This window comes from Rhodococcus sp. MSC1_016 (assembly GCF_023667485.2).
In the GTDB taxonomy this organism is placed as follows: domain Bacteria; phylum Actinomycetota; class Actinomycetes; order Mycobacteriales; family Mycobacteriaceae; genus Rhodococcus_F; species Rhodococcus_F oxybenzonivorans.
Genome location: NZ_JAMOZI020000002.1, coordinates 403,700 through 460,643 on the forward strand (window position 1 = coordinate 403,700; position 56,944 = coordinate 460,643).

56 protein-coding genes and 3 pseudogenes (2 of these 59 cut by a window edge) are annotated in these 56,944 nt (G+C 64.6%); 38 read left to right on the forward strand and 21 right to left on the reverse strand.

Annotation, left to right across the window (positions count from 1 at the left end):
* The 6 genes and pseudogenes from L1080_RS34170 to L1080_RS34195 all read left to right on the forward strand — a co-directional run.
* Nucleotides 1-24, forward strand: partial view of an Hsp70 family protein gene (locus L1080_RS34170; protein WP_250776682.1) — the 3' end only. It extends 1,893 nt beyond the left edge of the window; only the last 24 of its 1,917 coding nucleotides appear in the window; the start codon falls outside the window, past its left edge; its stop codon occupies nt 22-24.
* A gap of 209 nt (nt 25-233) precedes the next feature.
* The gene (locus tag L1080_RS34175) at nt 234-1,103 is read left to right on the forward strand and encodes a hypothetical protein (RefSeq protein ID WP_250776681.1); all 870 of its coding nucleotides are present in this window, start codon (nt 234-236) and stop codon (nt 1,101-1,103) included.
* Between the two features lie 139 nt (nt 1,104-1,242).
* The gene (locus L1080_RS34180; protein ID WP_250776680.1) at nt 1,243-2,193 is read left to right on the forward strand and encodes a C39 family peptidase; all 951 of its coding nucleotides are present in this window, start codon (nt 1,243-1,245) and stop codon (nt 2,191-2,193) included.
* 181 nt (nt 2,194-2,374) lie between these two features.
* The gene (locus tag L1080_RS34185; protein ID WP_250776679.1) at nt 2,375-2,794 is read left to right on the forward strand and encodes a hypothetical protein; all 420 of its coding nucleotides are present in this window, start codon (nt 2,375-2,377) and stop codon (nt 2,792-2,794) included.
* Nucleotides 2,795-2,938: 144 nt separating this feature from the next.
* Entirely contained in the window at nt 2,939-3,475 is a 537-nt protein-coding gene (locus tag L1080_RS34190; protein ID WP_250776678.1) for an RNA polymerase sigma factor, read from the forward strand.
* Nucleotides 3,476-3,662: 187 nt separating this feature from the next.
* Nucleotides 3,663-3,974, forward strand: a pseudogene (locus L1080_RS34195) (DUF1016 N-terminal domain-containing protein); the annotation flags it as partial.
* 84 nt (nt 3,975-4,058) lie between these two features.
* On the opposite strand, the gene L1080_RS34200 reads toward L1080_RS34195, so the two are convergent.
* Genes L1080_RS34200 through L1080_RS34220 form a run of 5 tightly spaced genes read right to left on the reverse strand, consistent with a single transcriptional unit; the run spans nt 4,059 to nt 7,882 of the window.
* Entirely contained in the window at nt 4,059-4,295 is a 237-nt protein-coding gene (locus tag L1080_RS34200) for a hypothetical protein (protein ID WP_250778058.1), read from the reverse strand.
* Complete coding sequence (locus L1080_RS34205; protein ID WP_250778060.1) at nt 4,295-4,918, reverse strand: hypothetical protein; 624 nt, start codon at nt 4,916-4,918, stop codon at nt 4,295-4,297. Before L1080_RS34205 ends, L1080_RS34200 begins: the two co-directional genes overlap by 1 nt.
* A complete protein-coding gene (locus tag L1080_RS34210; protein WP_459032448.1) occupies nt 4,915-5,238 on the reverse strand; it encodes a hypothetical protein in 324 nt (107 codons plus the stop codon). Before L1080_RS34210 ends, L1080_RS34205 begins: the two co-directional genes overlap by 4 nt.
* Nucleotides 5,238-6,734, reverse strand: a complete 1,497-nt coding sequence (locus L1080_RS34215) for a tyrosine-type recombinase/integrase (RefSeq protein WP_459032450.1) — start codon at nt 6,732-6,734, stop codon at nt 5,238-5,240. The genes L1080_RS34210 and L1080_RS34215 overlap by 1 nt, the downstream gene beginning before the upstream one ends.
* Nucleotides 6,731-7,882: a tyrosine-type recombinase/integrase gene (locus L1080_RS34220; RefSeq protein WP_459032452.1), complete on the reverse strand. Its 1,152-nt coding sequence runs from the start codon at nt 7,880-7,882 to the stop codon at nt 6,731-6,733. Before L1080_RS34220 ends, L1080_RS34215 begins: the two co-directional genes overlap by 4 nt.
* A gap of 94 nt (nt 7,883-7,976) precedes the next feature.
* Here L1080_RS34220 and L1080_RS34225 point away from each other — a divergent pair.
* The 10 genes and pseudogenes from L1080_RS34225 to L1080_RS34270 all read left to right on the forward strand — a co-directional run.
* Nucleotides 7,977-8,747: pseudogene (locus L1080_RS34225) on the forward strand (PDDEXK nuclease domain-containing protein); the annotation flags it as partial.
* Nucleotides 8,748-8,932: 185 nt separating this feature from the next.
* Nucleotides 8,933-9,193 carry a hypothetical protein gene (locus L1080_RS34230; protein WP_250776879.1) on the forward strand — a complete coding sequence of 87 codons (261 nt, stop codon included), beginning with the start codon at nt 8,933-8,935 and terminating at the stop codon, nt 9,191-9,193.
* Nucleotides 9,194-9,197: 4 nt separating this feature from the next.
* On the forward strand, nt 9,198-9,356 hold the full coding sequence (locus L1080_RS34235; protein WP_250776877.1) for a hypothetical protein: 159 nt from the start codon (nt 9,198-9,200) through the stop codon (nt 9,354-9,356).
* Nucleotides 9,357-9,832: 476 nt separating this feature from the next.
* Nucleotides 9,833-11,179, forward strand: coding sequence for an MFS transporter (locus L1080_RS34240; protein WP_250776875.1), 1,347 nt, complete (start codon nt 9,833-9,835; stop codon nt 11,177-11,179).
* 59 nt (nt 11,180-11,238) lie between these two features.
* Complete coding sequence (locus L1080_RS34245; protein ID WP_250776874.1) at nt 11,239-11,907, forward strand: GntR family transcriptional regulator; 669 nt, start codon at nt 11,239-11,241, stop codon at nt 11,905-11,907.
* Nucleotides 11,907-12,716: a carbon-nitrogen family hydrolase gene (locus L1080_RS34250; RefSeq protein WP_250776872.1), complete on the forward strand. Its 810-nt coding sequence runs from the start codon at nt 11,907-11,909 to the stop codon at nt 12,714-12,716. The genes L1080_RS34245 and L1080_RS34250 overlap by 1 nt, the downstream gene beginning before the upstream one ends.
* On the forward strand, nt 12,713-13,399 hold the full coding sequence (locus L1080_RS34255) for a DUF2848 family protein (protein ID WP_250776871.1): 687 nt from the start codon (nt 12,713-12,715) through the stop codon (nt 13,397-13,399). The genes L1080_RS34250 and L1080_RS34255 overlap by 4 nt, the downstream gene beginning before the upstream one ends.
* A 2-nt stretch (nt 13,400-13,401) precedes the next feature.
* A complete protein-coding gene (locus L1080_RS34260; RefSeq protein WP_250776869.1) occupies nt 13,402-14,859 on the forward strand; it encodes a 4-hydroxyphenylacetate 3-hydroxylase family protein in 1,458 nt (485 codons plus the stop codon).
* A 10-nt stretch (nt 14,860-14,869) separates the two neighbouring features.
* Complete coding sequence (locus L1080_RS34265) at nt 14,870-15,220, forward strand: cupin domain-containing protein (protein WP_250776868.1); 351 nt, start codon at nt 14,870-14,872, stop codon at nt 15,218-15,220.
* Between the two features lie 9 nt (nt 15,221-15,229).
* Nucleotides 15,230-15,754, forward strand: coding sequence for a flavin reductase family protein (locus L1080_RS34270; RefSeq protein ID WP_250776866.1), 525 nt, complete (start codon nt 15,230-15,232; stop codon nt 15,752-15,754).
* Nucleotides 15,755-16,257: 503 nt separating this feature from the next.
* On the opposite strand, the gene L1080_RS34275 is transcribed toward L1080_RS34270, so the two are convergent.
* On the reverse strand, nt 16,258-16,566 hold the full coding sequence (locus L1080_RS34275) for an alkylmercury lyase (protein WP_250776865.1): 309 nt from the start codon (nt 16,564-16,566) through the stop codon (nt 16,258-16,260).
* A gap of 778 nt (nt 16,567-17,344) precedes the next feature.
* Between L1080_RS34275 and L1080_RS34280 the strand changes: the two genes are divergently transcribed.
* The 13 genes from L1080_RS34280 to L1080_RS34340 are packed head-to-tail and all read left to right on the forward strand — an operon-like array spanning nt 17,345 to nt 27,136.
* Complete coding sequence (locus L1080_RS34280; RefSeq protein WP_250776864.1) at nt 17,345-18,088, forward strand: hypothetical protein; 744 nt, start codon at nt 17,345-17,347, stop codon at nt 18,086-18,088.
* A 42-nt stretch (nt 18,089-18,130) separates the two neighbouring features.
* Nucleotides 18,131-19,627, forward strand: coding sequence for a YHS domain-containing protein (locus L1080_RS34285; protein ID WP_250776862.1), 1,497 nt, complete (start codon nt 18,131-18,133; stop codon nt 19,625-19,627).
* Between the two features lie 26 nt (nt 19,628-19,653).
* On the forward strand, nt 19,654-19,914 hold the full coding sequence (locus L1080_RS34290; RefSeq protein WP_250776861.1) for a toluene-4-monooxygenase system B family protein: 261 nt from the start codon (nt 19,654-19,656) through the stop codon (nt 19,912-19,914).
* A complete protein-coding gene (locus tag L1080_RS34295; RefSeq protein WP_250776860.1) occupies nt 19,915-20,262 on the forward strand; it encodes an MmoB/DmpM family protein in 348 nt (115 codons plus the stop codon).
* Entirely contained in the window at nt 20,259-21,245 is a 987-nt protein-coding gene (locus L1080_RS34300) for an aromatic/alkene monooxygenase hydroxylase subunit beta (protein WP_250776858.1), read from the forward strand. Before L1080_RS34295 ends, L1080_RS34300 begins: the two co-directional genes overlap by 4 nt.
* Nucleotide 21,246: 1 nt before the next feature.
* The gene (locus L1080_RS34305) at nt 21,247-22,293 is read left to right on the forward strand and encodes a 2Fe-2S iron-sulfur cluster-binding protein (protein ID WP_250776857.1); all 1,047 of its coding nucleotides are present in this window, start codon (nt 21,247-21,249) and stop codon (nt 22,291-22,293) included.
* 10 nt (nt 22,294-22,303) lie between these two features.
* On the forward strand, nt 22,304-22,639 hold the full coding sequence (locus L1080_RS34310; protein ID WP_250776856.1) for a Rieske 2Fe-2S domain-containing protein: 336 nt from the start codon (nt 22,304-22,306) through the stop codon (nt 22,637-22,639).
* Between the two features lie 27 nt (nt 22,640-22,666).
* The gene (locus L1080_RS34315; protein ID WP_250776855.1) at nt 22,667-22,876 is read left to right on the forward strand and encodes a tautomerase family protein; all 210 of its coding nucleotides are present in this window, start codon (nt 22,667-22,669) and stop codon (nt 22,874-22,876) included.
* Between the two features lie 53 nt (nt 22,877-22,929).
* Nucleotides 22,930-23,646 (forward strand): 5-oxoprolinase subunit PxpA, encoded by a 717-nt coding sequence (locus L1080_RS34320; RefSeq protein WP_250776854.1) that lies wholly within the window; start codon nt 22,930-22,932, stop codon nt 23,644-23,646.
* 37 nt (nt 23,647-23,683) lie between these two features.
* Nucleotides 23,684-23,929: an acetyl-CoA carboxylase gene (locus tag L1080_RS34325; protein ID WP_250776853.1), complete on the forward strand. Its 246-nt coding sequence runs from the start codon at nt 23,684-23,686 to the stop codon at nt 23,927-23,929.
* Nucleotides 23,930-23,933: 4 nt separating this feature from the next.
* Nucleotides 23,934-25,292 (forward strand): acetyl-CoA carboxylase biotin carboxylase subunit, encoded by a 1,359-nt coding sequence (locus L1080_RS34330; RefSeq protein ID WP_250776852.1) that lies wholly within the window; start codon nt 23,934-23,936, stop codon nt 25,290-25,292.
* Nucleotides 25,285-26,178: a 5-oxoprolinase subunit B family protein gene (locus L1080_RS34335; protein WP_250776851.1), complete on the forward strand. Its 894-nt coding sequence runs from the start codon at nt 25,285-25,287 to the stop codon at nt 26,176-26,178. Before L1080_RS34330 ends, L1080_RS34335 begins: the two co-directional genes overlap by 8 nt.
* Nucleotides 26,168-27,136, forward strand: a complete 969-nt coding sequence (locus L1080_RS34340; protein ID WP_250776850.1) for a 5-oxoprolinase subunit C family protein — start codon at nt 26,168-26,170, stop codon at nt 27,134-27,136. Before L1080_RS34335 ends, L1080_RS34340 begins: the two co-directional genes overlap by 11 nt.
* A gap of 33 nt (nt 27,137-27,169) precedes the next feature.
* Here the strand turns inward: L1080_RS34340 and L1080_RS34345 are convergent, their stop codons facing one another.
* Together L1080_RS34345 and L1080_RS34350 are read right to left on the reverse strand one after the other, a co-directional pair.
* Nucleotides 27,170-28,159 carry a 5-oxoprolinase subunit C family protein gene (locus tag L1080_RS34345; protein ID WP_250776849.1) on the reverse strand — a complete coding sequence of 330 codons (990 nt, stop codon included), beginning with the start codon at nt 28,157-28,159 and terminating at the stop codon, nt 27,170-27,172.
* Nucleotides 28,156-29,166 carry a 5-oxoprolinase subunit B family protein gene (locus tag L1080_RS34350; RefSeq protein WP_250776848.1) on the reverse strand — a complete coding sequence of 337 codons (1,011 nt, stop codon included), beginning with the start codon at nt 29,164-29,166 and terminating at the stop codon, nt 28,156-28,158. Before L1080_RS34350 ends, L1080_RS34345 begins: the two co-directional genes overlap by 4 nt.
* Before the next feature lie 175 nt (nt 29,167-29,341).
* Between L1080_RS34350 and L1080_RS34355 the strand changes: the two genes are divergently transcribed.
* Entirely contained in the window at nt 29,342-30,478 is a 1,137-nt protein-coding gene (locus L1080_RS34355; RefSeq protein ID WP_250776847.1) for a PucR family transcriptional regulator, read from the forward strand.
* An 8-nt stretch (nt 30,479-30,486) separates the two neighbouring features.
* Here L1080_RS34355 and L1080_RS34360 read toward each other — a convergent pair whose 3' ends face one another.
* Nucleotides 30,487-30,876 carry an SRPBCC family protein gene (locus tag L1080_RS34360; protein WP_250776846.1) on the reverse strand — a complete coding sequence of 130 codons (390 nt, stop codon included), beginning with the start codon at nt 30,874-30,876 and terminating at the stop codon, nt 30,487-30,489.
* Nucleotides 30,877-31,072: 196 nt separating this feature from the next.
* Here L1080_RS34360 and L1080_RS34365 point away from each other — a divergent pair, with 196 nt between their 5' ends.
* From L1080_RS34365 to L1080_RS34385, 5 genes are all read left to right on the forward strand, one after another.
* Entirely contained in the window at nt 31,073-32,404 is a 1,332-nt protein-coding gene (locus L1080_RS34365; protein ID WP_250776845.1) for a permease, read from the forward strand.
* Between the two features lie 2 nt (nt 32,405-32,406).
* Nucleotides 32,407-33,870 carry an NAD-dependent succinate-semialdehyde dehydrogenase gene (locus L1080_RS34370; protein ID WP_250776844.1) on the forward strand — a complete coding sequence of 488 codons (1,464 nt, stop codon included), beginning with the start codon at nt 32,407-32,409 and terminating at the stop codon, nt 33,868-33,870.
* 81 nt (nt 33,871-33,951) lie between these two features.
* Entirely contained in the window at nt 33,952-34,365 is a 414-nt protein-coding gene (locus L1080_RS34375; protein WP_250776843.1) for a hypothetical protein, read from the forward strand.
* A gap of 417 nt (nt 34,366-34,782) precedes the next feature.
* Nucleotides 34,783-35,643: an HpcH/HpaI aldolase/citrate lyase family protein gene (locus L1080_RS34380; protein WP_250776841.1), complete on the forward strand. Its 861-nt coding sequence runs from the start codon at nt 34,783-34,785 to the stop codon at nt 35,641-35,643.
* Between the two features lie 273 nt (nt 35,644-35,916).
* On the forward strand, nt 35,917-36,249 hold the full coding sequence (locus L1080_RS34385) for a hypothetical protein (RefSeq protein WP_250776839.1): 333 nt from the start codon (nt 35,917-35,919) through the stop codon (nt 36,247-36,249).
* A 570-nt stretch (nt 36,250-36,819) separates the two neighbouring features.
* Here L1080_RS34385 and L1080_RS34390 read toward each other — a convergent pair.
* The 3 genes from L1080_RS34390 to L1080_RS34400 form a co-directional block, all read right to left on the reverse strand.
* The gene (locus L1080_RS34390; protein WP_250776838.1) at nt 36,820-38,154 is read right to left on the reverse strand and encodes an MFS transporter; all 1,335 of its coding nucleotides are present in this window, start codon (nt 38,152-38,154) and stop codon (nt 36,820-36,822) included.
* A gap of 34 nt (nt 38,155-38,188) precedes the next feature.
* The gene (locus tag L1080_RS34395; protein WP_250776836.1) at nt 38,189-39,151 is read right to left on the reverse strand and encodes an MBL fold metallo-hydrolase; all 963 of its coding nucleotides are present in this window, start codon (nt 39,149-39,151) and stop codon (nt 38,189-38,191) included.
* 846 nt (nt 39,152-39,997) lie between these two features.
* Nucleotides 39,998-41,857: a helix-turn-helix domain-containing protein gene (locus tag L1080_RS34400; protein ID WP_250776834.1), complete on the reverse strand. Its 1,860-nt coding sequence runs from the start codon at nt 41,855-41,857 to the stop codon at nt 39,998-40,000.
* A 188-nt stretch (nt 41,858-42,045) separates the two neighbouring features.
* Here L1080_RS34400 and L1080_RS34405 point away from each other — a divergent pair.
* A pseudogene (locus L1080_RS34405) lies at nt 42,046-42,564 on the forward strand (acyl-CoA dehydrogenase family protein); the annotation flags it as partial.
* Between the two features lie 1,149 nt (nt 42,565-43,713).
* Here the strand turns inward: L1080_RS34405 and L1080_RS34410 are convergent.
* Nucleotides 43,714-44,547, reverse strand: coding sequence for a mycofactocin-coupled SDR family oxidoreductase (locus L1080_RS34410; RefSeq protein WP_250776832.1), 834 nt, complete (start codon nt 44,545-44,547; stop codon nt 43,714-43,716).
* Nucleotides 44,548-44,667: 120 nt separating this feature from the next.
* A complete protein-coding gene (locus tag L1080_RS34415) occupies nt 44,668-46,236 on the reverse strand; it encodes an APC family permease (RefSeq protein WP_250776828.1) in 1,569 nt (522 codons plus the stop codon).
* A gap of 484 nt (nt 46,237-46,720) precedes the next feature.
* Here L1080_RS34415 and L1080_RS34420 point away from each other — a divergent pair, with 484 nt between their 5' ends.
* Nucleotides 46,721-47,770 (forward strand): aldo/keto reductase, encoded by a 1,050-nt coding sequence (locus L1080_RS34420; RefSeq protein ID WP_250776826.1) that lies wholly within the window; start codon nt 46,721-46,723, stop codon nt 47,768-47,770.
* Nucleotides 47,767-48,276, forward strand: a complete 510-nt coding sequence (locus tag L1080_RS34425; protein ID WP_250776824.1) for a heme-degrading domain-containing protein — start codon at nt 47,767-47,769, stop codon at nt 48,274-48,276. The genes L1080_RS34420 and L1080_RS34425 overlap by 4 nt, the downstream gene beginning before the upstream one ends.
* Before the next feature lie 252 nt (nt 48,277-48,528).
* On the opposite strand, the gene L1080_RS34430 is transcribed toward L1080_RS34425, so the two are convergent.
* The 7 genes from L1080_RS34430 to L1080_RS34460 all read right to left on the reverse strand — a co-directional run.
* Nucleotides 48,529-49,188 (reverse strand): ThuA domain-containing protein, encoded by a 660-nt coding sequence (locus tag L1080_RS34430; protein WP_250776823.1) that lies wholly within the window; start codon nt 49,186-49,188, stop codon nt 48,529-48,531.
* Nucleotides 49,188-50,654, reverse strand: coding sequence for an aspartate ammonia-lyase (locus L1080_RS34435; RefSeq protein ID WP_250776822.1), 1,467 nt, complete (start codon nt 50,652-50,654; stop codon nt 49,188-49,190). The genes L1080_RS34430 and L1080_RS34435 overlap by 1 nt, the downstream gene beginning before the upstream one ends.
* On the reverse strand, nt 50,651-51,202 hold the full coding sequence (locus L1080_RS34440; RefSeq protein ID WP_250776815.1) for a VOC family protein: 552 nt from the start codon (nt 51,200-51,202) through the stop codon (nt 50,651-50,653). The genes L1080_RS34435 and L1080_RS34440 overlap by 4 nt, the downstream gene beginning before the upstream one ends.
* Nucleotides 51,195-52,262: an EamA family transporter gene (locus tag L1080_RS34445; protein ID WP_250776813.1), complete on the reverse strand. Its 1,068-nt coding sequence runs from the start codon at nt 52,260-52,262 to the stop codon at nt 51,195-51,197. The genes L1080_RS34440 and L1080_RS34445 overlap by 8 nt, the downstream gene beginning before the upstream one ends.
* A gap of 87 nt (nt 52,263-52,349) precedes the next feature.
* Complete coding sequence (gene hisD, locus L1080_RS34450) at nt 52,350-53,696, reverse strand: histidinol dehydrogenase (protein WP_374435757.1); 1,347 nt, start codon at nt 53,694-53,696, stop codon at nt 52,350-52,352.
* 141 nt (nt 53,697-53,837) lie between these two features.
* On the reverse strand, nt 53,838-55,064 hold the full coding sequence (locus L1080_RS34455; RefSeq protein WP_250776812.1) for an MFS transporter: 1,227 nt from the start codon (nt 55,062-55,064) through the stop codon (nt 53,838-53,840).
* A gap of 171 nt (nt 55,065-55,235) precedes the next feature.
* A protein-coding gene (locus tag L1080_RS34460) for an oxidoreductase (RefSeq protein ID WP_250776807.1) crosses the window boundary here: on the reverse strand, nt 55,236-56,944 show its 3' portion. It continues 307 nt past the right edge of the window; the window shows 1,709 of its 2,016 coding nt (coding positions 308-2,016); its start codon lies off the right edge, out of view — the gene reads right to left on this strand; its stop codon occupies nt 55,236-55,238.

Consider the following 56,944-nt stretch of genomic DNA (forward strand, 5'->3'; position numbering starts at 1 on the left):
TCCCGCGCCGGCCTGATCAACTAAACCACCACCAACCACGCACGTTTCGCGCCCGCCCCGGCATTGTTCCCGGGGCGGGCGCCGCGCTGTGCGCACCGGTGTTCGGGTGCAGGGAAGAGTTTTTCAGCTCGGCCGGGAACCTTTCGGGTCGCTCACCGCATCCAACTCTCGACAACGCAAAGCGAACACCACTTTCCCCGCCCGAAACTCCTCGACGACAAGGACTTCTGATCATGAGCAACCCCCGCAGCGCACAGGACACCCCGACCGCCGACGCGACCTCGGCCAGCCCCAACCTGACCGGGAACCCGCAGGACGCCACCTACACCACCGCCCCCACCCCGGGCAGCGGACAGCCGCCGGCGGGTGACCCGACCCCCACCGCGGCCCCCACCAACCCGGAAACCAGCGGTGACACCGATCTAGGAGCGGGAACCGCACCCGACCCCGGCCCAGGCACCGTCGCGGGTGGGGAGTACTCCTCACCGCGCGATGTCGACGGCGACGGGCTCGTCGACCTGATCCACAGCCGCGTCGAGGGAGTCGAGACCATCACCCATATCGACGAGGACGGTGCCATCACCCTCGTCGAGCAGGACACCGACGGTAACGGCACCTACGAGACCGGGATCGCCCCCACCTCGGGCGGGGTCCGGCTCGCCGAGGACCTCGATGACGACGGCACCGTCGACCTCGCCACCCACCTCGACTCCGCCACCGGTGCACCGGTCCGCCAGGACGTCATCGAGGGCGGGCTGATCACCGACACCCAGTTCGACACCAACGCCGACGGCAACCCGGATCTGCACCTGATCGACAGCAACGGCGACGGCCGCTTCGACACCGCGGCCCTCGACACCGACGCCGACGGCATCACCAACGACACCCTGGTCGACACCAACGGTGACGGCACCTTCGACCTGGGCACCACCGACACCGACAACGACGGCTCCCAGGAGACGTTCGACACCGCCACCGACGGGCACCTCGGGTCGATCGAGCAGTTCGAAGCCCTCATCCCCACCGAGGACCACTACCACGAACAGGCCGGCACCTACCCCGGCGAGACACCGGCCGAGCCCACTCCCACCGACCTGGCCTGACCCCACCCCCAGCCCGACCCACCCACCACAGCGCCGTCGCACCCCGCCGCGTCGGGGTGCCCGGCCGGTGGGTGCAAGACACCCCTGCCACCTGCCGACGCCGGGTGCGGGCCGAAACCTCACTCCGGGAGAGCACCGAATGGATGACTTGCACGCGGATTTCACGGCAGCAGCCTGGTCCGCCGGCCCACTCGACGACGACACCTACCTGAGCGAACCGACCGCGGCCGTGGAGGACCTGGACCCAATTCCCCGCCCGGTCGACGAGGATCCGTTCACGGGAATAGCCGACTCCCCGGCGGCAGCGGTGGATCTGTCCGGTATCGACCTGAGCGCACTCGACCCCGACCTCGGCCCACCCCCGGTACTCGCGCCGCCCCGGGACGAGGCCGAGGTGCAGGCGCCAGGCCCGGTGCCGGTCGCCGACCCGGGCACCGCACCCGTTCCTGGTGCCGAGTCGGGCGGGGACGGGGTGTACGGGGACCCGGTGGAATGGTCGGTGAACTGGTTCTACCAGCTGGTCGACGGGTACTGCGGGCCGGCGAGCGCCGCGCAGGTGATCGCCCAGTACACCGGGGTGGTCATCGACGACCCCCAGGAATTGGTCGACCGGGCCCTCGAACTCGGGCTCATGCAGGACGGGGACCCCGCCCGCGGCATGACGTTGCCGAACCTCGAGATCCTCCTCGAGGATCAAGGGGTGCCCTGCACGGTGCAGGACAGCTCGATCGACGACCTGAAAACCAAACTCGACGACGGCTACGGGGTGATCGCGATGGTCGACTCCGGTGAGATCTGGCACCCGGACCGCGAAGCCCGAGAAGACGACACGGCCGATCACTTCCTCATCGTCGCCGGCATCGACGAAGCCCGCGGGGTGGTGATCCTCTCCGACCCCGGCGCCCCGAACGGCAACCAGCTCGAGGTGCCCATCGACCAATTCGAGGACGCCTGGGCCGACTCGGGCCACCGGATACTCGTCGCCGACACCCCCGACCCCGACCTGGCCGACCACCCGGACCCGGACCCGGCCGCGGCACCGGTAGCGGTAACAGCACCCGATCGCCGGTGGGCGATGATCGACCTCTAGTCGCCGGTCGCTACCAGCCGACGACAGGTCGGACGTGCACACTGGACTACGCCACCATCACCGCCATCGGTGACGGTGACCAAAAAAATGTGGTGCTCGGCGGGAACCTTCCGGCGATCCGGTGCATCCAACAGGTGGGCGTGCGCTGTGCCGGCGCACCGACAGACTCCAAGGAAACGAGGTGAGAGCAGCAGTGGACGACGATTCCGTCCTTGCCGCACTAGGGGTATCGGGTAGCGCGCTGCCGCCCGTGCCCGACGATGTGTGGGCGCGGGCCCTCGAGATCGCTCTCGACCCGACCACCGCCCCCGTCGACCCCGGCCTCGTCCCCGACCTCGACGACATCCCCGTCGTACCCGAGGACGACGAGATCATCCTGCTCGACGACGACACCGACCTCGACACAGACGGTGACGACACCGACGGTGTCGTCCCTGACCTCGGTACCGATGTCGACGCCGATGGCCCGGATGTCGACCTCCCGGCAGGCGAGGATCTTCTTCTCAGTGACGACAGCGTCGACCCCACCCTTCTCGGTGTCGACGACCCGGCCGATCCCGGCATCGACCTCGGCGGGCACCACGACATCGACCCGCTCTAACCCACACCGATCCCGCCCTCCCCATTTCTGGTGTGGTTCGCAGCCGAGTTCCTGGCCGGGCGGGCTGTATGTGACGGCGGGTACGATTCCCTCGGCGCCCGGGGGCGGCGAATAACCAGTGATCACGGCACGGGGAGACCAGACATGGATGACGCGGACCTGATCGCGGCGTGCCGCGCCGGCGATCATCACGCCTTCGCCGAGCTCGTCGGCCGCTACCGCACCAACGCCTGGCACGTATGCCTGCAGATCACCGGCAACACCCACGACGCCGAAGACGCCCTGCAGGACACCCTCACCGCCGCCTGGCAGAACCTGCCGAAGTTCCGCGGCGATGCCCGCTTCAACACCTGGCTGCACCGGATCGCCGCCAACGCCGCCCTCGCCGTCGTGCGCCGCCGCAAGAACACCGACAGCCTCGACGACGGCGAGTACGGCATTCTCCTCGAAGACCCCGCCCCCCGATTCGACGACCAGGTCACCACCATCGACGCGGTCCGCCGCGCCCTGGCCCAACTCCCGGAAGACTTCCGGGTCGCGATCGTCCTCGCCGAGTTCGCCGCCCTGCCCTACGCCGACATCGCCGAACATCAAGGCGTCACCATCGCCACCGTGAAAACCCGAATCCACCGTGCCCGCAAGCAACTGGCCACCCTGCTCACCCCCGCACTCGATTCCTGACTGTTCCGGCCGCGCCGTACGCGGGTGGCCACACCCCTGGGGTCAGATATCACCAATGCTGAGCGGTCAATGATGCTGACCTTCCTGCTGTTTCTCCCGTCCACGTGGCCTGTCCACGAAACACGCCAATCGTCGCGGTCCGGGCGCCCTGCCGTTCGGTTCCTCGGTCATGCGGGAAGATGACCGGGTGAGTGATCCTGGACTGCTGCCCGACGACTACCGCGACTTCCTCGAACACCTCAAGACGCAGGTCCAGCAGGCCCGGGTCCGGGCCACGCGGGTGGTCAACACCGAGTTACTGCTGCTGTACTGGGACATCGGCCGCGCGATCCTGGACCGCCAGCATGCCGAGGGGTGGGGCAGCAAGGTCATCGACCGCCTCGCCATTGATCTGCGGTCGGCGTTTCCCGAGATGCGCGGATTCTCCCGCAGCAACCTGCACTACATGCGGAAGATCGCCTCGGCGTGGCCGCGGAGCGCATTCGTCCAGCAGGGTGTTCTCGGTACTTCCGACCACTGATCCATGTTTTTACCTGGGAGAATGCGTGCGTTGGTGGTCTTGCGCACGTGCATCCTGCGCAGGTCAGTCGTCGGGGTCGTGGCCGAGGATGCGAAGCAGATCGCGAACGGCCAGGTGCAGTTCCCAGTAGCCGTGCTCGTAGAAGGGTGCGGTCATCTCGGCTGGTTGCGTGGAGTCGAACGCGGCCAGAAGCTGCAGGATCTCAACAATGCGGGCGGCGTCGGTGGAGGAAGGAACCACCGCCGACCTCGACATCGGCGGGTGCGCTGCGCGATCGCGGGCGTCAGAGTTGTCAGTCATCATGCCTCCTCACGCGGGGAGAGAGTGTGACTGTTGAGTCGCCGCGTGAGATCGGTGTTGAGCCGACGGACGGCGTCGAGTTCCTCGTCCCGTTCGGCCAGGGCGACGGTGAGCTGCCACACCTGGTCCGAAAGCTCGGCGATGCGCCGGCCGGCGGGTGGGTCAACGTCCCGGGCAAGCCGGGCCAGCTCCGGGAGACCGGCCTCGACGTGCTCGCCGGTGACTTCTCCCAGCCTTCGCTCGAGCGCCCTAACCTGTTGGCGCAGGCGTTGGTTCGCGGCTCTGGTGTTCGCAAGATCGGCTTGCGCCGTGGCCGCGGTGACGCGCCCGTCCCGGTCACTGCGCTGGTCCCGGGAGTCGGTGATGCGCCGCATTTGCTCCCGGTAGTAGCTAACAGGTCCGCTGCCGAAAACTTCGTCGCAAATCGCGCATGGCCGGCCTTCGTGCCGGTAGAGGAACGTCTCTGTAGTTCCGGCGTTCCGGGCGATGCTGGCCGCGGACTCGGGAAGTCCGCGGGTTACGCAGGTATCCACGGCGGCCCGGACGGCGTGATGTTTGGCCTCGCTTTGGGTGTGCCGCTGGCGGCGCATGCCCGCGGTGCGGTCGTCGCTCGACGGTGTCATCGAACCCTCCCCGTCGGCGGCACGCTGGTGGCCGAACGCAGCCGCTGGAAGGAGGTGGGGAACACACTAGGCTCATCGACCGACACGACCCCGAGTAGCTGCAGCGGCACGGCCTGCGTGGTGCCGGCCCGGGCGGTGCGCACCTGGGCGACCGCGGCCTCGACCTCAGCGCGCTCCTGGGCGGTCAGGGAGCTGAGTTCGTCCTGGCAGCGTCGGATCAGGAACCGCACCCGTTCGATCTCCTCGTCGGCGGGCATGGCGTTTTGCCGTGCCCACGGTTCGAGCTCCTCGCGCGCCGCGGTGAGGCGTTCTCTCGACATCAGCAACTGGGATAGGTATTCGGAGAGTTCGGGAAGATACGAGGGATCGGTCCGAAATGCGAGCAGCCAAGGCATCGCAGCCGGTAGGGGCAGCTGTGTCCGCCGGCTTGGACGTTGGTGGGCTCGACGCACATTCCGAAGGGAACCGCGACGGACCCGACCTCTGAACGAAGGCCTTCCTCGGCCTCGAGCACCCGCAGGCCGGCGGCGACGAGCGAGCCCGTGTTCGACAGTTGTAGTCGGCTCAGCCGGGTCACCGCCCCGCGGCGTCGTTCCTGCGTCATCCGGTAGTAGATCTGTGTGGTGGTGGGTTTGCCATGCCCCATCAGGTCCTGGAGCACCTCCAAGGCCGTGCCCGCGTCGGCGTGGTCCTGCGCCCAGGTGTGCCTCAGCGCGTAGGGGTGGACCTTGTTCCGCGGGAAGTCATGTGAGCCCTCACTGTCGGCTGCTCGTCCGTCCTCGTGGCTGTCGGGTGCCCGCAACTCAGGCAGCTCCTCGACCCAGTCCCGCAGCTTCACCGCAACCTGCCAGGTGGCGACGGCACGCACCCCGTCCGGGTTGCGGTGCGGCGCCGGGAACAGTGGCAGACGGCTGGGATCCGTGCTCTGATGCGCTGCCAGCACGAGATGTTGCTGGTCCTCGACGACGGCTGCGATGTCGCCGCTGATCGGCAGGCGGTAGCCGACGATCCCCACCTTCGGCATGTTATGCACGAGCACCGGATACCTGCGCTCGACGCCCTTTTCGTCGCGGTGAACGTTGTAGTCCAAGCATCCCTCCAGCGGCAATCCGGTCAGCTCGCCGGGCCGCCGCCCGGTGCCGAGCGCGAGCGTGAACCAATTGACCGCCCACTTTCCGCCCCGGGCTTCCAGCCGAGCCAGGGCAGCGGGCGCGAGCAGTTGGCGGACAACGGACCGCGGCAGGGCCCTGCTCGGTTCGTCTGGGCCGCGCAGCGACCGTGCAGGCAGGTCGTCGCGGAGCACCGCAAAGGATTCAGGTAATCCCTGGCGGGACGCGGCCGTGTGAAGGCCCCAACTGCGGGTGTCCTCGAGGACGCGAGCCAGGTAGCGCACTGCGCGCTGCTGGCCCTTCACGGTAAGCAGGCCACCCTCCCGTAGCTGCCCGAGACGGATCAAATGTGCTGTTATGTCGTTGCGAGACAATCTATCCGGAAAGTCACCACGATCACTCCGTTCATTGAGCGTCGACGACAGTAGTGCCAGCGACAAGACCACATCGTCGATGTAGGACGTGCTGACCTGCCGCAGTCCTGCCCGCAGAACCCATTCCTTCGCGGCGTCGAGCAGCCATCGCTGCGTGATGTCCGTTGCTCCTCGGCCGGCGCGATCCGCACGGCCTCGAAAGCGCGCCCTCCTTATCCCATCGGCGTAGCCGAAGACGCGCAGATCCCAGACGTCGAGCGGGTATTGCGCCTCGATCGCATCGGAGAACGGATGATCCTGCAGATCAGCAGTTTCGGATGCAACGGAGGTCATTGCCACGCCTCGGCCGTCAGTCGCTCGGTTAACCGGTCGACCGCGCCGCGCCTGCGGTCGGCATTGACGTGGATATACGGCTCGGCCGAGGCCGGACTGGCCCAGCCCAGCAGTGTCTGCAGTTCATCGCGTGTGGTGCCCGAGGCGAGGTGCTCGGAGGCTGCGAAATGGCGGAGCATATGCGGGTGGATGTGCCGTAGTCCGGCGGCACCTGCGAGGCGTTCGAAGGTCTTGTGGAGGTTGCGAGCCGACATGGCGTTCCCGCGTGTCGGCCCGCTGAGCGCGACGACGAGCATGTCATTGTCTGCCGCCTCCCGGCACCGCTCGCGTTCGTCGGTGTACCGGTCATAGAGAGCCAGCAGGATGGCCGGCACGGGCACGGTGAAGTCGAAGCCGGCCTTCGACCAGGCGCGGTTCGGGTTCCGCCGTCGGACGATGTGCATATGTTCGCCCGGGATCCGGCAGAGTTGCTCGGTGCCGGGGATCGACAGCCCGAGACGGGAGGCGTCCGGGACGAGATGCAGGTCTTGCCTGCGCAACCCGAGAGCCTGCCCCACCCGCAGCCCCGTCAGTGCGAGCAGCATGATCAGGAACCGGTCGCGTGCGGTGGTCGCCGACCGTAGGAGTTCGGTCACCTCGGCCGCGGTGGCCTGGTCCGGTGCACTGGCCCGGCGCGGCTCCCGTCCCCGGTGTCGTACCCGCGGCCCGTTCCGGGCACCGAACCCGTTCTCGTTGGGCATCTCGAACAGCATGTCGAGCACGGCGCGTGGTAGAGCACCTTCCGCCACGGCGAAACGGTAGAACTCTCGGACCGCGACCAGAATGCGGTTGATGCGCCCAACTCTGCGCGGCCGTCCAGCACATGGCCCCGAAGTGAGGGGCGCCGTGGACAGGTACGCCTGGAACAGATGTAGGTCGTGCGCGGCGCTGGGCAGATCGCGGCCGGTACGTTCGACCCAGCCGAGGAAGAGGGCCAGCGAACTCGCGTACTGCGCGCTCGTAGTCTCCGCATGGGCGCGACCGAAGAACCGGACCTCGAGCCACCTCGATACGAGTGCGTGCGGCACGTACTCGTCGTCGACGACGGCGTAGTAGCTTCCGATGCTCGGGGTGTCGATGCGCAACCGTTGGTAGCCCACAGGGTTCACGGTAGGAGCATGCGCCAGCGGTACCGAGAACCTCGTGGGCGTGTCGCCAGACGGCGCTTTCCGCACGTGGTCGTGATTGCTCAGGAGGTACCGAGAACAGCCTGTTGGACAAATTCCGTGGGGACACGTGACGGTGCTGATCGACCGTCTCGACGATCAGGCGACCCGCGACTGGTACGCGGCCGCGGCGTTCGAACACGGCTGGTCCCGCAACGTCCTGTCTCACCAGATTAGGAACCGGCTCGACCAGAGGATCGGGGCGGCGCCGTCCAACTTCGCCGACCACCTGCCCACCGGTGACTCCGACCTGGCTCAGCAGTTGGTTCGTGACCCCTACGTTTTCGACTTCCTGGATCTGAGCGATCGGGTCGCCGAGCGGGAGCTCGAGGCGGCGCTGATGGCCCGGTTGGAGCGGTTCCTGCTCGAGCTCGGGCACGGTTTCGCGTTCGTCGGCCGGCAGTATCACTTCGAGGTCGACGGTGACGATTTCTACATCGATCTGCTTTTTTTCAACTGGATCCAGGCCCGGTTCGTGGTGGTCGAGCTGAAGGTCGGCCGGTTCGAACCCGAGTACGTCGGCAAACTCGGTTTCTACGTGTCCTGGATCGACGAGAACCTGCGCGATCACACCCAGCACGCACCCACGATCGGGATCCTGCTGTGCGCCGGCCGCAACGACAACGTCGTCCGCTACTCCCTGGCCGGGACCACCGCACCGTTGGCCGTCGCCGACTACACCTACGCCACCCTGCCCGCCCCCGTCCGGGAACTCGTCCCCACCGACGACGAACTCGCGTCCGCAGTCGGCGAGACACTCACCCACCTCAAGGCGAGCCGACGACCGGACGGTGATGCACAGCCATGAGCGATCGGGGTGAGACCGGTGAGATCGGTGAGAGGATGGCCGCCAACGCGCTACCGCGGCGTATTCCGTGACCCAGCACGGGCCTTTACCCCGTTGACTTTGAGCACGAAAAACCTTCTTACTCAGCTGTAATCCCAGCTATGCACCATTGTGTATTCGTGTTGTCACGATAGGGAGAGCGCCCGATGGATACCGATCACCAGGCAGAGACCGTCCGCAGAGCCGGGCCGCAGCACACCGAGCACGGGTACGGCACCTACGAATGGGACCCGCAGCACGGGGTGGTCTTCCGCATGGACCTCGACCAGTTCGGCACCGTAGGCGGCGTCCAGATCAGCCAATACGCTTCTTCGGCGTTCCGCGGCACCGGCATCGCCTTCCTCCCGATCCCTATCCCCCACTTCCGAAGAATCCACCCCGACACTCGAAACGCACCAAGAGGATGACGCTGTGACCGACCGGACCACCGATGACCTCGAGCGTGACCTCGCCCTGCTCGCGAACGTGCGCGCCTACATCCGAGACGCGGAAGGGCCGGACTTCCGGATCCCGACCACCGCCCTCGACCAGGTCCTCGACGAACTCAACCGCCACGATCGACAACACTGACCCACGCCACCTCCCCGTTCTCAGCGACGAGCCGGATACCGCACCGCTGTCGGGTCGTGGCGGATGACCTATCGACGGGTTCCAAGTCACCACTATCAGCGGCACCACTGAGGCGAGTGCTAGCGGTGTTACCCCGGCGGTGCGGAGGGTCCGGCGTCGGTAAAGTCGTCGACTCACAAGAGAGTGGATCACCGTGCGGCGGGGCCCACTCCTATCTTGGTCGCCCCTTGATGGCGAGCGCAGAGTCGGCACAAGCGTTTGGAGGCCTCTTGCCAATTGGATGCAGGTCGTATACAACTAGTACTCAGCAATCGGTGGTGTTCCACATCACAGATTGAGAGGGAGGGACTCGACGGCTGTTGGCGCAGCCGCCGAGCCCGGCGTCACCATTCTGTGGCCCTGAGCGCGATCTACGTGGGCGTAGGTCGCAGGACCCACAGTCCGTCAACGAGGGACGAACCGACATGGAGTCGACAATGGCAACAGCCATCTCAAAACCTAACAAACGAGCGACCCGCACGAGCCTTCCGGTGGTTGCGGCGTCGAGCCTGGCCGGTACCGCCGTCGAGTGGTACGACTTCTTTCTCTACGGCACCGCAGCCGCGCTCGTGTTCAACAAGCTCTTCTTCCCCAGCGACAACCCGATGGTCGGCACGATGTTGGCCTTTGCAACCTATGCCGTCGGTTTCGTCGCCAGGCCGCTCGGAGCAGCGGTTCTCGGTCACCTCGGCGACATCAAGGGACGTCGATCGACGCTGATCGCAAGCCTGATGCTGATGGGCGTGTCAACCTTTCTCATCGCATTGTTGCCGAGTTACGCCGCGATCGGCGTAGCGGCGCCGCTCATCCTTGTGCTCCTTCGCCTCGTCCAGGGTTTCGCGCTGGGCGGCGAGTGGGGTGGTGCAGTGCTGCTGGTGTCCGAACATGGCGGATCCGAGCATCGCGCGTTCTGGGCTGCGTGGCCGAATCTCGGTCCCCCACTGGGGAATCTGATGGCTGCCGGCGTCATGGCGGTACTCAGTGCCACGCTGTCGGAAGACGCCTTCCTCGACTATGGATGGCGAATCGCATTCGGTCTGTCTGCCCTTCTTGTGATCATCGGGCTGGTCCTGCGCTTGTTCGTCACCGAGACGCCGCTGTTCGAGCAGTCGAAGCAGGACAGCAACGACGCCCCGGTTCGTGCGCCGCTCAGCGAAGCTGTGCGTGACCATTGGCGTCTCATCATTCTCGCTGCCGTGACTCGCTTCGGCGAAAACGCCGGCTTCTATATCTTCTCCCTGTTTGTCATCACCTACGTCACCCAGATGCGGGATCTCCCACGCAGCGTCGGCTTGAACGCCGTCATGGTGGGAATGGTCGTCGCGATGCTGGCCATCCCTGCCTTCGCGGTCCTGGCCGACCGGATCGGCCGACGTCCTATCTACATCGGTGCGTCGCTGGCCACGATGGTGTGGGCATTCGTCTTCTTCGCCCTTCTCGACACGGATAATGCCGCCGCGATCATGCTGGCGGTCGGCGGCGGCCTGCTGATCTTCGCCGCCTACAGCGCCGTCATCGGTGCGTTCTTCTCCGAGCTCTTCCCGACGCGCGTGCGGTATTCGGCGGTATCACTGGCGTACAACCTCGCATCGGTGGTGGCAGGCTCGATCGCTCCGATCCTGGCCATCGCCCTGTACTCGTGGTTCGGCACCGGCTACGCGATCGGCGCCTACCTTGCGATCATGGGCGCGATGTCCCTGGCGGCGTCCCTGAAGACAACAGAGACCCGCTCGGTCGACATGGCAATGGTCGGCTCGACTGCTCCGACTCCCTCCAACCGGTAATCACCACTCACCCATCAGATCGACGCGACGAGTGAAGCGTCAGAAACGAGGACCGACACATGGCACCGGCGAAACGTAGCACCGAAGCCATGCGAGCACCGGAACTGGCGTACCGATGGCTTCGCGACACCATCGTCGAGCTGCCACGTGAACAAGAGTTGTTTCTGACCGAAACCGAGATCGCCGAATCCTCCGGTCTGTCCCGCACCCCGGTCCGGGAAGCACTGCTCCGGCTCGAAGCGGAAGGGTACGTGCGCCGCATTCCCCACAAGGGTGCATACATCCCCGCCGTCACCGATCGTGATGTCGACGCCATTATGCAGGCACGCCGGGTTATCGAGGAATGGTCGGTCACCGAGGTCGCCCCTGACCCCGGTCAGCTTCCCGACGCCCTCCACAGCGTCATCCAGCAACAGGAAAACGACAGCGACCCTGTCAAATTCATCGCGCACGATCTCGAATTCCATACCTCGATCATCCGCACCGCAGGTAACCCGGTCCTCACTGATTTCTACCGCTCATTGCGCGACAAGCAGATGCGGATGGGTGTCCGCATTGTCACCGCCGACAGCGCCCGCAGAATCCAGGTCGTCGCCGAACACCGCGCGATCGCCGACGCGCTGGCCGCCCGGGATCCTGAACGCGCCGTCGCCGCGGTCCGCACGCACTTGAGCACGACCCTTGCCTCGATGACCCGTCCCCCGAGGGGCACGGAAGGAAACTACTGATGAAGATTGCACTGGTCCAGGTTGCCAGCCCGGACAGCGAAAGCCCTGCGCATCGCCTCGAGCGGGTCCGCGAGACCGTCGCCGGCATAGATCAGGACGTAGACCTGATCGTGCTGCCCGAGTTGTGGCGAGTCGGCTTCAACCATTTCGATCGATACGACTCCGACGCCGAATCGCTGCATGGGCCGACCGTGCAGGTGTTCGCGGCACTCGCAAGCGAGCGAAAGTGCCTGATTCACATCGGTAGCATCGTCCAACGCGGTGATGCCACCCTGCGCAATACCTCCATCCTTCTGGACGCGACCGGACAGATAGTCCACCACTACAGCAAGGTTCACGTCTTCGGATACCAATCCCGTGAGACACAGTTGCTCAGCCCCGGAAACCAGCTGTACAGCAGCGCAACACCGCACGGGGTCGTCGCGGCCACAACGTGCTACGACTTACGATTTCCGGGCATGTGGACCGAACTGGTCAGAGCAGCAGCGGAAATCGTCATCGTCCCCGCGGCCTGGCCTGCGGCTCGTCGAGAGCACTGGCAACTGCTGACCGCGGCGCGGGCACTCGACAACCAGCTATTCGTGATCGCCTGCAACGCCACTGGCACGCACGGCGGTGTCGAACTCGCCGGACACAGCCGCATCGTCGACCCGTGGGGTCGAGTCGTCGTCGAAGCCGACGATCGTGAGGGTGTGACGATCGCCGAAATCGATCCTGCCCTCGTGTATCGGACCCGGGCGGAATTCCCGGTCCTGGCAGACCGGCTCGACGACTACACCGCATTGAACAAGAGAAAGACACTGGTATGACACGCACTACTACCGAGCCGCTCGTCCTGCACCCGGTCGGGTCGAGTGACCAACTGGACATGACCGGCTTCCGCTCGATCGTCGCCGGATACACCGGTCGCGACGAGGCGCAGGTCCGCCACCACATCGACGAACTCGCCGCGATCGGTGTCGCACCGCCCCCGCAAGTTCCAATGTTCTACCCGATGCCCGAAGCTGCCGTCACCACCGCCGCGACCGCACCGGTGGGTGGGGACAACACCTCCGGTGAGATCGAGCCGGTCCTCATCCGCCACCGCGGCAAGAACTATCTCGGTGTCGGATCCGATCACACCGACCGCACCCTGGAAACCGTCGACATCGGCGAATCGAAGCAGGCCTGCCCCAAACCGATGGGATCCGATGTCATCGAGATCGGCGACTGGTCCACCTTCGACTGGGACAAGTGCTACGCCCGCAGCTGGGTCGACGGCGTTCTCTACCAGTCCGGTGGTTTGGTCGGCCTACGCCGACCCGAGGACCTGCTGAAGATTCTCGCTGACCGGCTCGACAACTTCGACGACAGCAGCGACTTCGTGTGCTTCGCCGGCACACTTCCCCTGCTCGACGGGACTTTCGTTCCCGGTACGCAGTGGGAACTCGAACTGACACTTCCCGACGGCCAGAGCCTTCGCCACACCTACACCACCACAAAGGAACTCTGATCATGCGTACAGGCGCCGAATACCTCGCCTCGCTCAACGATGGGCGAACCGTCCTCGTCGACGGGGAGAAGGTCGACAACGTCCTCGAACACCCCGCGTTCGCTCCCGTCGCCCACACCATCGCGGAGATGTTCGATCTCGCCGCCGATGAGACGAACGGCATGCAGTACACCGCACCGGAAACCGGGTCGACCGCCAACAAGGTCTTCGGAATACCCCGCTCGCGTGACGAACTCGCCGATCGCCGCGCCGCCATCGAGACCTGGGCACAACACACCCACGGATGGATCGGACGCAGTCCCGACCACGTCGGCACGTTCCTGGCGGCCTTCGCTGCGCATCCCGAGATGTTCGCCAACGACGGCGGTCGCGACTTCGGAGCGAACGTCTCCGACTACTACAAGCGGCTCTTGAACGAGAATCTGTACGTCTCGTATGCCATCATCCCTCCCCAGGTATCTCGCGCCACCACCGCGTCCGGTTGGGAAGGCGAATACCTCCAGGCGGGTGTGGTCGAAGAAACCGCTGACGGCTTGATCATCCGCGGTTCCCAGATGCTCGCTACCGGCGGCGCCATCGCCGACGAGATCTTCGTGTCCTGCATCAAGCCGCTCGGACCCGACGACACCGACTTCGCGGTCGGCTTCGTCGTTCCCACCAATGCCGCCGGCCTCAAGCAGTACGTGCGCCGCCCCTACATTCCCGCGGTTACGAGCGGGTTCGACTACCCACTCACCAGTCGCTACGACGAGCCCGACTCCCTCCTGGTATTCGATGACGTCCTGATTCCGTGGGACCGGGTATTCGTCGACCGCGATACCACCGGGGTACGTCGGCAGTTCTTCGACACCGGTGCGCACGTTCTCGGCAACTGGCAGGCCCAGATCCGCTTCGCAACCAAGTTGCAGTTCATCGCCGGTGTCGCCCGCAGGGTGACCCAGGTCAACGGCGTCGACAAGATTCCGAGTGTTCAGGAGAAGCTCGGTGAGCTCGCCGCGCTCGTCTCCGGCGTACAGTCCGCGGTCCTGGCGGCCGAATACACCGCCGAACCCGACGACGCGGGGATGTGGCTACCGGGCAAGGCTGCCCTCTACGGATCGATGGGCCTACAGTCCGAGATCTATCCCCGGGTGATCGCGATTCTGCGTGATCTGGTCGGCGGCGGCGTCCTTCAGTTGCCGTCGAGCGTCAAGGACCTCACCAGCCCGCTCACCGCACCCGACATCCAGCGCTACGTCCAGTCGCCGGGTGTTCCTGCCGAAGAGCGGGTGAAGCTGTTCAAGCTGGCCTGGGACATCATCGGGTCCGAGTTCGCCGGCCGCCACCAACAGTACGAGATGTTCTACGCCGGAGCGCCGTTCGTGGTCAAGGGGGCATACACCTACCGGAACTACGACTACGATTCTGCCGTCCAGAAGGTCGTGCAGTTTACCGACAACTACAAGATCGACAGCGAGTAGGAACTACCTGATGGCCAAGCCCGAACACGAATTCTTCCCCGTCACCGACGTCGACTACACCGTCTGCCCCGGTGACAACCCGCGGATCACCGAGCGCATCCTCGCGAAGGACCCCGACACCGGCGTCGCCACTCGCATCCTGCGGTACGAACCTGGTGCCGACTCGAGTCCGATGGGTGTACAGATACACGATTTCTGGGAAGAGGTGTACATCCTCGAAGGATCGTTCACCGACCTGACCCTGAACAAGACCTTCCGCGCCGGCGAATACGCCTGCCGCCCGCCGGGCATGCCTCACGGCCCGTGGCGCACCGATGAGGGCGTGGTTACCTTCGAAGCGCGCTACCACAGCTCCAAGTAGGGAAATCTCATGGCACTGCCCACGTTCGAAGTTCCCACCCCGACGGCGATGCGACGCAGCATGGGCCGTCTGACAGCCGGTGTCTGTGTCGTCACCGCCGACGACGCGGTGAGCGGATCGTGTGGAATGACGATCAGTTCGATGACATCGATCAGCCTCGACCCCGCCATACTCTTGGTGTCGCTGACTCACGGTTCGCGCACCACTGACGCGGTGGATACCGCTGGACGATTCGCGGTCTCGATCCTAAGTGCCCGCCAGGAAGCGATCGCCCGACGATTCGCCACCCGCGGCGGCGCCCGCTTCGAAGGTTTCGACTGCGATACCGGCGACAACGGTCTTCCGCTGATCAAGGACGCTCTGGCGCAGATCGAGTGCGATGTGCACAGCGCTCACGACATCGGCGACCATCGCGTCTTCTACGGCAGTGTCACCAACCTACGGTGCCGGGAAGGAACTGGATTGGCCTTCTATTCGGGCCGGTTCGGCGATTTCCACGACTTCGGGCACGATCAGGTTCCGTGGCTGTTCTGAGAAGTCGGTACATGACTCCCCGGTGGGGCGGAGACCGCCACCGCAGACTGCGGCTCTCCGCCCCGCTCCGGCGACACACCACCCGGATGCACCGCGCGTTGGACGCGCTCTTCGCGACGAAGAACTGGATCTGCGTCTACCCCGGATGTGTATGTTCTTCTGCTGCACCTCATATCTCGTCGTCGGACGGATGTTCCGGAGACTGTCGGCTCAGCTGACGTGTCCGAGGCGGTGCTGAACAAGTACCTCTTCGAGACCCCGGGTAACGGCGCTCGGGGAGGTCACAGTGGTCGCGACGTACTTCGAGGGAACCGAAACATTCCTCGACCCGATGCTGAGCTGACACATTCGAGATCTTCCGGCCGGCGGAGCCCTGTTCACTGACCGGCACGCGGGTCGACGCACTATCGCCTCAGCCTCTTGTCCACCCGTTTCCGGGAAGGTGTGCCCAGATCACCGCACATGATCGGGGCACATCGCAACGGAACAGGGACGACGATCGGCTACTCATCGCAGCGCAATGCGGTGCGCAGCGCGGCGACCGAGGGGGCGCCGTCGAGACGTCCGGTGCCGGACGGGTAGAGGCGACACGACAGGCTCGGGACCTGTTCGGGGGACGCGAACGGGTCGCGACCATCGACCAGCAGCGTGGGTGAGCCGGTCATGCCGGCAGCGGCGGCCTGGCCGGGATCGCCAATTACGCGGCGGGTGATCTCCAGCTGCACCGACTGGCCGGCGATGGCCTGCCGGAGGCGGCTCTCGAGCACTGCCACGTGGGGGCAGTGCGGAACGTGGAGAATTTCTAGTTTCACGAGTCTCCCTGGGGCCGGTCGCTACACACGATCCTCACCGCTATTAGTTTCCCTGGGGCAACTTCGGTGGTGCGTGAGTCCCACCATCTGATCGCCGGACCAACCGCGGGCACTGTCGAGGGCGTGCGCGGAAGAAATTGCCCGTTTCGTAAGCGAAACAGACTATTCCCAGGCTAGGTGGCCACAGCGGAGCGGTAGGCAGCGGGGATTGGGCCAGAGTGCGCATTGGTGCGGAACGGAATCCGTCAGACGATAGCGGTACCAACGTCACCGACGTTCTCAGCTACCTCGCCCATCCAGTTGCGGGGTGCGAGGAGGATAGCCATGAATACACAAACATGCTCCAGCGATACGACTCCCATGGAGCGACGGATACGGCATCTCGCTGCTCAGGTGCAGGCGTTGTCCAACGAATGCGAACGCCTCGTCGTCGAGAATCGGAGATTGACGATCGAGTTGGACGACGCTTTGGATCGCGAGCAAGTGTATGCCCTGGACCCGACCCAGGAACGATTGATGGTCGCGGCTGTGGGCTGCACCGGTCCGGGGAGCAGGTCGTTCGGCTGGTCTCGGACTGGTAGTTCCACGGCACGGTGACCGAAATGTCGCCGGTCGAATGAGCCGCCGTCACCGCAGTCGTCCCGCGCTGCGAGCGGGTGGATTCTCCACGATGTCCAACGAGCGCTCCGAACTTGTCCAGACTGCGCAGTCCGCCGAAGGTGTCCGATGCCACATTGTGGCTTCACACACGAAATCCATTCGAAGCACAGGAGACGCCATGACACCTTCAGCGGGTTCTTCGACCCACGGCGCCGGTAGTGCCCTTCACGCACCGCAACTGATCGCGAACAGTCAGATGCTGTACTTGGTGTGGTTGCCCGCCGATCCACAGGCGGTGGCGAAACTGGTGCCTGAAGGGTTGTCCCCCGCTGCCGACGGGGCGTGCTATCTGAACCAATACATCGTCACCGACCCCATGCAGACCTCGAACGGCGCCGCCCCAACCGACTCGTTCGGTGCGTACTCGCTGACCTACCTCGGTGCCGACCTCGATGGACTCGACACCGAGGCCGGGGTTCCCGCCCGGTGGTGGACGCACTATTTCAACAGTTCGGAGTCGATGAATCGCTACGCCGCCGAGCGTGGTGTTCCGACCAGCCCGGGCCGCACCGAACTGGACGTCACCACCGATCGAGTCGTTGCCACGACCTTCCTCGGAGACGAACCCGCGATCCGGACCACGGCCCGAATCAGCGATTCCCCCCCCACCCGATCGACTGGTCAACTGCGCTACATCACCCGCGGGGAGGACGATGGTTTCACCAGCGGCCGATACCCTTTCGTCGCCGACATGGCGGATGGATTCGAGGTCGAGTCCCTCGAGTTCCTCGATCCCAATCACGACGTGTACGCCTTGCGTCCCGCGGACCCGCTCACGGTGACCTTCGGCTTCTACTCACCGAGCATCACCTTCTGCTACCCCGGCGGTGAAGGACCGCTCGGCAGCAAGCACGGCAGCTGACCTCCCTACTTCGGGAAGTACTCGACTCACAAGGAGAACGACATGGCATTACTGGACCGCAGCGCCTGGTACGACCTGGCCCGGACCACCGAGTGGACACCGACCTACATCACCGCCGACGAACTCTTTCCGCCGGAGATGAGCGGCGGCGAGGGCATCCCCGACGAAGTCTGGGCAACGTACGACGAGCCCTACAAGGTGACCTACCGCGAATATGTCGACGTCCAGCGTCAGAAGGACGCCGGAGCATATTCGGTCAAGGCCGCGCTCGAACGCAACGATCTCTACAACAAGGCCGACGCCGGCTGGATCTCCATCCTCAAGGAGCACTACGCCGCCGTCGCGCTCGTCGAATACGGGGCAGCACTGCAGGAATCACGCTTCGTCCGTTGGTCCAAGGCGCCCGGCATGCGGAACATGGCGACCTTCGGGATGCTCGACGAGATGCGGCACGGCCAGATCCAGCTGTTCTTCCCGCACGAGTACATCAACAAGGACCGGCAGTTCGACTGGTCGCACCAGACCATGTGGACGAACAACTGGGTCGCGCTCGGTGCCCGGCACTACTTCGACGACATCATGATGACCCGGGACGCGGTCGAAACCTCGATCTACGCGAACTTCGCGTTCGAGACCGGTTTCACCAACCTGCAGTTCATCGGGTTGTCGGGTGACGCGGCCAATGCCGGTGACTTCACCTTCTCCAAGCTCATCCAGAGTATCCAGTCCGACGAGGCACGGCACGCGCAGCTGGGCACCCCGCTGCTGCAGATGCTCATCGAGAACGGTCAGGTCGCGAAGGCGCAGAACCACATCGACGTGTCGTTCTGGCGTTCCTACCGGCTGTTCACCATTCTGTCCGGTATCCCGATGGACTACTACGTGCCGCTCGACGTGCGGGAGAGCTCGTTCAAGGAGTTCATGCAGGAGTGGATCGTCACCCAGTTCATCAAGTCGATCGAGGATCTCGGCCTGCAGAAGCCCTGGTACTGGGACATCTTCCTGCGGGATCTCGACGAACACCACCACGGTCAGCACCTGGGTACCTATTCGTGGCGCCCCACCCTGTGGTGGAACCCGGCCGCCGGCGTCAGCCCCGAAGAGCGCGACTGGCTCGAGGAGAAGTACCCCGGCTGGAACGACACGTTCGGCAAGGTCTGGGACGTCATGATCGACAACTTCGCCAACGGCCGCGACGAGAAGACCATTCCCGCCACCTTGCCGATGGTGTGCAACGTCTCCCAGCTGCCGATCGTCGGAACTCCGGGCCGCAGCCTGCACGACACGACCCTCGTACACGAGGGCCGCAAATACCACTTCGCCTCCGAGGTGGACAAGTGGATCTTCGAGCAGGACCCGGAACGCTACAAGCACCACAAGAACCTGATCGACCGCTTCCTCGGTGGCGAAATCCAGCCGGCCAACCTCGAGGGCACCCTCGAATACATGGGCCTCGGCGTGGTCAGTGAGGGCGGTGTCGACGCGCACAACTACCTCTGGGTCGACGCCTACAAAAAGCTCCTCGTTCCCGCCAGCTGACCGAACCAGAAAGCAAGGACAAGCCCATGGCACTGTTCCCCATCTCCTCGAAGTTCGACGGCGATTTCGTCCTCAAACTCGTCCCCGTCGACACCGAGAACACCATCGACGAGGTTGCCGCCGCCGCCGCCGAGCACTCGGTCGGCATCCACGTTCCGGACCAGCCCGGCAAGGTCATTCGGGCCCGCGCCGAAGGCGCCAGCAAGCCCTTTCCGCGGGATATGCGGCTCGCCGACACCGGTCTCGAGCCCACCGACACCGTCGAGTTCTACTTCAGTGAGGCCTAGATGAGCACCGATTCCACTGCCACCGCACCGATCGCCGACCCCGTCGGCCCGGTCGTCCAGGCCGGCGAGATCGCCGAGGCCGTCGCCGAGGCCGCCAAGGTCGACAACGAAGGCAAGCGCGTCGAGATCCGCAACCGGGGCTCGTACGTGCGCATCGAGGTCGACGGCGGGGAATGCGTCCTGCACCGAGCGACCATCGAAGAACACCTCGGCCGCCCGTTTCAGATGCGTGAGCTCGAGGTGAGCATGCCCTCGTTCGTCGGGCGCATCGAAACCGGGACCGAATGGGTTCGGTTCTACCTCGCCAGCCACGCCACCGTCAGCACCACCCAGGAGGAAACCGCATGACCGCGTCACTGCGCCCACTGAAGACGTGGAGCCACCTCGCCGCCCGCCGCCGGCGCCCGAGCGAGTACGAGATCGTCTCCACCAAGCTGCACTGGCACACCCGTGACCAGGAACAGCCCTGGGACGTCGCCCACGAAGGCCCGATGGCGGACTGGTACCGCAAGTACCGCAACGGCAGCCCGATCCAGCACGAGGATTGGGACGGCTTCCGCGACCCGGACGAGCTCGTCTACCGGTCCTACAACATCCTGCAGGACGGTCAGGAAAACTACGTCGAGGGCCTGCTGGACCAGCACAACGAGGAAGAGCACGACAAGGGTCTCGATTCGGAGTGGGTCGCCAGCCTGGCCACGCTCTACGCCCCCGGCCGCTACCTGCTGCACACCGCGCAGATGGCCAGCGCGTACCTGGTGCACATGGCCCCGGCCAGCACGATCAGCAACTGTGCTGCCTTCCAGAGCGCCGACCAGCTGCGGTGGCTCTCCCATGTCGCCTACCGCACCGCCGAGCTCGCGCAGTCGCATCCGTCGTTCGGCCTCGGCACCTCGGAGCGGTCGCACTGGGAGGAACTGCCGGCGTGGCAGCGATTCCGGGAGCTGCTCGAGTGTGTGCTCGGCACCCGGGACTGGGCTGAAGCTTTCGTCGCACTCAACCTGGTAGCCAAGCCGGCGATCGACGAGGCGTTCTATCGTCAGCAGGCGATCAGCGCCCGCCGGCACGGGGACACCCTCTTCGCGCTCGTCGCCGAGGCCGCGTTGCGCGACAGCGAACGATCACGCCGCTGGTCGACCGAGCTTGTCAAGCACATGGCACAGAACCCGCAGAACGTCGCCGTCATCCAGCGCTGGCTCGACCGCTGGGTTCCGTTGGCGGACGCCGCGATCGAGGCCTTCTGCGCCGAGCTGCCGGACAATCCGGACGCGGCGTCGGCAGCCATCGCCGCCACCCGCAGCTTCCGGCTTGCGCTGCCGTTCGGGAACTGACATGACAAGCCCGCAGGTCACCACCACCGTGGAACGCACCGTCACCCTCGGTGACGGCCGCTCGTTCCGCTGCCCGGAGGGCGACACGTTGTTGCGTGCCGCCCTCCGGGCCGGGCTCCCGGCTACCTACGAATGCAACAGCGGTGGCTGCGGCGCGTGCAAGTACACCTTGTCCGACGGCGGGGTCGATCAGATCAACCCGGACGCCACCGGATTGACCGCCCGCGACAAACGCAAGGGCAAGCTCCTCGCCTGCCAGTCGGTGCCCCTGTCGGACTGCGCGGTGACGCTGACCCTCGACGCCGACTGGCCGCAGGGGCGCACCCGTCCACAGGTTGCACCGGCGACAGTGACCGCCATTCGTGATCTCACCCACGACCTGCGTGAGATCACCGTCCGCACCGAGGTCGCCGCGGAATTCCTTCCCGGCCAGTTCGCGATGCTCACCCTGCCCGGCGCGCGCCCCGCCCGGGCTGCCGAGCGCGCCTACTCGATGTCCAATCTTGCCAATCCCGAGGGTATTTGGCAGTTCCAGATCAAACGGGTTCCGGGCGGAGCGGTGTCACCGCGGTTCGTCGACGCGGTCACCGTCGGTGACGTCGTCACCCTCGACGGACCGTACGGGCACGCGCATCTGCAGCCCAATGAACGGGACGTGGTGTGCATTGCCGGTGGGTCCGGACTCGCCCCGATGGTCTCGGTCGCGCGCGGTCTCGCCAGCCGCGGCGACGCGGCCAGCCGCCGTCTCGACTTCTTCTACGGCGGCCGCCGGGAAGAGGACATGTGCGCGCGGGAATTCGTCGACGAGGTCACCCCCCTGCTGGCCAGCGCCGCTCTCGCCGAGGCGATCTCGGAGGAGCCGTCCAAGGACTGGATCGGCTCACGCGGCTTCATCCACGAGGTTCTCGCGGTCGCAGACATTCCCGATCTCGCCGAGCGCGACATCTATGTCGCCGGACCTCCCGTCATGACGGACGCCGTGGTCCGGCATCTGGTCCTGGAACGGAGCGTTCCCGTCGACCGTGTTCACTTCGATCGATTCTTCTGAGGAAAACATCATGGCTTTCGAACTCGTCACCACCCTCGACGACCTGTGGGAGGGGGACATGGAGTCCTTCACGGTCGGCGACCAGGAAATTCTCATCGCCCACCTCGACGGCGGCGAGGTCATCGCCACCCAGGCGATCTGTCCGCACCAGCAGATCGAACTCGTCGAGGGTGAACTCGAGGGCAAAACCCTGACGTGTAAGGCGCACCTGTGGCAGTTCGACCTGCCCTCCTGTAAGGGGATCAATCCTGGCCACGCCGAACTGGCCAAATTTCCCGTCAAGATCGACGGCGAGGACATCTACGTCGATCCCACCGGCGACACCCCCAAGGTCGCCCATTCCTGACACCGGCCCACCAGAGGAGACACCGATATGCCTTTCGTTCGGATCGACTGGTTCCCGGGCCGCACACTCGAGCAGAAGCGTGAGATGGTCGCGACCCTGACCCCAGACATCGCCCGCATCGCCAAGTGCAAGCCGGAGACCATCCAGTTCATCTTCACCGACGTCACCCGGGAGGACTGGGGCCGCAACGGGCAGTTGTTCTGTGACTACTACGAATACGAAAACGATCCGGAATAGCTGGTCCGAGCCGCCCGGTCACCGCCCTGAAACCTTTGAAAGCGAGAACGAACATGGTCAACCTCAACTCCGATATGGGTGAGTCCTTCGGCATCCACTCCTTCGGCAACGATGACGCTCTGGTGGCGCTCATCGACACCGCGAACGTCGCGTGCGGCTTCCACGCCGGCGACCCGAGTGGTATGCACGAAACTGTCACCACAGCACTGGCCGCCGGCGTCACCGTCGGTGCCCACCCAGGTCTTCCCGACCTGGTCGGTTTCGGTAGGCGGGAGATGAAGCTGTACCCGGACGAAGCCGCGGACATCGTCCGCTACCAGGTCGGCGCCCTGGTCGGCTTCCTCAAGGCCGAAGGCGCACCGCTCGATCACATCAAACCGCACGGCTCGCTCTACGGCATGGCCGCGCGGGACCCGGAGATCGCTGAGGCGATCGCCAAGGTCGCCGCCGAATACCAGGTTCCGCTGTTCGGGATGGCCAACACCGAGCACGAGAAGGCCGCGAACAAGGTCGGTGTCCCGTTCGTCGCCGAGTTCTATGTCGACCTCGGCTACCGCGCCGACGGCAGCCTCATCATCGCCCGCCGTCCCCACGCGACCCCCGTCGCCGAAGCCACCGAACGCGCCAAGCGGGCCCTGGTCGACGGCCTCGCCACCGCCGTGACCGGTGAGACCTTCCCGATGCGCGTCGACTCGGTGTGCGTGCACTCTGACACGGCGAACGCGGTCGAGATCGCTCAGGCCGTCCGGGATGTTCTGTCGTCGTTGTAGCAGACATCCATTCGAATCGATCAGAAAGGCATCAGTCGTGAGTGAGCACTCCGTCACCTCGCCCCTCCCCGGGGTCTTCTACCGTTCCCCGGCCCCGGGGCAGCCTGTGTTCGTCGAGCTGGGCGCCGACGTCGCAGCCGACCAGACCATCGGTCTCGTCGAGATCATGAAGCAGTTCAGTGAGATCAAGGCCGGTGTGGCCGGGGTGCTGAAGTCATTCTCGATCGAGGACAACGGCACCTTGGCCCCCGGCGACCCGGTCGCCGTCATCGAAGCGGAGTGAGACGATGCGTAAATTGCTGATCGCCAACCGCGGCGAGATCGCGGTCCGTATTGCCCGTGCCGCCCGTGAGCAGGGCATCACCTCGGTCGCGGTGTACAGCGAGGCTGACACCTCCGCCGAACACGTCCGTGTCGCCGACGAGGCCGTCCTGGTTGGGCCGGCACCGGCGACGGCGAGCTACCTCAATGTCGATGCCCTCGTCGATGCTGTCCGCACCAGTGGCGCCGACGCTGTTCATCCCGGATACGGGTTTCTTTCGGAGAACGCCGATTTCGCCGATGCCGTGGTTGCGGCGGGGGCGACCTGGGTGGGACCGAGTGCGACCGCGATCCGCGAGATGGGTGACAAGATCGCCGCCCGCAAGAGCGCGGCGGCGGCGGGCGTACCGACCGTGCCCGGCTCCGACGGTGAGGTGCACGACCTCGCCGAGGCACAGTTGGTCGGCGCTCGGATCGGATTCCCGCTCGCCATCAAGGCCGCCGCCGGGGGCGGTGGCCGCGGGATCCGCATCGTCGAGCGTGCGGAGGACTTCGCCGCCGCGGTGTCGACCGCGCAGGCCGAATCCCGGGCGGCGTTCGGTAACGACGCCGTCTACCTCGAACGGTTCATCCCGCAGGCACGGCACGTCGAGGTTCAGGTCTTCGGTGACGGTGAGCGGGCCGTGCACCTGGGTCTGCGGGACTGCTCGATGCAGCGCCGCCGGCAGAAGGTCGTCGAGGAAGCGGGTGACCTCGGGTTGCCCGACACCATCGTCACCGGGATGGCTGAGGCGGCGGTCCGCCTGGCCGAGAGTGTCTCGTACAAGGGTGCCGGCACCGTGGAATTCCTCTACGACGAGCTGCGAACGGAGTTCTACTTCATCGAGATGAACACCCGGATCCAGGTCGAGCACCCCGTCACCGAGATGGTGTACGGGCGTGACCTGGTCGGTGAGCAGCTGCGCGTCGCGGCCGGCCAGCCGCTGTCGTTCACGCAGGAGGACCTCATTCCCCGGGGGCATGCCATCGAGGTCCGCATCAACGCCGAGAATCCGGACATGAACTTCCTGCCCAGTCCCGGCACGGTGGAGCGGTTCGATCTGCCCGGTGGTCCGTTCGTCCGCGTCGACAGTGGGTTCACCAGCGGGTCGACGGTCAGCCCCTACTACGACTCGATGCTCGCCAAAGTGATCGCGTGGGGTGATGATCGCCCGACCGCGTTGTCGCGGCTCAGCCGGGCGCTGCGTGAGCTGCGGATCGAGGGCGTGACGACCACGGCCGCGTTCGTCGGCGCGATCATCTCGACCGAAGAGTTCGCCACCGGCGCCTACCACACGACCTGGCTCGAGAGCTGGATGGCGAACCGGGGGAACGGCGATGACTGATACCGACACCGCGTCGCGGTATTCCTGGGGCGCCGACGAGCATTTGGTCGTCCAGATCGCCGAAGAGATGACCCTGGCTGCGAACTTCAAGGTGATGGCGATCAGCACCGCCTTGGCCGAGCAGGGCCTCGACGGCATCCTCGACATCTGCCCGGCCAACGCCTCGCTGCTGATCCGGTTCGACCCCGACCAACTCGATCCCGCCAAGCTCGAAAGCGCCGTGCGGGTCATCGAGGCGGACGTCGCGCAGCAAGAGCAGCCCTCGATCCGGACCCGGTTGCTGGAAATCCCGGTCTGGTACGACGACCCGTACACCCATGAGGTCGGTGCGCGATTCCGGGACCGGCATCAGCGCCCCGAGGGCAGCGACCTCGAGTACGCGATGGCCGAACTCGGGCTGGGATCGGTCGGTGAGTTCGTCGACCGGCATTCCCGCTCACCGTGGCTGGTATCGATGGTCGGATTCGTGGCGGGTTTGCCCTTCATGTTCCAGATGGTCGAACAGCAACGGCAGATCGAGCTGCCGAAGTATCTGCGCCCACGCACCGAGACGCCGAAACTGACGGTCGGGCATGGTGGTTGCTTCGCATGCATCTACTCGGTCAAGGGCGCCGGCGGATATCAGATGTTCGGGATCACACCGCTGCCGATCTTCGACCCCCAGCAGAAGCATTCGATCTTCCACGAGTCGATGGTGCTCTTCCGCCCCGGGGACATCGTGAAGTTCCGCCCGGTCGAGGAAGCCGAATACCGGCGGCTCGAGGCGGCCGCCGAACGTGGTGAGGATGTTTACAAGACCGCCGTGGTGGATTTCGAACTCAACGAGTTCTTGGCCGATCCCGACGCGTACAACGCCCGACTGCTAGGAGCGCTCGATGTGGGTTGAGGTAGTAGAGCCTGGGCTGGCGACCACCGTGCAAGATCTGGGACGCAACGGCGCCTACAACGTCGGTATTCCGCCGTCGGGTGCTCTCGATCAGGTATCGGCGAAGCTCGCCAACCTCCTGGTCGGCAATCCGGTGCAGGCAGCTGTCCTCGAAGCCCCGTACATGGGCCCGAAGCTGACCTTCTCCGGGCCGACTACCGTCGCCGTGACCGGTGGTACCGCCCAGGTACTACTCAATGGCCAGGAGATATCGGCCTGGGAGGCAGTTCGGGTCGAGGACGGTGACGTCTTGTCGTTCGGCTTCATCAGTGGCGGTGCGCGGCTGTACATCGCGGTGGCCGGCGGTTTCGACGTGCCGGCCGTGCTCGGCTCCCGCTCGACGTACGCACTGGGCGCATTGGGCGGGTTCGAAGGCCGCAAACTAGAAGCGGGAGACCGGCTACCGCTCGGTGACTCAGCATCATCGTTCGTCCCACGGTCGGTGCCGGTCGATGCGCGGCCCACCTGGTCGCGGAACGTGGAGCTGCGGGTGGTGCTGGGTCTGTACGACTACCGGCTCACCGAGGACGCGGTGGAGGCACTGTTGTCAGCGGACTGGTCGTTGACCCCGGTCGCCGACCGGACCGGGTTCCGCTACGCCGGACCGAAGCTGGACTTCATGCCCCGCGTGCAACCGTTCGGCGCGGGCTCCGATCCCTCCAACATCGTCGACGCCGGCTACCCGATCGGGTCCATTCAGGTGCCCAGCGGGTCCGAGCCGATCATCCTGCATCGCGACGCCGTCTCCGGTGGCGGATACGCGATGGTCGGTACGGTCATCAGCGTCGACATGGGGCTGGTGGGCCAGTCCTCCCCCGGCACGGTGACCCGGCTGCGGGCGGTATCCCTCGACGACGCGCTGGATGCTCGCCGGCAGGCCCGCGAGCGGTTCGCCGAGCTCGCTGACGCGCTGACCTGAGGACAGTGCCGCTGCCGCGGCGACCAGACGGTGTCACGTCACGGTGACCGTGCGACTGGGATCGACCGTGAAGTCGACGCGCTTGTTGAGCGCCAACGCCTCGTCGTAGTCGATTTCCCGGAAGCGGATCGTGTCGCGACCGGGCCGCATCTGACCCACCTTCCATAAGGCGCAGTGCGGCACGGTCGCGACGACGGCGAACCCACCGGAGGTATTGCCGTCCATCCCCAAGATGGTGAGCACGTCACCGTTGGCGAGCACACCCCCGACCGGATACGCATCGTCGAGCACATTGGAGGGATGCCCGCCGGCGATGCCTCCGTCCGGGCGCGCCCAGGTGAATCGGTGCGGGTTGAGTCGGGTGCTGACGCGGTCGGAATTGAGATCGACGCGCCACTGTCGGGTGAGCAACTCCTGCCAGTCCGTCTCGGTCAGGTAGTGCGGGCTCCCATGCGGACCCGGCAGGATCTCGACCTCCCAATCGGTGACGACGGAGGGACGCATCGACTCGGGTAGCCGACGCGGCTGGATGGGTGGTCGGTCCGCGGCGGCGAGCAAGTCGCCCCGCACCAATGCCCGCCCCTCGATTCCCCCGATTCCTGAGATGAGTGAGGTTGCAGCTGAACCGAAGATGGTGGGAGCGATAATGCCGCCCCGGACCGCGAGGTAGAGACGGAAGCCGGGATTGGTGGCATTCACCGTGCGCAGGACGTCGCCGGGATGGACGGCGATCGTCTCCCAGGCCGGTGCCGGGGTGTCGTTGACGTAGATGCCCGTGCCGGCGGGGGCAGTGACCGCTACTTGGGTCTCGACGAGAAATGCGATCGACAGTCCCATCTTGGGGACTTCGAGGGCCGGAGCGCCGGCGGCATTGCCGACGAGCACGTTGGCCGCGCGGAAGGACAGATGGTCCATCGGGCCGGAAGGGAAGTACCCCAATGCAGTAAGTCCACGACGCCCGGGCCATGCCTGCACCGTGGTCTGCAGACCGGGGTCGACGATTTCGAGGGCGGGGCGGTTCACGGGATCTCCACCAGGGCGGCGGCTCGCTTGCGCTCGGCGGCGATCTCGGCTGCCTTCGGAGCCAGTCGTGCCGCCTGGTCCAGGTAGTCGGCGACGACGAACTGGTCCTGCTCAATACGGTAGGAATAGGATCCTTCGAACACCTGCAGGCGCAGGTCCAGCAGTTCCTTCTCCGTGACCCGCGTGAAGCGCACCCGGTCCCCGACCTGGAACAGGTTGCACGTTGCTGCGGCGTCCGCGGGCTCGACGTCCTCGACGGTCGAATCGGTTCCGGAGACGTCGCCGCACCGCACACTCCGCAACGGCAACGTGCGGCCGAACAGTTGGTAGCCTCCAGGGGATTCCATCGGGTACAGCACAACACACGGTCCGCCGATTCCGACCGCCCCCTCCGCGGTCCACATCCGTGCCGGGTTGTACTTGGGGGTGGCGATCTGGGTCAACGGGTCGAGGGGGAACAACGAGGGAAGCCCCGGAAAGTAACCGATGAAAGCATTCCACCAGGTGGTCGAGAGAAATTGAGTGAAGAACTCTTCACGATTGTTAAAACCGTTGTAGCGCACGATGTAATCGATATTGTCGCCGTCGCGAACGTTGGGTGCATCATTGCGGGTCGTGATCCGGTAGCGCTGAATCGCCTCCCGGGTCATCTCGTCGTCGAAGGCGATCGGCAGCTCGATCACCCGGCTCGGCAGAACCAACGACGCCAGAGCCGGTGCGTTGCGTTCACGCTCGATCAGTTCGTCGAGCAGCCTGGCCCGGCTGATCCGATCGGGATCGAACGTCACCATCACCGATCGGAACCCGGGCGCAGCTTCGACGACCCCGTCCACCGGTGCGACCACGAACTCCTGCAGCAACGCATGGACGCAGAAGTTCAAACCGAGGTCGAGGTCCATGTCTCCGTACTCGACCAGAACCTGATGGTCGCCTGCCTGATGGATCAGGGTTCTCGGGCGGTCGGCCACCGCTTCGATCGTGCGCAGGAGGGTTCGAGAAGTAGACACATCGCTCCCATCTATTAGACCTTGCCAGCACATCGTGCCGCGAAAATCTCCACTAGGGAATGCTCCGCGGTGTACAACACCCTCATGCACACAGCCGCCTCGACACCCGGCAATAGCCGGTAGCTGAACAGTTGCCGATGCGGCGGATGCAACCGAGAAGGGATCGCCCCCGATCATGACCGACCCCACCGATGCCGTTGCTCGCGCCCACCGCGAACTCGTGCGCGCCGCCGTCGCCGCCCCCGGTCCGCGCGGCATCGCCGAGCGTGTCGTCGCCGCCGTGGGTGGCTGGGTGCTCTTGTTGGACGGGACCGGCTCGCTCCGAGCCGCTGTTCCCGAGAGCGCCCGCACACATCTCGCTCGCGTGCAAACCGAGCTCCCGCGGTTCTCGACCCCGAACCACCCGACGACGATGGCGATCAGCACACCGGGGGAATCGGTCTCCATCCGCCCCGTCGGTCTCGCCGGCCGGGTCCGTGGCTTCGTGGCGATCGGCCGAGCGCTGCCGCTCAACAGCATCGAGCGTTCGCTGGTCGACACCGCGACGTATCTGCTCGCCGAAGATCTGCACCGCACCGACGAGCTCCGTCAGGCCGCCCGCAACAACCGCCACGCGATCTTGCAGCTGCTGCTCGACGGACATGTCGACGTCGCCCGCACCACCAGCGAGATACTGCGGGTGCCGGTTCCGGATGGGCCGGTGCGGGTGGCGATGCTCGGGGTGCCCCGCCGGTACGGTCTCGAGCTCCTCGAAGCCGCTGAGGAAGACCAGGCGTTGCGTCGGATCGAGACGGTGATCGCCGAGTTGCGTCCGGGCAGAGTCTCGGTCGTCCTCCCCATCGCCGAAGGTGACGTGCGCACCCTCGAGGCGATTCTGCGGAGGGTTCCCCACGGTCGGGGAGCGGTCTCCGATCCGGTCGATCCGGACGCTCTCCCGGGAGCCTGGCGGCGTGTGCGAAGTGTCTTTCAGGCGGCCTCGGATCATCCGGGGAAACTGTACGTCGCCAAGGACGTCTCGGACGCCGGCCTGCTACGGCATCTGACCGGCCCCGAGGCGCGCGCCTGGGCGCAGGCCACCCTGGCACCGATCACGGCGCTCGATCAGGGGTCGAAGGTCGACTTCGCCCAGACACTGCACACCTTCCTGGCCAACAACGGCCAAGCCGATTCGTCGGCGAACACGTTGGGAATCCACCGGCACACCTTGCGCTACCGGATGACGCGGATCGCTGACGCGCTCGGCCGCGACCTCGACGACCCCACGGTGCGCGCCGAGCTGTGGTTCGCGCTGCAGCTGCTGCCCGACGAGTAAGGCAGGCGCTACTCGAGGGTGTTACGCAAACCTTCCAGTCCCCCGTCGATGGCAGGACCGAACGCCGCCGCAAGATCCGCCGGTTCGATTTCGGTGCTGTAGACAACCAACGTCCGCTGGTCATCGACACCAAGGACATCGACAGTGCCGAGGTGATCGGTCACCGCTAGGTCACCGTCGACCGCTCGGTACTGCAGTCGCCGAAGGTCGTCGTCGAGAGTGACGATGTCCTCTTCGAGCACACTGCCATCCTCCAACGTCACCGTGCGTCGGCTGCTGTCCCCGCTCGAGGTGACGATCGCGGGAAACCACTGCGAAATGTTTGCGACGTCGCGGATCACACTCCACACCGCATCCGGGTCCCGGTCGATCACAATGTGCGAGCGAAGCGTTGCCATCAGGTTTCCTCCGAAGTTGCTGGTCGGTTCTGGACCGGTGCCAGGGTGCCTGAAACCGCGGTCCGCGCGAGTGCGCACATTGGACAGAAACCGACCCTCTCCTTGTACTCGCTGGCGCATTCTCGGCACGCGCTTGCGGCTGGCACCCTCCCTCCAACCCGACGATTCACGTCGGCAGAGTCGAAGGTTCGCACAAATGGTTCAACATGATGTGCACACAGTGGCCGGGTCGCCGCCGGAAGCCCGCGTGAACAAATGGTCCCTCGCCATGGCGTGGTGGTCGCTGTTCAGTGCAATGTTCTGGCTCTACATCTCGGCCGCCTCCGCCGCCGCGTACGGTCCTCGGAGCACGGTCATCGGATTGGTGCTCACGATCGCCACCTACGGAGTCATCAATCGCATCCTGGCGGCCCACGCCATCCGCACCGGCAACACCGTGGAAGGTCTTTCGCATTTGCTGTTCGGGCGGCTCGGCGCGACGCTGGCCGCTCTTCTACTGGCCGCCACCGCCTTGTATTACGGCGTCTTCGAAGGATCGGTGATCGCCGTCAGCCTGCAGTCGTGGTTCGGTGGCGACATCAGGATCTGGTATGCCGTCTGCGTCGCGTATGCGATGCCACTGGCCTTCGGTGGTGTCCGGCACTGGCTCGATCGTCTCAACGGTTTCCTGCTGCCGTTCTACGTCGTCGGCCTAGTCGCCCTCGTGGTCGCCGCGACCGTCAAGCAGGGCTATCCCGCCGGCTGGTTGACATCGACCGTTCCCACGCCCGGCGCCCTACCCGGGTGGCTGGGGTCCTACCTGATCTTCATGGGTGTGTGGGTGATGATGATGTTCACCCTCGACTTCGCTGCCCTCGGACGTGACGAGGACACCACCTTTCATCGCCGTATCACCTTCGGTCCGCTGTTCTATCTGTGCACCTTCGGAGTCAATGGCCTGATCGGGATCTACGTCGTGACCGCCTTCGGAACCACCGGCACCGAACGCGGCGTCGTCGACGCGGTCATCGGTTCCCTCGGTTTCGCCGGTGTTCTGCTCATCGTGGTCTCTCAGACCCGGATCAATACCGCCAACTACTACCTCGCCTCGACCAATCTCGAGGCGGTCGCGCGCGCCACACTCCGGATCCGGCTGCCTCACATCGTGTGGGTGATCGTCTGCGGAATCGCCGCATACTCGCTCATGCTGACCGACGTATTGGCCTACCTACTGCAGGCGCTGGCGTGGCAAGCGGTGCTGATCGTCGCGTGGGTCAGCGTATGCCTGACCCACCTGGTCTGTACGGATCGGCCCGCGCTCACCGCCAGCGACAAGTCCGATGACACCCCTGCCTCCGTCACACCCCTGATTGCGGCATGGATCCTCGCATCCGCCGTGGGAATCGCTCTGCAGCAACAGACGTCGGTCGACACACTCTCCCAGCTCTCGCCTCTCGTCACGGTGGTCGTCGGCGCGGTGTTGAGTCTGCTTCTCGGTCGGCGCGGTTCTTTGTCGAATGTCGTCCTCATCCCCGTCTCTTCCAGCTGAAAGTGAGTTCTACAGTGCGTGAGCGCGAACTGCTCGACAATGTTCCAAAGAAACTGTTGATCGGTGGGGTATGGCGTGAGGCCGACTCGGGGGCCCGGTTGGCGGTGGAAGATCCGGCCACCGGAGCGGTGCTGGCCGAGGTCGCCGATGGCGGACCCAAGGAGATGATGGCTGCCCTCGACGCAGCCGCCGACGCTCAGCGGTCCTGGGCGAAGTCCTCACCCCGTCTGCGCTCGGATCTGTTGCGAGCCGCGTACGACGAAGTCGTCCGACGCGCCGACGAATTCGCTTTGCTCATCACCTTGGAAATGGGTAAACCTCTCGCCGAGTCCCTCGGGGAAGTGCGGTACGGCGCAGAGTTTCTGCGGTGGTTCTCCGAAGAGGCGGTCCGCATGGGCGGGCGGTGGAATCGCTCCCCGGAGGGAACAACGCGACTGCTGACGATGAAGGATCCTGCCGGACCGACCCTGATGATCACGCCCTGGAATTTTCCGCTGGCGATGGCCACACGCAAGATCGCGCCGGCAGTTGCCGCGGGGTGCACGATGGTCCTCAAACCCGCCGAACAGACACCTTTGACCTCATTGGCGTTCGCGGAGCTGATGCAGTCGGTGGGTCTGCCAGTCGGAGTTCTCAATGTCGTCCCCACCACCCGTGCAGCGGAATCGACCTCCGCGGTACTGCAGGACGCCCGCCTCCGTAAGCTCACCTTCACCGGTTCCACGGCCGTCGGGAAGCGACTGATCGAGGCATCGAGCAGCAATGTGCTCCGAGTGTCGATGGAACTCGGCGGCAACGCACCGCTGATCGTGTGCGAGGACGCCGACATCGACAAGGCGGTCGCAGGCGCGATGCTCGCGAAGATGCGCAACATCGGTCAGGCCTGTACGGCCGCCAACCGAATCCTGGTGCACGAGAGCGTTGCCGATAAATTTGCTGGCAACTTCGCGGCAGCGATGTCGGCTCAGCAACTGGGCCGAGGTACCGAGACCGGCGTCCAGGTCGGGCCCCTAATCGACGAGCGCGCACGCGAGAAGGTATCCGGGTTGGTCTCCAGCGCGGTCGCGTCCGGCGCACGCCTGCTGACGGGCGGGTCTGCGCGTATCGGGGAAGGGTATTTCTTCGAGCCGACCGTGCTCACCGACGTCGGCGAGCACGACATCACGCGGGAGGAGCTCTTCGGCCCCGTCGCACCGATCACCACGTTCTGCTCCGACGACGACGCGATCAGTAAGGCGAATGCGACCGAGTACGGCCTGGCGTCGTATGTCTTCACCGAGAACATCTCGCGTGCACTGCGTGTCGTGGAGGAACTCGAGTTCGGCATGGTCGGTCTCAACCAGGGTGTGGTGTCGAACGCGGCCGCACCGTTCGGTGGGGTCAAACACTCAGGATTCGGTCGAGAAGGAGGCGCGGAAGGGATAGAAGAATACCTGTCGACGAAGTACGTCGGAATCGCTCCTTAAGAAGTCACACAATTGCGGTGCTCGGGAGATCCCTCGAGGATCAACGGTGGAGTGTCGCACTACCGATGCGTAGGTATCGCCATGGAAGCAGCACACACGAACCCCAGCGGTGAGATCCGATCGGGGCAACCTGCCCGGCACGCCACCGGCAACGCCGACCAGCCCGCCGATATCGTCGACCTGCGACGATATCGACGGTGGCGGCGGCGTCGCAGAGACCTCGGCGTCACGTGGGAGCAAGCCCGCCGGCTCGGCACGGAGGCTGAGGACATACTTCAGTTCGCCCGCACCTGGGCGCCCTACGGCGGAGCGCCGGCTGAGGAAACCTTCGTGCGATTCGGGATGATGTCGTCCCGTTTCGTCGAACGGTTGAGGCAGATCATCCTCGACTCGGGGATCGATCCAACCGTGGCACGGCAACTGGCAGAGGTGTACCAGATGGACTTACCCAGTCCATACACGTCACAGCCGGGAATCCAGAGACCCAGCAGCTGACTGAGACCACTCACGACAGCGAGACCACCCGAAACCGCGGCAATCAACGCCACACTCAGAAATTCACATCACAACCGCGACCCGATCACCCTCTCCACCGATCGGCAACCCGCCGACGTGACGTTTGCCGAGTTCAGTGAAGAGATGAGTACGGCGGAGGCCGCGGCCTGTCTCCGAGTGCGCTCACCACGGGTTGCACCGGTCATACAAAGACGGTCGAAGCGCCCGTCGCCCCGGTTCCACAGCCAGCTGCCCCCAGCGTCTGCCCCGCGCTGAGAAGAAACCCGAACCCTGCACGGACCGTACCCGGTGCGCCACTCGCCCTATCCGATAAGGAATCCGGTGCAAGAACGGACTTTCGACATATCTGGGACAGAACACCGTACCGATCACGCACATTCGCACGAAAGGCCCAACATGTCGCAAGCAGTCCCGGCTACCTCTCGAGTCTGGCCCGAGTTCGCAAGATCATGGTTGCTTCTCAATGCCACTCGTCTCCATACAGTCGAGGACGCCCAGCGGTCAGCTGTCGATCAGGTCATTTTGGACCTGGAGGATGCCGTTGCTCCCCAGCACAAGCCGGAAGCTCGCGAAGACGTCGCACGGTGGCTCGAACATGAAGTGGCGTGGGTACGGATCAATGACTACTCCACATCGTCATGGCGCGACGACGTCGAACACCTCAAAAATCTGCCGGGGCTAACCGGTGTTGTGCTCGCGAAGACAGAGTCTGCTGATCAGGTGGAATCGACTTTTGATCGGCTCGGCGGTGCGACCCCCGTCATCGCCCTGATCGAGTCGGCAATAGGGATTGAAGAAGCGCCACGAATCGCCTCAGCACGTGGGGTATTCCGCCTCGCTTTCGGCAGTGGAGACTACCGCCGTGACACAGGGACGAGCGACAACGATCTGGCGATGGCCTACCCTCGCTCCCGTCTAGTTGTAGCCAGCCGCCTCGGGTCCCTCCCAGGACCTATCGACGGTCCGGCCCTCGGCGGCAATCGACGTGTACTTCGCAAGCGAACAACGACCGCGGTCGGACTTGGCCTGACCGGCAAACTCTGCCTCGACGCTACACAGGCACCAATTATCAACGAGACCATTAGTCCCAGCCCTTCTGAAGCTGCCTGGGCGAAAGAGTTCCTGGCAGAATTTGAAGCCCGGGGAGGCGCAATTCGCGATGGTAGTGATCTCCCACTGCTCAAGCGGGCTCAGAAGATCGGGCGATTGTCCGCAGTGTTTAATGCCGGTCCGAGCGGCCAGCAAACAGAACAGTAGTGACGCCGAGTCAGCTGACGCTGTTCCTCCAGCGCTACAACTGCGTGGCTTCTTCACCAGCAGGTAGCTTTTAGGTTCTCTCCTATCCTGTCAGTCGTACGTCGTTGCTGGCCTGCGACTTTGCGAAGCCTCTAACCAAAGAATTCTCACTAAATTGTCAGAATCCTCGAACGGTCCGGAGACGTTCATGTCCCGAACTGGGGTAACACCGAAAGCTGACGACTCACTGACACCAAATTGAGAAACTGACACGGCAACACCGGCAACGGCACCATGCACATGTTGATCGGCGGCGGCGGAAACTTCGCCACGTCCGAAGGCGAACTCTTCGAACGACCGAAGGGGCGAGTCATCGTTGCTCTCAGCGAGAAAGACAGCCCCGTCCTACCTGGCCACAAGAACTCTGTCTGGCTGACCGAAGACGCTCCCTGGGCATCGTTCCAGGACCGGAAGAACCCACACGGATTCGCCGCGTTCGAGGTCGACCCAGGCAACGGCCCCGGTGACAAGACGCGGATGCACGTCACCTACTACACCTTCGACGGCCCGTTCGCCGAACTCCGTGCCGTCGACCAATTCACACTCGAGCGACCTCGCCGTGCATGATCAGGCCACGGATAGATCGTTGACTGGCTGTGGATCACTTCAACCTCGAGTCTTGTACATCCCGGTGTAGATCCTTCCGGGTCCGCCGAAGCGGACTCGACACTCGGCGGCGGCGACGCGGCGATTTGCCTCACTTCCGGCGCGAAGTCCGCCATCCACAGCCGGTCCAGTTCGAGTCGGCTTTCGTACGCGATATGGCCACTGTTGGTGGCCGACCAGAACAAGCCCGCGTGCAGCAGGCGAGTCCGGGGCATCTGTGTGCGCAACCGGGATGTGCGCAGGCATTACCGGTAATCCCCAAATTAGGTTGTCGCACAAACACTATTACGTGTCGCCGATAGCGGCAGTGAAGTCAACTCACACGCCGGGTATCGCGTCGGATGAATGGACCCGACCGTGCAGATAGGGAACTTGTGCTACTCGGAGATTTCCGGATAGCCCCTGGACCACATGCCAATCTGGTCCGGCGGGGCCTTCCGCGTCATCGCGCACGAGTCATCGAGGTGCAGCGTGGCCGACGCGGACGGCCTCGGCACCCGTTCCCGGATACCGAGGCCCTCTGGGTGCCGATCAATCCACCCTGAGGTGGGTTCCGGCGGTTTCCCGCATCCGGATGGAACCGAGCAGCACCAGTGCGGCGCAGACCGCGAAGAATCCTGCCGGTGCCAGCGAAACCTGTGTCAGATCGACGAGCCACGCACAGAGGAAGGGTGCCGTGCCGCCGAGGATGAGCTGCGCGACGTTCATTCCCAAGGAGATCCCGCTGTATCGGACACGGGCACTCATCAACTCCGCGAAAGCCGAGAACGCCGGGCCGATGGACAAGGAGACCGGGATACTCAACAGAACCTGACCGAGCACGGCCCCCGCCGTGGAGCTCCCACCCATGAGGGCGAAGGCCGGCAGGGGCAGCAGCAGGCCCGTGATCGCCGCGGCCAGGAACACCCGACGCCGTCCAACCCGGTCGGAGAGGTGTCCGGCGGCATTCATGACGACGGCCCCGAAGACCAGAGCCAGACACGTCGACGCGAAGGACATCTGTGCGGTGTGGTCTCCGACGGTCTGCATGTGGATCGGCCCGTACACGTAGACCACGTAGTGGCCGCCGGTGAACAGTGCCGACAGGCACGCGATCCGCACGATGGTGGGTCGCCAGTCGCGGAAGAGGACGACCGCGGGTACCTTTGCTACCTCACCGGACTCCTTCAGTTCCTCGAACTGCGGGGTGTCCTCCATGCGAGACCTGATCCAGATCCCGATGAACGCCAACGGCAGGCTGAGCAGGAACGGGATACGCCACGCCATGTCCTCGATTTGCTCGGGGGTGAAGACCGAGTTGACTGCCAGCGCGGTCAGCGCGGCAGCGAGCGAGCCGAGGTTGATACCGACGTTGACCAGGGAGGTCAGTCCCGCGCGCTTGTGCCGGGGTGCGGACTCGGCCACGAATGCGGTCGCACCGCCGAGTTCTCCGCCCGCGGCGATGCCCTGCAGGCATCGAAGCAGCACCAGCAGAACCGTCGCCCAAATTCCGATCGTGAAATAGGTTGGCAGAAGCCCGATTCCCAGCGTGGCAAGGCACATCAGAATGATCGTCCAAGACAGCGCCCGCTTGCGGCCGTAGCGGTCACCGATGTGACCGAAAAGGATCCCACCCGGGATACGCAGGAAGAAGGCCACCGCGAAGGCCGCGAGCGTGCCCAGCAGAGCCGCGGTCGGATCACCACCGTGGAAGAAGAGCGCGGCGAGGACGGTGGCCATGTAGCCGTAGATGCCGAAGTCGTAGTACTCGACGACGGTGCCGACGATGCTGCCGGTGACGACTCGACGAAGGGAGCGAGGCGGCGCGTCGCCGGTCGGGCTGTCGTGACCGGTAACGGGTGCCGCTTGCTCGGACTGCGCTGTCATGAGTTTCTCCTGAAGGGCTAGACGGATCTGCGGGTCAGCCCTGCAGCTGGTTCCAGACCTCGCGGTCACGTTCGGCGGTCCAGATGACGGGGCGCTCGATGCCCGACAGTTCGTCCCACACCCGGGAGACGTCGAAGGGGAGGCAGTGTTCGAAGATCGGCCAGTGGCCGTACTGCTCGTTCAGTGCGGCGTGGGTGGCCTCGAAGGCCTCCTTCAGGGTGCCGCCGCGCTGTTGCACCGCCCCGACCTCGGCGAGCATGACCTCGATGAAGTGGCGGGTCTGCTCGATCGCGGCGTCGACCGCCTCGCGACCATGGGAGACGGCGCCACGCCCGCCGATCAAGACCTCGGCGCCGAGTGCCTTGATGGCGTCGAGGGTGCCGGTGGACCAGTCGCGGTGGAAGGCGTCGCCGGTGTAAAGCGCGGCCTGCGCCTCCACCAGGTCGCCAGCGAAGAGGATCTTCTGCTTCGGCAGCCACGCGACGACGTCGCCCTCGGTGTGCCCACGGCCGAAGTGCTGGAGCACCAGGTCGCCGCGGTCGCCGCCGAGGTCGATGGTGAGTTTGTCGGCGAATGTCAGGGTGGGCCAGGTGAGCCCGGGCACGGAGTCGGCAGCCTTGGCCAGGCGCGGCATGCGTCCGAATTCGCTGGCCCAGTCTTCCTTTCCGCGCTCCTCGATGAGGGCGCGGGTGGTCTCGTGCGCCACGATGGTCTCCGCGTCGAACGCGGACGCACCGAGCACGCGGACGGCGTGGTAGTGCGAGAGCACCAGGTACCGGACCGGCTTGTCGGTGTGCTCGCGCAGCTTGCGCAGCCAGTCCTGAGCCGCGACCGGGGTGGCGAGCGCCTCGAAGCAGACCACGAAATCCTCGCCCTCGATGGCGCCGATGTTGGGATCGCCCTCCGCAGTCAGCGCGTACACGCCCTCGGCGAGGACTTCCAGGGTCTGTTCCTTCTCCCCGAGGTCGGCCGAGGACGCGAAGGATGGTGCGGTCATTGTTTTCTCCGAGCCGTCGTGATGTCTCATAGGGCTCGTGCCATATGCACACTCATAACGTTAGGTAGATCACGATCTACCCTCAATGTCCCCGAACCCAACACTCGGGCATAGATGATGTGCTCGAAACCATCGGTTCCCTGTCCCCCCGCCCTCGATCTGTTCGCGACGTGGAAACGGTTGGCGGCCTCACCGGCGGCACTCACGCCCAGGTATGGCCCTGGTGGTCCACGCGGTTGATGCCACTTACCGTCGTGAGCGGCAGGCGCACGCTGACCATGGTGTACGTGGTGTCGCCAGTAGTCGACGATCAGGCTGTCGTGTGTCTGGGAGGCCCGGACGAGATGGAGGCACCCGTTAGCGCCTCATGGACCGGAACGCCAACGGAGCACGCCGATCGTCAGATGTTTTCCGGAGCGAGAGGAGTTTGCATGCGGTGGTCCCGAATTGATCCGGCACCGGAGAATGATCGTGTGCGAGCACCAGTCGGGTCCACGCCGGCTTCAGGCCTTCCACCAACAATGTCGCCGAACACGGGTTCTCGCCGGAGATGGTGTGCTCGAAACATCGCTGTTCAAGCGATGCGTCCGCCGTGGTCGCAGACTCACGGAAAGTATGTTCTCCCCGGCCGCGCCAAGTCGGACGAAATGCTGAACAGTGACAGGTCCGGACCCCACCGGATTGGATTCCGAGCCCATATTCACGCACCAGCGGAGCGGACGCGTTCACGCTCGGACGAGACCTCGACGCGCCGTGACGCATACGGCAATTATCCTGCACCACACCAGAAGGCAAGTCGCGTCATCGCAATCACAGTCGGCGGTCGTTCTGGTCGGTACGCTCGGATTACTGAGGAGGCTCCGCATCCAGAAGTGGCCGTAACTCGAGCGCCATCCTGATTCCCAGCAGACGGGAGCCCTCCGACCAGTCGGCACCGAGCATGGATGCAACCCGAGAGAGCCGAGCTCCGACAGTGTTCACATGTACGTGAAGCGCGGCAGCGGCCTTCGCCCGGCTCCGCTCGGCGGTGAAATAGGCCGACAGCGTCTCGACAAGGTGACCGTCGTGGGCGTTGTCGTACTCGATCAGGGGAGCGAGAGCACGGGCGACGAACTCGACGGCGCGGTCTGCCGCTTCCGGTACGCCAAGGACGCCGAATAGGCCCAGGTCGGCCAACTCGGCGCCGCCGCCGCGTCCCAGTGCCACGAGGAGTTCGGCGCATCTGCTCGCCTCGTCGTACGACGTCCGAAGGTCGGTGAGGACTTCGATCGGACCGGCTCCACCGACGGCTGTGGACAAGGCAGCATCTCGTAGGTGCGCCGCCAGCGCCTTGGCCGCGCGACCGGCGTCCCGGCCCTCCAGTAGGACGAGAGTCGATTGCAGATACTCCGCGACCACAGATCCCGCCGGTGCCCACCGCGCGACCGCTGCCCGAATTCGTTTCCGTTCGTCGTCTCGGGATCGCACGACCAGAACGATGTTGGATGGCCCCCACATCAGCCCGGATCGTTCTGAGCGGCGCCGAAGGGCGAGTCGATCCATCGGCACCCCTGCGAGGAGGTCCACCACCAGTTCTTCGCGCGATCGCGCCTCTTCGTCGAGAGCCATCCGGCCGAGGACGAGCACGAGGGCGAGGGCAGTAGCTCCGCGCTCGAGTACGCCGTGCTCGACGGCGTCGAGTTCGGCACGATCGACGAGGACCCGTACCAACGGAACACCGCGCGCTGCCACGGTCACCCCCGACCACGGCTGCCCGTCACCGTCGACGGCGGACTCGTCTGCCTGCGCCGGCGTGAAGTCCGGCGTGGCGCTGCGGGAGGACCACATTGTCAACCCCTCGGCGTCGAGGACCGCGACGTCCCCGTCGAGAATTTCGGCGATTGCGGCCGCGACGTCGTCCACTCCTCCGCCTTCGAGGACGGTCTGCATCATCCGGCGGTGTGCCTCGGAAATGGACTCGAGGGTACGGGCTCGTTCGTCTGCAACAGCGTGCGAGGCGGCCAGCTCGGTGGCCGCGCGCCGGGCCTCTTCGAGCGCGTTCGCCGCGTCGAGTGCGACCGCCGACAGTGCAGCCAGAGACGACAGCAGAGCAATGTCTTCGGGCTGGTACTCACGCGGATGCCGATCGGCGGCGTAGAGGACTCCGACGACATCTGATTCTACCGATAGCGGCACGCCGACGATCGCCACGATGTGTTCGGAACGCACTGCGTGATCGACGTTTTCGGTGTGCGAGAACCTGTCGTCCTCGAAGAAATTGCTCGTGGCATAGGGCACTCCGTCCTGCGCCACGAGCCCACCGAGACCGATCCCGATCGGCAGGCGGGTGGTGCGGATGGGAGTCGAAGCCATACCGTCGGTGACCCTCATGTAGGTGTCGCGTCGATCCCGATCGATCAACGCGATGTAGGCCACGTCGGCCGCCAGGATGCGGCGGGCCCGCCGGACAACGGCATGCAACAGGCGATCGACGTCACCGATGCGAGTGAGATCCTGAGCCGTCTCGAAGAGGACGGCCAACTCCGACTCTCGACGCTCATGACGTTCGAGCACGGCGGTGGTCCGTAGTGCCAGTCCACGCAGACGTTCAAGCTCTGCGAGGCGCTCCGGACCGGCTCCGGACTCCGCCGCGAGGCGCACCTGCTCTTCGAACGCCGAGGCATCGGCACCCCTCGCCAGCAACTCCAGGAAAACGCCCTCGTTCACGGGTTCATCATGCAACGACGAATCGGATCGAGAACCCGATTGAGAGCTCACTCCCGTTTACCGACGGCTGACCGGATCGGTCGGAGTACACGTTCACCACAATTCCATTCGACGCGGCTGGGACGCTGACCTTCCAGATCGTCGACGCACAAGGTCGCCGCTGGGTCCTGCGCCGTCCCCCTTAGGGCGAAACGGCGGAACTGTTCTTCGAGAACGTTCGGGTGCCGTCCCCCAACATCATCGGCAAAATCGACCGCGGCTTCATCCACATGATGGAGATGCTTCCCCAGGAACGCGTCGGCGCCGCCGTCTCCAACATCGCACATGCCGCGCCGATCCTCAAGGAGACGATCCAGTACGCCAAGGAGCGCAAGGCGTTCGGTCAGTCCATCGGATCGTTGCAGTGGAACAAGTTCCTTCTTGCCGATCTGGTGACGCGCGTCGAGGTGACCCAGGCTTTCGTCGACAACTGTGTGGCCGCTCATGCCGCCGGTGAGCTGACTGCCGTGGACGCGGCCAAGGCGAAGTGGTGGACTGCACAGGTGCAGAACGAGGTCCTCGACCATTGTGTCCAGCTCCATGGGGGATACGGCTTCATGACGGAATACCGCGCCGCCCGCGCGTGGATGGATGCGCGTGTCACCAAGATCTGGGCCGGTTCCAACGAGGTCATGAAGGAACTGATCGGCCGCGATCTCGGTTTCTGAGCGCAGTTCAGACGGCCGGAATCAAGCCCGGGACACGAAGCGCGAGTCGCTTGATATGTCCGTTGTCGACGAGTTCGGGCCCGCCCGATGGGCGCTTGCCTGATCGGTGCGGCGTTGGGCTGGCGACCGGAGTTGAGCGATAGACACTCCCCATCGATACCAGTGCCCCACAGTCAGTCCGGATCGGAATGCGGTCCGAAAGACAGAGTGGTAGTTGCCGCGCGTGTGCTGCTGATCGAGCGACAACCGTGGAGAAAATGGGCGTTGCTGTTGATTCGCTACTCTCGACCGGTGGCGACCTCCGACGATGATGATGAGCCGAAAGTACACCGCTGGGTTATTCGGCCGGCCGCGGAAGTCCTCGCCCGACTGGTCGCAGAACGTGGGAACACCGGGATCGTCATCATTGGCCTCGATGGCCGTAGCGGCGCGGGTAAAACCACGATCGCCGACCGGTTGGTGGCGACGGCCGATGATGTCTCGGTGATACACACCGACGATTTGGCGTGGCATCACTCCTTCTTCGACTGGCACGACCTCCTGATCGGTGGGATCGTGCAACCCCTACGCCGCCACGGCCCACCGGTGTCGTATCGACCGCCTGCCTGGACCGAACGCGGCCGAGCAGGGTCCATCGAGGTGCCGCGATCCGCTCGCGTTGTGATCATCGAGGGTGTCGGCGCCGCTCACCGCACCCTGACCCCGTGGCTCGATGCCACGATATGGGTGCACTCGAGCACCACCCAGGCACGTCGGCGGGTGCTGGTCCGGGAATCCGCCGATGGCAACTCCGAAGAGTTCCTCGACCAATGGCTGGCCGAAGAGGTTCCCTTCCTGGCCCGGGACCGCCCGTGGTCGCGGGCCTCGCTGGTGGTGTCCGGAGAGCATAAACCACCCTCCGGAAGCGCGACGGTCGCGGTAGCGGCCGACCGTGGTCCGCGTTGGCGCCCGGATCATCGTGATCGGCCCTCGCCGGTGCGCGGCGCTGCGGTGACCCTGACCAGGCCGGCGGCCAGTTTCGTGTTCGACCAGCGCGAGAGCACTCGCCCAACCGTGACGCCGACGAGGCCACCGCCAGGACCTTGTCACCGGGGGCCCCTCTGTCGATGGTCCACTCGGATCGGCGCTCGGTTGGTGGCCGCCTCTCGCCTACTGCCCGATGAGAAATCCCGCGTCGAGCGGAATCGCAGCGGCCGTGATGCTGCGTCCCGAATCGGAAACCAGGTACAGAATGGCGTCGCTGACCTCCTGGATCTCGAGCCACGGGATCGGTAGAACGTGGGTTTGGGTGAACGACTCCACGACGTCCGCGCGTTGCGGATTCTCGACGTCCGGCCGAAAAAGCCCGTACACGAAGGGGTTGTTGATCATGTGGGTGTCGACGCAGGTCGGATTCACCGAGTTGACTCGAATGTTGTACTGACCCAATTCACGTGCCATCGAGGTCATCAGTCCGGTGACGCCGTGTTTGGAGGCCGAGTACGACGAGATGTTGGCCGAGCCTTTGAGTGCTTCGGTGGAGCCGGTGAAGATGATCGATCCACCGTCACCCTGTTCGATCATCGTCGGGGTGGCGACCTTGACGGTGTGCCACACGCCGGTGAGGTTGATGTCGAGCATTTCTCGCCATGCGTCTTCGGTGATTTCCCAACTCAATCCGCCCGCGCAGATTCCGGCGTTGGGGAGAACGATGTCTACTCGCCCGAATTGTTCGATGCCCTGGGTGAAGACCGCTCGAACCTGTTCGAGGTCGCGAACATCGGCTTCGCCAGCGACGATCTGGGCGCCAGTCTCCTTGACCAGCCGGATCGTCTCTTCGAGGTCCTCGGGTGTGGCCCCGTCGTATTGAGTTGATGCGGGTTTGCGGCAGTAATCGAGTCCGATGATATTCGCGCCTTCGCGGGCCAGCGTGAGGGCGTGTGACCGTCCCTGTCCGCGAGCGACTCCGGTGATGAAGGCGACTTTGCCGTCCAGCTTTCCCATGTCAGGTCCATTCTTTCCGAGAGATTGTGCAAGAGGGTGGTAGTGCTCCGCGGGTTCGCCGGACCGATGTCGTCACCGGTGCGGCGAACCTGCGGTGTGTGGAGAGTCAGGTGAGGACCGTCAGACGAGGGTTCCGCCGACCGGCGCATCGTCGGTGATGTCGTGGTTGTCGTTGTTTGCGCGGTGCTCTCGGAGTGTGTTCGCGACCTCGATGGCGTCGCCTTCGGGAGCAGTCGACCGCTGGTACGGCTTCGCCACATACATGTATACAAGGCCGGTTACTGCCACGATGAGGAAGCCGATCAGGGCGATCCAGCGATCGTAGAATGGCAGGCTGGTGTCGCCGTTCGGGCGAGCGAGCAGGATCATCGAGAGCACACCGTAGATGAGCGCACCGATCGATACCGGCCACCCCCATTTGCCGAGGGTCCATCGTCCACCCGGCTGCCAGCCCTTGGCGCGGGCCCGCAGCGACGCCAGCACGACCATCTGGAAGGCGAAGTAGCCGGCGAGCATCTGGAACGCGGCGACGCGGAACAGCGCGCCGGGGAGGAAATAGAGCAGGAAGAACAGCACGATCGGCAGTCCGGCAACAGCGTAGGCGGCGTTGAGGGGGACCTTGCGGGTGGAGATCTTCTTGAAGATCCGGCTTCCGGGGAACATGTCGTCTCGGGCGAAGGAGAAGATCAGTCGGCTTCCGGCGGCCTGCTGACCCATTACGCAAGCCAGGAAGGAGGTCAGGGCGACGATGAGGAAGATTTTGGTTCCGGCGGTGCCGAGGGTGTCGTCCAAGATCGCGGCGATGGGGTTGGCGACGTCGCCGTCCACGATCCCCTGCAGATTCGGCGCTGCCAGAATGTATCCGATGAACGCGAAGAGTGCGGCAGCTCCGCCGAGGACCACGGTGAGCATCATCGAGCGCGGGATGGAACGGCCAGGGTTGGGGGTCTCCTCCGCGACCTCACCGCATGCCTCGAACCCGTAGAACAGGACCAGTCCGATGATCGCCGCGGTGACGAAAGCACTGAGATAGCTACCGTCCCCGCCTGCGCCCATCGTGTCGAAGAGAACCGAGAATGAGTTCTCGCGGTGGAATATCAGCAGGAACAGGCCCACCAGGATGATGCCGGCCAGTTCTGCGGCGAGGCCGATCTTGGCGATGGTGGCCAGGGTCTTACTTCCGGTGGCGTTCAGCACCAATGCGACCAGGACGACGATGGTAGCGATGACCAGCTTCTGCATAGGTGTGGACGCAACATTGGTGTCGCTGGTGAAGATGGGCAGAATGAAGTCGGCACTGAACATTGCGGTGGTTGTGCAGCCGACGATGACGCCGGAAATGTAGATCCAGGACAGGATCCAGGCGTATTGGCCGTTCCACAGGCGTCTGGCCCATTGATAGAGGCCGCCCGCAATCGGGAACTGCGAGACTATTTCGCCGAACACCATGGCCACCAGGAGTTGGCCGCCAGCGGCGATGACGATCCAGAGAATCGAGGGTGGGCCGGCAGTGGTCAGGGCCTGGGTGAACATCGACAGCACGGCGACCAGCGGCGAGAGGTACAAGAACCCCAACGCGAAGTTCGACCACATGCCGATTTTGCGGTCGAAGTTCTCTTCGTAGCCGAGAACGCGTAGATGTGCGTCGTCAGCGGATATCCGCTTGCTCGGTTGACTTGAGGTTGACATCCTTCTCCTCCAGGTGGGTCACAGATAGATCGACAAGACGTCCAGCGCTCGACAGTCGGCATGCTGTGCTCACCATGCAATGCCGCGGTGTAGGTCCCGCCCGGTCGATCGACTGATCGCTGACCGATACGAGAGCCCTAGCCTGACTGTGACGGCTGCCACATATGAAGTGTGCGTGACCACCACCGGTGGCTGCAGACGCAAACCGTGCACTGTGCACCTGCGGACTTGCACCATCTGTACCCCGGGGCGCGCTGGGTGGCGCATCCACCACGCACCTGTCACCGCTCGCCATAGTGGGCAGTTTCCAGGCGTGAGATTGCGCAGTTTGTGGCTTCGGGGCCGTTCGATTGTTGGTTAACGTAGGAGACCTACACCCTTCGCCGTATCGCGGCACCGAGTGCACCTAGACGTTCAGCGCGCTCGGTCCACCGGATTGTTCCGTTCGGCTGGGTGCCTTCTGGTACGAGGAAGTGGGGTCGCCATGACAATCAACGACACGAAGTCCCTCGGTCGCTCGGGGCTCGAGCTCAGCGCGATGGGCTTCGGTGGCGCGCCGATAGGGAACTTCCTGAGGCCGTTCACCGATGTCGCCGCGGCTGCAATGATCAATCAGGCATGGGATCTGGGAACGCGATTCTTCGACACCGCACCGCACTACGGCCGCGGATTGAGCGAGTACCGCCTCGGTCACAGTCTTCGCCGGCGTCCGCGCGAGGAGTACGTTCTCTCGACCAAGGTCGGCAGATTGGTCGGTCCGTGGGCCAACGGTCTGGCAACGGACGCCTCGTACATCGACCCGTCCCCATTCGAGGCAGAATTCGACTACAGCTACGACGGTGTGATGCGCAGCGTCGAGCAGAGTATGCAACGGATGTTCACCGATCACTTCGACCTGCTGTTCATTCACGACTGCGATCGGTTCACACACGGCGACGAGCAACCAGCAGTGTTCAAGCAGGCCATGAATTCGGCGTATCCCGCACTCGAAGCGCTACGCGATCAGGGTGTTGTCAAGGCCATCGGCTTCGGCGTCAATGAAACCGCCGTCTGCGCTGCTGCGCTGAAGAACACCGATGCAGACTGCTTTCTTCTCGCGGGCCGGTACACCTTACTCGAGCAGGATCCGCTCGACGAGCTTCTCCCTTCGTGTGAAGAGCGAGGTGTCGGGGTGGTGCTCGGCGGGGTCTACAACAGCGGCATCCTGGCGACCGGCCCGGTCGACGGCGCCAAGTTCAACTACACGACAGCGCCCCGATCGATCCTGGCCAAGGCCGCCGCTCTGGAGAAGATCTGTGGAAATCACAACGTTCCCCTTCCTGCTGCCGCCCTGCAATTCGCCTACGCTCACCCAGCTGTGACCAGCATCTGCATCGGTGCTCGCACCCTTGACCAGCAGCAAAGGAACGCCGATCTCTTCGAGACGGTCATTGCCGAGGAACTCTGGGCAGATCTGCGTGCGGAGGGACTCATCCGCGAGGACGCCCCCACCCCGCAATACGGCGATTCGACTCAGCCACAGGAGTTCACGTGAACAATCCCGACTACGACGAGCGGCAGAGTTACTGGGCCAGCCTGTCCGAGCGCATCAGGCAGGAGGAGGACAGCATCTCCTTCGACCGCTTCGGTTATGACCATGCGTGGGAACTGGGCGCCAGAATGGTGACCATGGCCCGTGAGCGCGGCTTGCCGATCGCCATCGCAGTGATGTTCGGGCAACAACGTGTCTTCCACGCCGCGCTGGCCGGATCCTCGGCAACCAACGACGACTGGTTGCAACGCAAGTTCGCCGTTGTCGCCAAGCATGATTGCTCCTCGTATGCGCTCAGTTGCCGATATCGAGCAACTGGCATCGAGTACCACACCGCATCCGGCTACCCGCGTGAAACGTATGCCCTGGCGGGAGGTGCGGTACCGCTACGGGTCCGCGGCTCTCTCATCGGGGCTGTCGGAGTGTCCGGACTCGAGGAGGACCAAGATCATGCGCTGGTCATCGAGATGATGCAGGCGTACTCCGCCCGCCCTGCAGACGCCCACTAGCCACATCGCGCCCGGATCGAGCCTGACATCTCGTCGCGGTTCGAACCCGACAGTGCGGTCGGACCGGGAGCGCCTGCACAGAAGGAAAATTCGTTCTGGCGGCACACAGAACCGGCGGGCGAGCACGGAGGAGGGCCGATGCTGCGGCGTCGGGCCACCGGGCCACCGGGCCGCCCCCGTGTCCGCGCAGGCACCGTGGTTGCTCATCATCGGGGCCCCGCCGATCGGTATTTTCGAGGTCGTTGCGTTGGGCTACGTGCGCGTCGCCCACTCGATTCCCTGTTTGGTCAACCGGCGCGCGTCCGCGCCCGCGAGGTCATCCGGGACATGTCCGATGGAGTGGTAGAACACTCGACCGAGCCCCCACTGCCGCACCCAGGCCACGGGACTCCGCCGCCCCTCGAGCCAGTGGAAATGTTCACCGGAGAAGGTGGTTTCGGCGAGCACGGTGTTGTTGGGGTCCACGTGCATGTAGTACTGCTCTGAGGCGACCGGGAAGTTGTTCACCCCACGCGAGACCTCGTGATCACGGTCGATGATGTTCACCTCGTACGGTTGAGGGAAGCCCTCACCCGCGGGATGGGCGAGGAAGTCCCCGCCAAGCATCAGGTGGTAGCGAAGACTGGACCGAAATGCAGCTGCCGCACCGTGCCACGCCGCAACACCGGTGCCCGCTTCGACCGCGCCCAACAGGTGGTCTTCTTGCGAGTCAGTGAGGTCGTCGGTGGTCAGCGCGTTGTTCCAGCCGAGCAGAATCAGGTCGTAGCCGGTGAGGTCACGGTCGAGGGTGAAAATGTCCTGGCTTTCCTCGAGGCCGTAGCCGAGTTCGTTGATCAGCTCGCGCGTCCAGTCGGCCATGGCGTACGGATGGTGTCCCGGCCAGCCGCCGTACAGATACAGAACCTTGGTCATCAGTGCTCTCCAATCGGTGACAGTCGTCGGCCGGATGAGCCGATCGCGAGTGGGTCATGGGGGTGGGCGAGGACTTCGGGGCGAAGTAGTTCGGCAAGTTGATCCGCCGACATCGCACCCTCGTCGAGGACGACGTCGGGAATCGAGCGCCCTGCCTGTAGGGCAATCTTGGCGATGCGTGCTGACTCGGCGTACCCGAGGTAAGGGGCCAGCGCGGTGATCACCCCGATCGAATTCGTCACCGAATCGTAGAGTCGGTCCGCGTTGGCGGTGATTCCGACGACGCATCGGTCGATCAGGGTTGCACATGCCGCGTCGAGGTGTGTCAGCGACTTGAACAAACTGTGCGCAATGATCGGTTCGAAGGCGTTGAGCTGGAGCTGTCCGGCCTCGGCCGCCATCGTGATGGTGACATCATTGCCGACCACTTCGAAGGCGACCTGATTGACTACCTCCGGAATCACCGGATTCACCTTGCCCGGCATGATGCTCGAGCCGGCCTGCATCGCCGGAAGATTGATCTCGTTGAATCCCGATCGCGGCCCGGAAGAGAGCAGTCTGAGATCGTTGCAAATCTTCGACAGTTTGACAGCTGTTCGTTTGAGGACTCCGGATACCTGCACGAACGATCCCACGTCCTGCGTCGCCTCCACCAGATCCGACGCAGTGCTCAGCGGTAGGCCGGTGAGGTCGACCAGTGCGCTGCAGGCCAGCTCGGCGTAGCGCGGGTGGGTGTTCAGGCCGGTGCCGATAGCGGTGCCACCGAGGTTGATCTCGGCTATCAATCGGCCGGCCTCAAGGAGACGGTCGGCGTCTTCGGCGACCATCACCGCGTATGCGCCGAATTCTTGTCCCAGGGTCATCGGGACGGCGTCCTGCAGTTGGGTGCGGCCCATCTTCAGAACGTCCCGGAATTCGATGGCTTTGCTGTCGAAGGCGGCCGAGAGTGTGAGCATCGTCGAATGCAGGCGCTCGATCTGTGCTCGCAGCGCGATCTTGATAGCGGTGGGATAGGCATCATTGGTGCTCTGCCCGAGATTGACGTGGTCGAGCGGGTGCAGCTGCGCATAGTCGCCGCGCTGATACCCCATCAGTTCGAGTCCGCGGTTGGCGATGACTTCGTTGGTATTCATGTTGGTGGAGGTGCCGGCCCCACCTTGGATGGCGTCGACGACGAAGTGCTCGTGTAGCGATCCGTCGCGGATCTCTTCGCACGCGGCGATAATGGCCTGGGTACGTTCGGCACTGATGAGGCCGAGTTGGTGGTTGGCCACCACCGCGGCCTGCTTCACCACCACCAGCGCGTCGACGAAGTCGGGATGGAAGGAAATCGGAACCCCGCTGACCGCGAAGTTCTCCACAGCGCGGACGGTGTGAATGCCGTAATATGCCTCGGCTGGAACAGCTTTCGATCCCAACGAATCATGCTCGAGACGGGTGTGCACCGTCGGCGCCTGGGCCGTCATCGCCACGTCTCGCTCGGGCCGGCCATGGCCTGACCGGGCAGTCCCCGGTAGAACCCAGGGGTTGCACAGGTCGTCAATTCCATTTGCATGCCCCACGGTGTCCGGAAGTAGAACCATCGCTGGCCGGCAACGGGTGCGGTCTCGGAGACGCCGTTCGGCCCCTCCATCACCTCCACATCAGGGATCGCCCGCACGTAGTCGTAGGCGGCGTCGATGTCGTCGACGTAGAAGGCCAGGTGGTGGCCGCCGAGGTCGCTGTTTCGGGGCAGTTCCGTCGACTGGTCGGGTGCCGAGTACTCGAACAGTTCAAGATTGAGGTGCTGTCCGAGCCGCAGCATCGCGATGGTGCACTGCGCGCGCGGATCCACGTTGAGGCGTCGAGTCATGCCGTCGGACTCGTTGTCGAGGAACGGCCCGTCGGTGAAGATGAACTCGCCACCGAAGTGGTCGACGAAGAATGCCACCGCCTGGTCCAAGTTCGGGACTGTGAAGGCCACATGGTCGACGGACCTCAGCGTGGGAACCTTCGGCGAGTTCGGCTCACCCATCTGCGTACTCCTTCTCGGACCGATCGGTTGGCCGCGACGCGGCCGATACCGTATTGACTGTAGGTTTCGCCGCTTCCGACGCGCAGACACAAGCGGTGCACCGGGTCGCCGGGTCTTTGCACATGATGGGCGGGTGTGGGTGTGTGCCGTCGCTGGTGGGTTCACCACGCACGGTGTCGGCGCCGCGGGGGTGGTTGGTGTTGTGGTGTGGGCTGTTCGCTGCGGAGAGTGTCGCGGCGGCGCTGCTGGTGCAGATGAGCGCTACCGCCACCCATTGGGTTCCTCCCAACCTCTCCCCGAGCACGATCAGGCCGGCGAGCGCCGCTATGGCCGGGTACAGCGCCATCACGGTCCCGTACGTCGCGCGTGTCAGTCGGCGGATCGCGAAGAGCTCGAGCAGCGGGGGTATCACCGACGCAAGTACTGCCGCCCCGACGCCGATCAACAGAATTTTCCAGTCGAGCAGGGCGCTGCCCGCCGATACTGCTCCGATGGGAATGCACCACAGCGCGGCCACCGCCATGGCTGCTGCGGTTCCCTGCGTTCCGGGCAGTGCCACGCTGAGGCGGGCGTTGAGCACGATCGATGAACCCCACATGGCTGCGGCCAGGAATGCCAGCACCAACCCGAGGGGGTCTGAGTTGCCGCTGAACCCGGTGAGCAGCACCACCGCCGCCGCCGCACCCACCGCGCAGACCGCATCGACAATCCGTTTCGACGACAGCAGGGACACTGTCAGGGGGCCGAGGAACTCGATGGTCACAGCAACGCCCAGGCCGACACGGTCGACGGCCGCGAACAATGCCAGGCTCATGGTGGCCATGGCCGTCCCGAGGCAACCGATGATCAGAAATTCGGGTCGGGTGAACCGGGCGAATCGGGGTCGACCGATCAGCAGAAGTGTGGGTGCGGCGATCAGCATCCGGAGAGCAACCACACCTGTAGCTCCCACCGCAGGAAACAGCAGCGCTCCGAAAGCGGCGCCCACCTGAAACGAGGTGCCGCTGAGCACGACCGCCCCCAATGCTCGCGCTTTACTCGACGTTTCAGAGCTCAGCATGTCCTTCACCGCCTTCCGGACATCAGTGGGGGACGGCGGCCTGCGGGAGCTGTCCGCCGCAGGCCGCCGTGGCTGTGGTCCGGTCAGCTAGCGTTGCGTGGAAACGGATACGACCGGGGAATCGTCGAACTCGTGGTCGGTCCAGGGCAGAGAGTCTCGGCCGTACTTCGCGGCGCGGACATCGGCCGAACGGGCATGCCCTTCGAAGTTCTCGAGTCGGGCAGCGCGCCCACAGAGCCGTCCCAGTTCCGCACTGGATTCGTCGCTCGCGATCTCTTGATAGGTGACGGTCTTGAGGAACTTACCCACCCACAGACCGCCGGTGTATCGCGCGGCTCCGAGCGTCGGCAGGACATGGTTGGTTCCGATTGCCTTGTCGCCGAATGACACACAGGTCCGCTCACCGAGGAACAGGGCACCGTAGTCGCGCATCTCGTCGAGCGCCCGGCGAGGCTCGGCGGTCAAAATCTGCACGTGCTCGCTGGCGAACGTGTCGGCCAGCGCGAAGGCAGCTTCGATGGACTCAACCAGATGCACTTCACCGTGATTCGCCCAGGACACGGAAGCGATCGCGTGAGTGGGCAGGTTCTCCAACTGCCGCTCGACCTCGATGATCGTGCGGCGGCCGACTTCTTCGGAGGTCGTGATCAGCACGACCGGTGAATCCGGTCCGTGCTCGGCCTGGCTGAGGAGGTCCGCTGCAACGACGAAGGGATCAGCGGTGTGATCTGCGACGATGAGGACCTCGGTGGGACCGGCAAACAGGTCGATCCCTACTTCGCCGAACAGTTGACGCTTCGCCTCTGCGACGTAGGCGTTGCCCGGACCGGTCAGTAGATTGACAGGCGCCACTGTCTCGGTGCCTAGCGCGAGCGCACCGATCGCTTGAACTCCGCCTAGGACGTAGATTTCGTCGGCACCCGCCAGGTGCATTGCGGCGACGCTGATGGCCGGGGCACTTCCCATGTTCGGAGGGGTGGTGGCGGCCACTCGTTCGACGCCGGCGACTTTGGCGGTGACAACGGTCATGTGCGCTGATGCGGTCAGCGGGTACCGGCCGCCCGGGACGTAGGCACCGGATGCAGTGATCGGCACGTTCTTGTGGCCGAGGAAGACACCCGGCAGCGTCTCGACTTCCACGTCGAGAAGCGAATCGCGCTGGACCTGGGCGAACTGGCGAACCTGCTTCTGCACGAAGGTCAGGTCGTCGATGACTGTGGTCGGCAGGTCGGAGACAATCTTCGCTACGGTGTCCGGGCCCAATCGGAACGATTCCGGACTCCACTGGTCGAATTGTTCGGAGTATCGACGAACTGCCGCGTCACCGTTGGCGCGGATGTCGTCGAGGACGCGGGCGACGGTGTCGACCACCTGCGGGTTGCTTTTGTTGGGCGTACCGGCGTCGGTGGTCGGCGCCTTCAGAATGACCGACACGATGAATCTCCCCTTAGGTAGTGGACTTGACTTGCACAGTTGACGTCGATCGTCCGAACTCTCGGGCTGACGTGATTTCAGTCTCATCGCTGCGCGCCTCGCACCACAGACTCATCATGTGCAAGAACTGACCGGTTGGGTTCACAGTGTTGACGATTCGGACTGTGTCCCGTTGCGCCGAACGCTGCTCGCGGCGGCAGCGCAGATTACGACAGCGCACAGTGGGAGGATCAGTGTGGCGTGCAGCGCGGTCACTGATGTCAGCCAGCCGATCGCCGCGGGGCCGGCCAGCATGGCCACGTATCCCAAACCGACTACCCGCGACAGGTCCGCCGCGGACGCACCGGGGAGATTACCTGCCGCGGTGAAGACTTGGGGAATGCAACCGGAGAGCCCGATCCCGAACACTGCCCAACCGAGCATCGTCAGAGGCAGGGCGGAGGAAAGAAACACCAACGCCATTCCGGCGAAGGCGATCACGCATCCCGTTCGCAGAACCCACACGGGCCCTTGTTTATTTGCCACCGCGTCTGCGGTGAATCGCCCGATCGTCATTGCCGCCACGAACGCAGCGAAAGCGAGCCCTCCCACCGATTCGGAGACCCCGAAATAGTCCTGCGCATGCACACTGCTCCAGTCCATCGCCACCCCTTCCGAGAGCAGCAACAAGAACGCGAGCAGGCCCAACATCACCACCCGGCGGTGGGGCCGGACTGCCGGCGACGCGGTGTCGCGCCGCATATTGCTACCCCCACCAGGTCGAGGACCAGGAGTCGCGCGGTCGGTCGTGGTCCGAGATCGCGCCAGGGTGCGGGCGACGCCGCCCACGAGGACAGCACACAACATTTCCACTGCCACGACGGTGGCCGGCATCGTCCAACTCAGCGCAAGAAGCACGACTCCGATCAGCGATCCGGCCACGCTTCCCACCGAGAAGACAGCATGGAACGCGGACATGATGGGCCGCTCGTATCGGCGTTCGACGACCACCGCCCTAGCGTTCATCGACACGTCCAGCACACCCATTGCCGCGCCGAGGATCAACAGCCCGGCCACCAGTGACACCACGCTGGTAGCGAGAAGTGGGACGACGAGGGCTGCCGACATGATCGATGCTGCCGCAACTGCCACACGTCCGCTACCGAGTCTTTCGGTCAGTGGTGCAGCGCATTGCATTCCGCCGATCGCGCCCAGGCCCAGCACGAGCAGCATCGAACCCAACATGGCATTCGATATACCGGTGCGGGCCTGCACTGTGGGAATGTGCACCGCCCAGGTGGCGATGACTATTCCGTAGAGACCGAACAGGCCGAACACCGCGATCCGCTCGCGGCGTCGCCCGGTGTGCGGGGCAACAGTGATAGTCACACAACTCACTTTCCCGGGTGGACCGGACAGGTCGATTCGATTCGATCGGCGTCACCGAACGCCTGCAGGATTTCGGCGTTGCGGTAACAGTCGGCGCCCGCCGGCGTGGATACTCCGGAGCACTCGTGCCTGTGTTGGCCGGCGACCCCGTTGCTGCGTTGAACGGACGTGTCAACGCGTGGCTGGTACTCGACGTGCTTCCCGCTCGCCCTCGTGGACGGCTTCGAGCATCGTGCGGCTCGCGATGGCATCGCCGATGCGTTCGACGGTGACCCCCTGGTTTTTCAGGGCGAAGTACAGGTCGGTGACGGGTCGATGCCATCCGGCGAGCACTACCGTGTCGACGTCGCGCAGCGTTTGCGGTGTCCCCTTCTCCGTCAGGGTCAGCTCCGGGCCGTTCACTTCCAGCAGCGACGTGAACGGATGAGTGACGATGCCGGAACGGTGGATCCGGGGAACGGCAAGGTTGGCGCTGAAGGGACCCAACTTCGATCCGACATACGGCAGCGGCGTCACGAATTCGACGTCATGGCCCTGCTCGTCGAGTTGCAATGCCAGCCCGATTCCCTTCCACCCGCCTTCGCCGTCATCGATGACAGCGACCTTCTGACCCACCGCAGCGCCGTCCTCGAGCACCTCCCATACCGACAGGACGTGCTCCTGGTCGAGTCCAGGGGTGTGCGTGATGCCCTGTGCCAGGTTGCCGACGATGTCGTGGCTGGGGGCTGACCCTGTCGCGACGATGATGTGGTCGGGATGCAGTGCCAGCACGTCCTCGGCGGTGGGATCCCAGCCGAGTCGGAGATCGACTCCGTACTTGGCGATCATCACATCGAGGTGATCGATCACCTGCCCGATCTCGCCGCGGCCCTTGATCTGCGCTGCCAGGCGCAGCTGACCTCCGGTGCGGGGGCGGCGTTCGATCAAAATGACGTCGTGACCCTGACGGGCGCTGGTTTCGGCGGCTTTCATTCCCGCCGGTCCCGCTCCGACGACGACGACTCGTCGGCGGAAGGTGGCCTGCAGGAGGGTGCCAATCCCCAGTTCCTGTTCGTATCCCGCCGCCGGGTTGTGCACACACGAAGAATGAGTCACAGCGAACAGGCGATCGATGCAGCCCTGATTACAGCCGATGCAACGGCGGATCTCCTCGACGCGCCCCTCACGTATCTTGTTGACCGTTTCGGGATCGGCGATCTGCTGGCGTGTCATCGCGACCATGTCCGCATGACCCAGCGACAGCACCTCGGCAGCATCGAGGGGTTCGTTGATTCGTCCCACCGCGATCACCGGTACGTCGACGACCGAGCGCACCGCCGCAGCGAGTCCTTCCCAGATCCTCTTCGGGTGTTGCATATCGGGCACGTTCTGGTGGGCCTCGTTGTAGGTGGCGGCCTTCACGCAGAGGTAGTCGATCTTGCCGGTGGTAACGCACGCTCGGGCGATCTGCTGCGCATCGGAGACCTCGAGTCCGCCTGGGCTGAAATCGTGTCCTTGCAGGTTCATCCCGACCAGGTAGTCCGGTCCCACCTCCTCACGCACGGCGTCGATGACCCGCAACAGGATGCGCATGCGGTTGTCGAGGCTGCCGCCGTACTCGTCGGTGCGGTGATTGGAGAAGGCGGAGAGGAACGAGGCGAGCAGGTAACCGCCGTAGCCCGAGTGGATTTCGACCCCGTCCATGCCGCCCTGCTTGGCGTGCCGGGCCCCGATGGCGTGGGCTTCGACGATCTCGTCGATGTCCTCGTGTTCCATCTCTTTGGGCATCTCGAGGTTGAACGGGCACGGGGTGTTCGAGGGGGCCCATAGTGCCCGCTCGGTGAACGTCGAATGACCTTGTCGGCCACCGTGTCCGAGCTGCATCACGATCCGTGCTCCAT

Bases quoted from the DNA above. Each gene is read 5' to 3' on its own strand.
- L1080_RS34270 (WP_250776866.1), top strand. From the start codon at position 15,230: ATGGCACTGCCCACGTTCGAAGTTCCCACCCCGACGGCGATGCGACGC.
- L1080_RS34395 (WP_250776836.1), bottom strand. From the start codon at position 39,151: ATGACCGCACCATCCTTCGCGTCCTCGGCCGACCTCGGGGAGAAGGAA.
- L1080_RS34215 (WP_459032450.1), bottom strand. From the start codon at position 6,734: ATGACCTCCGTTGCATCCGAAACTGCTGATCTGCAGGATCATCCGTTC.
- L1080_RS34445 (WP_250776813.1), bottom strand. From the start codon at position 52,262: ATGCTGAGCTCTGAAACGTCGAGTAAAGCGCGAGCATTGGGGGCGGTC.
- L1080_RS34260 (WP_250776869.1), top strand. From the start codon at position 13,402: ATGCGTACAGGCGCCGAATACCTCGCCTCGCTCAACGATGGGCGAACC.
- L1080_RS34335 (WP_250776851.1), top strand. From the start codon at position 25,285: ATGACTGATACCGACACCGCGTCGCGGTATTCCTGGGGCGCCGACGAG.
- L1080_RS34285 (WP_250776862.1), top strand. From the start codon at position 18,131: ATGGCATTACTGGACCGCAGCGCCTGGTACGACCTGGCCCGGACCACC.
- L1080_RS34340 (WP_250776850.1), top strand. From the start codon at position 26,168: ATGTGGGTTGAGGTAGTAGAGCCTGGGCTGGCGACCACCGTGCAAGAT.
- L1080_RS34280 (WP_250776864.1), top strand. From the start codon at position 17,345: ATGACACCTTCAGCGGGTTCTTCGACCCACGGCGCCGGTAGTGCCCTT.
- L1080_RS34385 (WP_250776839.1), top strand. From the start codon at position 35,917: ATGCACATGTTGATCGGCGGCGGCGGAAACTTCGCCACGTCCGAAGGC.
- L1080_RS34390 (WP_250776838.1), bottom strand. From the start codon at position 38,154: ATGACAGCGCAGTCCGAGCAAGCGGCACCCGTTACCGGTCACGACAGC.
- L1080_RS34440 (WP_250776815.1), bottom strand. From the start codon at position 51,202: ATGGGTGAGCCGAACTCGCCGAAGGTTCCCACGCTGAGGTCCGTCGAC.
- L1080_RS34415 (WP_250776828.1), bottom strand. From the start codon at position 46,236: ATGTCAACCTCAAGTCAACCGAGCAAGCGGATATCCGCTGACGACGCA.
- L1080_RS34435 (WP_250776822.1), bottom strand. From the start codon at position 50,654: ATGACGGCCCAGGCGCCGACGGTGCACACCCGTCTCGAGCATGATTCG.
- L1080_RS34205 (WP_250778060.1), bottom strand. From the start codon at position 4,918: ATGACACCGTCGAGCGACGACCGCACCGCGGGCATGCGCCGCCAGCGG.
- L1080_RS34175 (WP_250776681.1), top strand. From the start codon at position 234: ATGAGCAACCCCCGCAGCGCACAGGACACCCCGACCGCCGACGCGACC.
- L1080_RS34365 (WP_250776845.1), top strand. From the start codon at position 31,073: ATGGTTCAACATGATGTGCACACAGTGGCCGGGTCGCCGCCGGAAGCC.
- L1080_RS34305 (WP_250776857.1), top strand. From the start codon at position 21,247: ATGACAAGCCCGCAGGTCACCACCACCGTGGAACGCACCGTCACCCTC.
- L1080_RS34375 (WP_250776843.1), top strand. From the start codon at position 33,952: ATGGAAGCAGCACACACGAACCCCAGCGGTGAGATCCGATCGGGGCAA.
- L1080_RS34290 (WP_250776861.1), top strand. From the start codon at position 19,654: ATGGCACTGTTCCCCATCTCCTCGAAGTTCGACGGCGATTTCGTCCTC.
- L1080_RS34190 (WP_250776678.1), top strand. From the start codon at position 2,939: ATGGATGACGCGGACCTGATCGCGGCGTGCCGCGCCGGCGATCATCAC.
- L1080_RS34355 (WP_250776847.1), top strand. From the start codon at position 29,342: ATGACCGACCCCACCGATGCCGTTGCTCGCGCCCACCGCGAACTCGTG.
- L1080_RS34200 (WP_250778058.1), bottom strand. From the start codon at position 4,295: ATGACTGACAACTCTGACGCCCGCGATCGCGCAGCGCACCCGCCGATG.
- L1080_RS34430 (WP_250776823.1), bottom strand. From the start codon at position 49,188: ATGACCAAGGTTCTGTATCTGTACGGCGGCTGGCCGGGACACCATCCG.
- L1080_RS34255 (WP_250776871.1), top strand. From the start codon at position 12,713: ATGACACGCACTACTACCGAGCCGCTCGTCCTGCACCCGGTCGGGTCG.
- L1080_RS34245 (WP_250776874.1), top strand. From the start codon at position 11,239: ATGGCACCGGCGAAACGTAGCACCGAAGCCATGCGAGCACCGGAACTG.
- L1080_RS34210 (WP_459032448.1), bottom strand. From the start codon at position 5,238: ATGTCGAGAGAACGCCTCACCGCGGCGCGCGAGGAGCTCGAACCGTGG.
- L1080_RS34315 (WP_250776855.1), top strand. From the start codon at position 22,667: ATGCCTTTCGTTCGGATCGACTGGTTCCCGGGCCGCACACTCGAGCAG.
- L1080_RS34360 (WP_250776846.1), bottom strand. From the start codon at position 30,876: ATGGCAACGCTTCGCTCGCACATTGTGATCGACCGGGACCCGGATGCG.
- L1080_RS34420 (WP_250776826.1), top strand. From the start codon at position 46,721: ATGACAATCAACGACACGAAGTCCCTCGGTCGCTCGGGGCTCGAGCTC.
- L1080_RS34410 (WP_250776832.1), bottom strand. From the start codon at position 44,547: ATGGGAAAGCTGGACGGCAAAGTCGCCTTCATCACCGGAGTCGCTCGC.
- L1080_RS34295 (WP_250776860.1), top strand. From the start codon at position 19,915: ATGAGCACCGATTCCACTGCCACCGCACCGATCGCCGACCCCGTCGGC.
- L1080_RS34380 (WP_250776841.1), top strand. From the start codon at position 34,783: ATGTCGCAAGCAGTCCCGGCTACCTCTCGAGTCTGGCCCGAGTTCGCA.
- L1080_RS34250 (WP_250776872.1), top strand. From the start codon at position 11,907: ATGAAGATTGCACTGGTCCAGGTTGCCAGCCCGGACAGCGAAAGCCCT.
- L1080_RS34265 (WP_250776868.1), top strand. From the start codon at position 14,870: ATGGCCAAGCCCGAACACGAATTCTTCCCCGTCACCGACGTCGACTAC.
- L1080_RS34310 (WP_250776856.1), top strand. From the start codon at position 22,304: ATGGCTTTCGAACTCGTCACCACCCTCGACGACCTGTGGGAGGGGGAC.
- L1080_RS34180 (WP_250776680.1), top strand. From the start codon at position 1,243: ATGGATGACTTGCACGCGGATTTCACGGCAGCAGCCTGGTCCGCCGGC.
- L1080_RS34230 (WP_250776879.1), top strand. From the start codon at position 8,933: ATGGATACCGATCACCAGGCAGAGACCGTCCGCAGAGCCGGGCCGCAG.
- L1080_RS34300 (WP_250776858.1), top strand. From the start codon at position 20,259: ATGACCGCGTCACTGCGCCCACTGAAGACGTGGAGCCACCTCGCCGCC.
- L1080_RS34240 (WP_250776875.1), top strand. From the start codon at position 9,833: ATGGCAACAGCCATCTCAAAACCTAACAAACGAGCGACCCGCACGAGC.
- L1080_RS34320 (WP_250776854.1), top strand. From the start codon at position 22,930: ATGGTCAACCTCAACTCCGATATGGGTGAGTCCTTCGGCATCCACTCC.
- L1080_RS34330 (WP_250776852.1), top strand. From the start codon at position 23,934: ATGCGTAAATTGCTGATCGCCAACCGCGGCGAGATCGCGGTCCGTATT.